The 54,579-nt window shown below is 69.4% G+C and carries 59 protein-coding genes and 1 tRNA gene; 19 read left to right on the top strand and 41 right to left on the bottom strand.

All coding sequences use genetic code 11. The annotated features are described in order from the left end of the window. Positions 1-56: 56 nt before the first annotated feature. The 8 genes from rplL to ACIHAD_RS45470 form a co-directional block, all read right to left on the bottom strand. The gene (rplL, locus tag ACIHAD_RS45505; protein WP_185070580.1) at positions 57-449 is read right to left on the bottom strand and encodes a 50S ribosomal protein L7/L12; all 393 of its coding nucleotides are present in this window, start codon (positions 447-449) and stop codon (positions 57-59) included. Positions 450-518: 69 nt separating this feature from the next. Continuing rightward, on the bottom strand, positions 519-1,046 hold the full coding sequence (rplJ, locus tag ACIHAD_RS45500) for a 50S ribosomal protein L10 (protein ID WP_397361083.1): 528 nt from the start codon (positions 1,044-1,046) through the stop codon (positions 519-521). Positions 1,047-1,285: 239 nt separating this feature from the next. Then, entirely contained in the window at positions 1,286-2,113 is an 828-nt protein-coding gene (locus ACIHAD_RS45495; RefSeq protein WP_397361082.1) for a DUF1396 domain-containing protein, read from the bottom strand. A gap of 354 nt (positions 2,114-2,467) precedes the next feature. Next, positions 2,468-3,187, bottom strand: coding sequence for a 50S ribosomal protein L1 (rplA, locus tag ACIHAD_RS45490; RefSeq protein WP_397361081.1), 720 nt, complete (start codon positions 3,185-3,187; stop codon positions 2,468-2,470). Between the two features lie 60 nt (positions 3,188-3,247). Continuing rightward, on the bottom strand, positions 3,248-3,679 hold the full coding sequence (gene rplK / locus ACIHAD_RS45485; RefSeq protein ID WP_357708255.1) for a 50S ribosomal protein L11: 432 nt from the start codon (positions 3,677-3,679) through the stop codon (positions 3,248-3,250). A 117-nt stretch (positions 3,680-3,796) separates the two neighbouring features. Further along, complete coding sequence (gene nusG, locus ACIHAD_RS45480) at positions 3,797-4,594, bottom strand: transcription termination/antitermination protein NusG (protein WP_397361080.1); 798 nt, start codon at positions 4,592-4,594, stop codon at positions 3,797-3,799. Positions 4,595-4,669: 75 nt separating this feature from the next. Beyond that, complete coding sequence (secE, locus tag ACIHAD_RS45475; RefSeq protein WP_125642950.1) at positions 4,670-4,915, bottom strand: preprotein translocase subunit SecE; 246 nt, start codon at positions 4,913-4,915, stop codon at positions 4,670-4,672. A gap of 77 nt (positions 4,916-4,992) precedes the next feature. Beyond that, positions 4,993-5,065 (bottom strand) — tRNA-Trp (locus ACIHAD_RS45470). Positions 5,066-5,223: 158 nt separating this feature from the next. Here ACIHAD_RS45470 and ACIHAD_RS45465 point away from each other — a divergent pair. Then, positions 5,224-6,432, top strand: a complete 1,209-nt coding sequence (locus ACIHAD_RS45465) for a pyridoxal phosphate-dependent aminotransferase (RefSeq protein ID WP_397361079.1) — start codon at positions 5,224-5,226, stop codon at positions 6,430-6,432. A gap of 78 nt (positions 6,433-6,510) precedes the next feature. On the opposite strand, the gene ACIHAD_RS45460 is transcribed toward ACIHAD_RS45465, so the two are convergent. Together ACIHAD_RS45460 and ACIHAD_RS45455 are read right to left on the bottom strand one after the other, a co-directional pair. Further along, positions 6,511-7,035 carry a hypothetical protein gene (locus tag ACIHAD_RS45460; RefSeq protein ID WP_397361078.1) on the bottom strand — a complete coding sequence of 175 codons (525 nt, stop codon included), beginning with the start codon at positions 7,033-7,035 and terminating at the stop codon, positions 6,511-6,513. 41 nt (positions 7,036-7,076) lie between these two features. Continuing rightward, the gene (locus ACIHAD_RS45455) at positions 7,077-7,673 is read right to left on the bottom strand and encodes a hypothetical protein (RefSeq protein ID WP_397361077.1); all 597 of its coding nucleotides are present in this window, start codon (positions 7,671-7,673) and stop codon (positions 7,077-7,079) included. Between the two features lie 106 nt (positions 7,674-7,779). Here ACIHAD_RS45455 and ACIHAD_RS45450 point away from each other — a divergent pair, with 106 nt between their 5' ends. After that, positions 7,780-8,802, top strand: a complete 1,023-nt coding sequence (locus ACIHAD_RS45450) for an adenosine deaminase (protein ID WP_397361076.1) — start codon at positions 7,780-7,782, stop codon at positions 8,800-8,802. Here ACIHAD_RS45450 and ACIHAD_RS45445 read toward each other — a convergent pair. Together ACIHAD_RS45445 and ACIHAD_RS45440 are read right to left on the bottom strand one after the other, a co-directional pair. Further along, on the bottom strand, positions 8,791-9,603 hold the full coding sequence (locus tag ACIHAD_RS45445; RefSeq protein ID WP_397361075.1) for a hypothetical protein: 813 nt from the start codon (positions 9,601-9,603) through the stop codon (positions 8,791-8,793). The two genes, ACIHAD_RS45450 and ACIHAD_RS45445, sit on opposite strands and share 12 nt — an antisense overlap. Beyond that, positions 9,590-10,129 (bottom strand): RNA polymerase sigma factor, encoded by a 540-nt coding sequence (locus ACIHAD_RS45440; RefSeq protein WP_397361074.1) that lies wholly within the window; start codon positions 10,127-10,129, stop codon positions 9,590-9,592. The genes ACIHAD_RS45445 and ACIHAD_RS45440 overlap by 14 nt, the downstream gene beginning before the upstream one ends. 116 nt (positions 10,130-10,245) lie before the next feature. Here ACIHAD_RS45440 and ACIHAD_RS45435 point away from each other — a divergent pair, with 116 nt between their 5' ends. Continuing rightward, a complete protein-coding gene (locus ACIHAD_RS45435) occupies positions 10,246-10,983 on the top strand; it encodes a class I SAM-dependent methyltransferase (RefSeq protein WP_397361073.1) in 738 nt (245 codons plus the stop codon). A gap of 57 nt (positions 10,984-11,040) precedes the next feature. Here the strand turns inward: ACIHAD_RS45435 and ACIHAD_RS45430 are convergent, their stop codons facing one another. The 4 genes from ACIHAD_RS45430 to ACIHAD_RS45415 form a co-directional block, all read right to left on the bottom strand. Beyond that, a complete protein-coding gene (locus ACIHAD_RS45430; protein ID WP_397361096.1) occupies positions 11,041-11,925 on the bottom strand; it encodes a carbohydrate ABC transporter permease in 885 nt (294 codons plus the stop codon). Beyond that, the gene (locus tag ACIHAD_RS45425; RefSeq protein ID WP_397361072.1) at positions 11,925-12,809 is read right to left on the bottom strand and encodes a carbohydrate ABC transporter permease; all 885 of its coding nucleotides are present in this window, start codon (positions 12,807-12,809) and stop codon (positions 11,925-11,927) included. The genes ACIHAD_RS45430 and ACIHAD_RS45425 overlap by 1 nt, the downstream gene beginning before the upstream one ends. A 73-nt stretch (positions 12,810-12,882) precedes the next feature. Beyond that, the gene (locus ACIHAD_RS45420) at positions 12,883-14,151 is read right to left on the bottom strand and encodes an extracellular solute-binding protein (protein WP_397361071.1); all 1,269 of its coding nucleotides are present in this window, start codon (positions 14,149-14,151) and stop codon (positions 12,883-12,885) included. A 208-nt stretch (positions 14,152-14,359) separates the two neighbouring features. After that, positions 14,360-16,231 (bottom strand): acyl-CoA dehydrogenase family protein, encoded by a 1,872-nt coding sequence (locus tag ACIHAD_RS45415; RefSeq protein ID WP_397361070.1) that lies wholly within the window; start codon positions 16,229-16,231, stop codon positions 14,360-14,362. 105 nt (positions 16,232-16,336) lie between these two features. Here ACIHAD_RS45415 and ACIHAD_RS45410 point away from each other — a divergent pair, with 105 nt between their 5' ends. Continuing rightward, entirely contained in the window at positions 16,337-16,471 is a 135-nt protein-coding gene (locus ACIHAD_RS45410) for a hypothetical protein (protein ID WP_397361069.1), read from the top strand. A gap of 70 nt (positions 16,472-16,541) precedes the next feature. Next, positions 16,542-17,957 (top strand): serine hydrolase domain-containing protein, encoded by a 1,416-nt coding sequence (locus tag ACIHAD_RS45405; protein WP_397361068.1) that lies wholly within the window; start codon positions 16,542-16,544, stop codon positions 17,955-17,957. A 509-nt stretch (positions 17,958-18,466) separates the two neighbouring features. Here ACIHAD_RS45405 and ACIHAD_RS45400 read toward each other — a convergent pair. The 6 genes from ACIHAD_RS45400 to ACIHAD_RS45375 form a co-directional block, all read right to left on the bottom strand. After that, positions 18,467-19,612, bottom strand: a complete 1,146-nt coding sequence (locus tag ACIHAD_RS45400) for an acetyl-CoA C-acetyltransferase (RefSeq protein ID WP_397361067.1) — start codon at positions 19,610-19,612, stop codon at positions 18,467-18,469. Between the two features lie 72 nt (positions 19,613-19,684). Next, positions 19,685-20,335 carry a hypothetical protein gene (locus ACIHAD_RS45395; RefSeq protein ID WP_397361066.1) on the bottom strand — a complete coding sequence of 217 codons (651 nt, stop codon included), beginning with the start codon at positions 20,333-20,335 and terminating at the stop codon, positions 19,685-19,687. A 24-nt stretch (positions 20,336-20,359) separates the two neighbouring features. Then, positions 20,360-21,100, bottom strand: coding sequence for a class F sortase (locus tag ACIHAD_RS45390; RefSeq protein ID WP_397361065.1), 741 nt, complete (start codon positions 21,098-21,100; stop codon positions 20,360-20,362). Between the two features lie 5 nt (positions 21,101-21,105). Then, positions 21,106-21,813, bottom strand: coding sequence for a hypothetical protein (locus ACIHAD_RS45385; RefSeq protein ID WP_397361064.1), 708 nt, complete (start codon positions 21,811-21,813; stop codon positions 21,106-21,108). Positions 21,814-22,546: 733 nt separating this feature from the next. Beyond that, positions 22,547-23,326, bottom strand: coding sequence for a class F sortase (locus tag ACIHAD_RS45380; RefSeq protein WP_397361063.1), 780 nt, complete (start codon positions 23,324-23,326; stop codon positions 22,547-22,549). Further along, positions 23,326-24,663, bottom strand: coding sequence for a hypothetical protein (locus tag ACIHAD_RS45375; protein ID WP_397361062.1), 1,338 nt, complete (start codon positions 24,661-24,663; stop codon positions 23,326-23,328). Before ACIHAD_RS45375 ends, ACIHAD_RS45380 begins: the two co-directional genes overlap by 1 nt. Positions 24,664-24,907: 244 nt before the next feature. On the opposite strand from ACIHAD_RS45375, the gene ACIHAD_RS45370 reads away from it, so the two are divergent. Next, positions 24,908-26,053: an acyl-CoA dehydrogenase family protein gene (locus ACIHAD_RS45370; RefSeq protein WP_397361061.1), complete on the top strand. Its 1,146-nt coding sequence runs from the start codon at positions 24,908-24,910 to the stop codon at positions 26,051-26,053. 43 nt (positions 26,054-26,096) lie between these two features. Further along, positions 26,097-26,258, top strand: coding sequence for a hypothetical protein (locus ACIHAD_RS45365; protein ID WP_357708225.1), 162 nt, complete (start codon positions 26,097-26,099; stop codon positions 26,256-26,258). A 13-nt stretch (positions 26,259-26,271) separates the two neighbouring features. On the opposite strand, the gene ACIHAD_RS45360 is transcribed toward ACIHAD_RS45365, so the two are convergent. Beyond that, positions 26,272-26,700, bottom strand: a complete 429-nt coding sequence (locus ACIHAD_RS45360; protein ID WP_397361060.1) for a MarR family winged helix-turn-helix transcriptional regulator — start codon at positions 26,698-26,700, stop codon at positions 26,272-26,274. 20 nt (positions 26,701-26,720) lie between these two features. Here ACIHAD_RS45360 and ACIHAD_RS45355 point away from each other — a divergent pair, with 20 nt between their 5' ends. Continuing rightward, complete coding sequence (locus tag ACIHAD_RS45355; RefSeq protein ID WP_397361059.1) at positions 26,721-27,083, top strand: MarR family transcriptional regulator; 363 nt, start codon at positions 26,721-26,723, stop codon at positions 27,081-27,083. Here ACIHAD_RS45355 and ACIHAD_RS45350 read toward each other — a convergent pair. The 3 genes from ACIHAD_RS45350 to ACIHAD_RS45340 form a co-directional block, all read right to left on the bottom strand. Next, a complete protein-coding gene (locus ACIHAD_RS45350) occupies positions 27,080-27,883 on the bottom strand; it encodes an alpha/beta fold hydrolase (protein WP_397361058.1) in 804 nt (267 codons plus the stop codon). The genes ACIHAD_RS45355 and ACIHAD_RS45350 overlap by 4 nt on opposite strands. After that, entirely contained in the window at positions 27,880-30,102 is a 2,223-nt protein-coding gene (locus tag ACIHAD_RS45345; protein ID WP_397361057.1) for a SpoIIE family protein phosphatase, read from the bottom strand. Before ACIHAD_RS45345 ends, ACIHAD_RS45350 begins: the two co-directional genes overlap by 4 nt. 123 nt (positions 30,103-30,225) lie before the next feature. Further along, a complete protein-coding gene (locus ACIHAD_RS45340) occupies positions 30,226-30,930 on the bottom strand; it encodes a metal-dependent transcriptional regulator (protein WP_397361056.1) in 705 nt (234 codons plus the stop codon). A 102-nt stretch (positions 30,931-31,032) separates the two neighbouring features. On the opposite strand from ACIHAD_RS45340, the gene ACIHAD_RS45335 reads away from it, so the two are divergent. After that, on the top strand, positions 31,033-31,656 hold the full coding sequence (locus ACIHAD_RS45335; protein ID WP_397361055.1) for a UdgX family uracil-DNA binding protein: 624 nt from the start codon (positions 31,033-31,035) through the stop codon (positions 31,654-31,656). On the opposite strand, the gene ACIHAD_RS45330 is transcribed toward ACIHAD_RS45335, so the two are convergent. Next, positions 31,602-32,888, bottom strand: a complete 1,287-nt coding sequence (locus ACIHAD_RS45330; protein WP_397361054.1) for an MFS transporter — start codon at positions 32,886-32,888, stop codon at positions 31,602-31,604. The two genes, ACIHAD_RS45335 and ACIHAD_RS45330, sit on opposite strands and share 55 nt — an antisense overlap. 10 nt (positions 32,889-32,898) lie before the next feature. After that, positions 32,899-33,576 carry a pyridoxamine 5'-phosphate oxidase gene (gene pdxH, locus ACIHAD_RS45325; RefSeq protein WP_397361053.1) on the bottom strand — a complete coding sequence of 226 codons (678 nt, stop codon included), beginning with the start codon at positions 33,574-33,576 and terminating at the stop codon, positions 32,899-32,901. Positions 33,577-33,729: 153 nt separating this feature from the next. Here pdxH and ACIHAD_RS45320 point away from each other — a divergent pair, with 153 nt between their 5' ends. After that, entirely contained in the window at positions 33,730-34,836 is a 1,107-nt protein-coding gene (locus ACIHAD_RS45320; protein ID WP_397361052.1) for a citrate synthase 2, read from the top strand. A gap of 111 nt (positions 34,837-34,947) precedes the next feature. After that, positions 34,948-36,057 (top strand): phosphoserine transaminase, encoded by a 1,110-nt coding sequence (gene serC / locus ACIHAD_RS45315; RefSeq protein WP_397361051.1) that lies wholly within the window; start codon positions 34,948-34,950, stop codon positions 36,055-36,057. Here serC and ACIHAD_RS45310 read toward each other — a convergent pair. Beyond that, positions 36,054-36,425 (bottom strand): BlaI/MecI/CopY family transcriptional regulator, encoded by a 372-nt coding sequence (locus tag ACIHAD_RS45310; protein WP_397361050.1) that lies wholly within the window; start codon positions 36,423-36,425, stop codon positions 36,054-36,056. The two genes, serC and ACIHAD_RS45310, sit on opposite strands and share 4 nt — an antisense overlap. Before the next feature lie 37 nt (positions 36,426-36,462). Between ACIHAD_RS45310 and ACIHAD_RS45305 the strand changes: the two genes are divergently transcribed. Then, the gene (locus ACIHAD_RS45305; protein ID WP_397361049.1) at positions 36,463-37,041 is read left to right on the top strand and encodes a TIGR00645 family protein; all 579 of its coding nucleotides are present in this window, start codon (positions 36,463-36,465) and stop codon (positions 37,039-37,041) included. Positions 37,042-37,044: 3 nt separating this feature from the next. On the opposite strand, the gene ACIHAD_RS45300 is transcribed toward ACIHAD_RS45305, so the two are convergent. The 8 genes from ACIHAD_RS45300 to ACIHAD_RS45265 all read right to left on the bottom strand — a co-directional run bounded on the left by ACIHAD_RS45300 (position 37,045) and on the right by ACIHAD_RS45265 (position 44,329). Further along, the gene (locus ACIHAD_RS45300; protein WP_397361048.1) at positions 37,045-37,665 is read right to left on the bottom strand and encodes a rhomboid family intramembrane serine protease; all 621 of its coding nucleotides are present in this window, start codon (positions 37,663-37,665) and stop codon (positions 37,045-37,047) included. A 112-nt stretch (positions 37,666-37,777) separates the two neighbouring features. Next, complete coding sequence (locus tag ACIHAD_RS45295) at positions 37,778-38,542, bottom strand: crotonase/enoyl-CoA hydratase family protein (RefSeq protein WP_397361047.1); 765 nt, start codon at positions 38,540-38,542, stop codon at positions 37,778-37,780. 6 nt (positions 38,543-38,548) lie between these two features. Continuing rightward, positions 38,549-39,322 (bottom strand): SDR family NAD(P)-dependent oxidoreductase, encoded by a 774-nt coding sequence (locus tag ACIHAD_RS45290; RefSeq protein ID WP_397361046.1) that lies wholly within the window; start codon positions 39,320-39,322, stop codon positions 38,549-38,551. A 48-nt stretch (positions 39,323-39,370) separates the two neighbouring features. Continuing rightward, positions 39,371-39,709, bottom strand: coding sequence for an STAS domain-containing protein (locus ACIHAD_RS45285; protein ID WP_138689510.1), 339 nt, complete (start codon positions 39,707-39,709; stop codon positions 39,371-39,373). A gap of 171 nt (positions 39,710-39,880) precedes the next feature. After that, on the bottom strand, positions 39,881-40,618 hold the full coding sequence (locus ACIHAD_RS45280) for an energy-coupling factor ABC transporter ATP-binding protein (RefSeq protein WP_397361045.1): 738 nt from the start codon (positions 40,616-40,618) through the stop codon (positions 39,881-39,883). Further along, on the bottom strand, positions 40,612-41,367 hold the full coding sequence (cbiQ, locus tag ACIHAD_RS45275; protein WP_397361044.1) for a cobalt ECF transporter T component CbiQ: 756 nt from the start codon (positions 41,365-41,367) through the stop codon (positions 40,612-40,614). The genes ACIHAD_RS45280 and cbiQ overlap by 7 nt, the downstream gene beginning before the upstream one ends. A gap of 23 nt (positions 41,368-41,390) precedes the next feature. Then, on the bottom strand, positions 41,391-42,398 hold the full coding sequence (locus ACIHAD_RS45270) for an energy-coupling factor ABC transporter permease (RefSeq protein WP_397361043.1): 1,008 nt from the start codon (positions 42,396-42,398) through the stop codon (positions 41,391-41,393). A 74-nt stretch (positions 42,399-42,472) separates the two neighbouring features. Next, positions 42,473-44,329: a glycosyltransferase family 2 protein gene (locus ACIHAD_RS45265; RefSeq protein WP_397361042.1), complete on the bottom strand. Its 1,857-nt coding sequence runs from the start codon at positions 44,327-44,329 to the stop codon at positions 42,473-42,475. Between the two features lie 294 nt (positions 44,330-44,623). On the opposite strand from ACIHAD_RS45265, the gene ACIHAD_RS45260 reads away from it, so the two are divergent. Both ACIHAD_RS45260 and ACIHAD_RS45255 read left to right on the top strand, forming a co-directional pair. After that, positions 44,624-44,995 (top strand): hypothetical protein, encoded by a 372-nt coding sequence (locus ACIHAD_RS45260; RefSeq protein WP_397361041.1) that lies wholly within the window; start codon positions 44,624-44,626, stop codon positions 44,993-44,995. A 311-nt stretch (positions 44,996-45,306) separates the two neighbouring features. Beyond that, positions 45,307-46,248 (top strand): D-2-hydroxyacid dehydrogenase family protein, encoded by a 942-nt coding sequence (locus tag ACIHAD_RS45255; protein WP_397361040.1) that lies wholly within the window; start codon positions 45,307-45,309, stop codon positions 46,246-46,248. A 98-nt stretch (positions 46,249-46,346) separates the two neighbouring features. Here ACIHAD_RS45255 and ACIHAD_RS45250 read toward each other — a convergent pair whose 3' ends face one another. Beyond that, entirely contained in the window at positions 46,347-46,916 is a 570-nt protein-coding gene (locus ACIHAD_RS45250) for a CGNR zinc finger domain-containing protein (RefSeq protein ID WP_397361039.1), read from the bottom strand. 73 nt (positions 46,917-46,989) lie between these two features. Here ACIHAD_RS45250 and ACIHAD_RS45245 point away from each other — a divergent pair, with 73 nt between their 5' ends. Together ACIHAD_RS45245 and ACIHAD_RS45240 are read left to right on the top strand one after the other, a co-directional pair. Then, positions 46,990-47,739 carry a class I SAM-dependent methyltransferase gene (locus ACIHAD_RS45245; protein WP_397361038.1) on the top strand — a complete coding sequence of 250 codons (750 nt, stop codon included), beginning with the start codon at positions 46,990-46,992 and terminating at the stop codon, positions 47,737-47,739. Positions 47,740-47,793: 54 nt separating this feature from the next. Then, on the top strand, positions 47,794-48,564 hold the full coding sequence (locus ACIHAD_RS45240; protein ID WP_397361037.1) for an arylamine N-acetyltransferase: 771 nt from the start codon (positions 47,794-47,796) through the stop codon (positions 48,562-48,564). A 161-nt stretch (positions 48,565-48,725) separates the two neighbouring features. Here the strand turns inward: ACIHAD_RS45240 and ACIHAD_RS45235 are convergent, their stop codons facing one another. Beyond that, positions 48,726-49,604, bottom strand: coding sequence for a hypothetical protein (locus ACIHAD_RS45235; protein WP_397361036.1), 879 nt, complete (start codon positions 49,602-49,604; stop codon positions 48,726-48,728). Between the two features lie 19 nt (positions 49,605-49,623). On the opposite strand from ACIHAD_RS45235, the gene ACIHAD_RS45230 reads away from it, so the two are divergent. Next, positions 49,624-50,340, top strand: coding sequence for a methyltransferase domain-containing protein (locus ACIHAD_RS45230; protein ID WP_397361035.1), 717 nt, complete (start codon positions 49,624-49,626; stop codon positions 50,338-50,340). A gap of 2 nt (positions 50,341-50,342) precedes the next feature. On the opposite strand, the gene ACIHAD_RS45225 is transcribed toward ACIHAD_RS45230, so the two are convergent. After that, positions 50,343-50,609, bottom strand: a complete 267-nt coding sequence (locus tag ACIHAD_RS45225; protein ID WP_397361034.1) for a hypothetical protein — start codon at positions 50,607-50,609, stop codon at positions 50,343-50,345. 102 nt (positions 50,610-50,711) lie between these two features. Between ACIHAD_RS45225 and ACIHAD_RS45220 the strand changes: the two genes are divergently transcribed. Then, the gene (locus tag ACIHAD_RS45220) at positions 50,712-51,527 is read left to right on the top strand and encodes a hypothetical protein (protein WP_397361033.1); all 816 of its coding nucleotides are present in this window, start codon (positions 50,712-50,714) and stop codon (positions 51,525-51,527) included. A 357-nt stretch (positions 51,528-51,884) separates the two neighbouring features. Continuing rightward, positions 51,885-52,514 (top strand): GAP family protein, encoded by a 630-nt coding sequence (locus ACIHAD_RS45215; protein ID WP_397361032.1) that lies wholly within the window; start codon positions 51,885-51,887, stop codon positions 52,512-52,514. 80 nt (positions 52,515-52,594) lie between these two features. On the opposite strand, the gene ACIHAD_RS45210 is transcribed toward ACIHAD_RS45215, so the two are convergent. Then, the gene (locus ACIHAD_RS45210; protein WP_397361031.1) at positions 52,595-53,758 is read right to left on the bottom strand and encodes an AI-2E family transporter; all 1,164 of its coding nucleotides are present in this window, start codon (positions 53,756-53,758) and stop codon (positions 52,595-52,597) included. Positions 53,759-54,579 lie beyond the last annotated feature (821 nt).

The raw sequence follows: 54,579 nt of genomic DNA, 5'->3' as shown, positions 1-54,579 counted from the left end.
CACACCCGGCACCAGGGTGTGTCCGCCTCTTCCGAAGAGCTGTGTGAAGTGGGAAGTTACTTCACGGTCACGGTGGCGCCGGCGCCCTCGAGGGCAGCCTTGGCCTTCTCCGCCTGCTCCTTGTTGACCTTGCCGTCGAAGACCGGCTTGGGAGCGCCGTCCACCAGGTCCTTGGCCTCCTTGAGGCCCAGGGACGTGAGGGCGCGGATCTCCTTGATGACCTGGATCTTCTTGTCGCCGGCGGCCTCGAGGATGACGTCGAACTCGTCCTGCTCCTCAACGGCGGCGGCCTCGCCACCACCAGCGGCGGCGGGGGCGGCGGCGACCGCGACGGGGGCGGCGGCCTTGACGTCGAAGACCTCTTCGAACTGCTTCACGAACTCAGAGAGCTCGAGGAGGGTCATCTCCTTGAACGCGTCGAGCAGCTCGTCGGTGCTGAGCTTCGCCATGATGCTTTTCCTTACGTTTAGGACTTGCAGAAAACTAGGAACGGGACCGCGGAAGCGGCAACCCCCGTGTTACTCGCCCGCTTCTTCGTTGCGCTTGACACGAAGGGCGTCGGCCAGCTGAGCCATCTGCGTGGGCAGCGCGGCGAAAACCGCGGCGGCAGCGCTCTGCTTCGCCTTGAGAGCACCGGCGAGCTTAGCGAGGAGGACCTCGCGGGACTCGAGGTCGGCGAGCTTGGTGATCTCGGTGGCGTCGAGCGTCTTACCGTCGAGCACACCACCCTTGATCACCAGAAGGGGATTGGCCTTGGCGAAGTCACGCAGACCCTTGGCCGCCTCGACAACGTCGCCGTTGACGAAGGCGATCGCGGTCGGGCCCGTGAGCAGGTCGTCGGGGAACGACAGACCGGCTTCGTTGGCCGCGATCTTGGTCAGGGTGTTCTTCGCCACGGCGAACTTCGCATTCTCACCAAGAGCAACGCGCAGCTGCTTGAGCTGGGCGACGGTGAGACCGCGGTACTCGGTCAGAACGGCGGCGCTGCTGCCTTCGAACTCGCTCTTGAGCTCGGCAACGGCTGTCGCCTTATCCGCCCTCGCCATGGGCCTCCTTCCAGGTGTGCCGCCGGCGAAGGCCCCTGGAAATGAGAACAGCCCCGGGCGCAGGGGCGCACGGGGCTCACATATGGAATGACACCATATGGGAAACTCGCATCACACCTGCGCGGGCCGTCCACAGAACGTGGATCCTTCGGTCGCCAGGACTGATGCACCTGACGACGACCGGCGGTCTTCGGCAACGACCAGAGTACGTGCTGGTCGCCGAGTTTCCAAATCGGTCCTCAGTTGACGGTCGTCTTCGGCAGCTCCCCGATCTGGTCGGCGGGCGGGGCCTCGACCTTCACCGGCTCGTTGAAGCCCTTGAAGAGCAGCGTGGCGTCCAGCGTCGTGCCCTCCTTGGAGCCGTTCAGGGCGAGCTTGCGGGGCAGGCCGTCGCCGGCCACCCAGATGTCGAACTTGACGTCCTTGAGCTCGGCGAGGTTCGTACGGGCCTGCTGCTGCTTGTCGGCGGGCAGCTGGCCGACGGCCGCGTCCACGGGGAACGTGCCGCTGTAGTGGGTGGCGTCCTGGCCGTTGACGCTCTCGGTGCCGACCTGCTTCACGTCCTTGGACGCGGTGACCAGCTTGGTCACGTTGGCCAGGTCGAACTGCTGGATCTGACTGAGGTACTGGTTGACCTGGTTCTGGTTGCCCACTTCGGTGAGCGGGACCTTGATCCACGGCTTGGTCGCGCCGACGAGTTCCTTGAGCGCCTCGACCTTCACGTAGACGGTGTCGCCCTGGAGGACTGCGCGTACGCCGCCCGGCAGGTTCCGGCCGCCCATGTCGACGGTGTCGAGGGTCAGGTCCACGGCGAGCTGGGGCTTGCTCTGGTAGAGCATGCGTCCCTGCACCTTGCCGTTGCCTTCTTGGGGGTGCGTCACGTTCGCGACTGCGTCCACCGTGTAGCTGGTGACCTCTGTGGTCTTCTGCGCGGCCTGCGCGAGCACCTCTGAGGCGGCCAGGTTCACCTGGATGGGCTGCGTGTTCGTACCACACCCGGCGACCGTGGCCGCGACGAGAGCAGCTCCGGCCGCGGCGGTGGCGAGACTTATCCTGCGCTTCAGCATGTTTTGACCCTACGGTTGGCTTGTCCCATCGTGGCGACTTCCCCGCATAATTCGGGGAAAACCCAGGGTTCTCCCCCACAGCCTGTGCACGATTCCTGCACAACCCCGCTCACCTGAGAGATCATCCGGGACGAAAAGGCCGGCGCCTCGCCCCCGCGGAGACACCGCGCACGGCGGGAAGCGGTCCGGCGGGCCCGGCTCACGAAGGCGGGCCCCCGGCTCATGAAGCTGCGCCCCCGGCTCATGAAGCTGCGCCCCCGGCCATGAGAGCCGGGTAGGGCGTCGGCTCCCGCCGTCGAAAACCAGAAGGTCCCCGCCTGAAACAGGCGGGGACCTTCGGAAAGAACGAAGCCGTTACGCGTCGAGCTCGGCGGTCAGGCCACGGGTGAGGTTGGGGTCGACGGGGACGCCGGGGCCCATGGTCGTGGAGAAGGTGACCTTCTTCACGTAACGCCCCTTGGCCGCCGATGGCTTGAGACGCAGCACCTCGTCGAGGGCAGCGGCGTAGTTCTCGATGAGCTGACGCTCGGGGAACGACGTCTTGCCGATGATGAAGTGCAGGTTCGCCTGCCGGTCGGTGCGGAACTCGATCTTGCCGCCCTTGATCTCCGTCACGGCCTTGGCGACGTCGGGCGTCACGGTGCCGGTCTTGGGGTTGGGCATGAGACCGCGCGGGCCGAGCACGCGGCCCAGACGGCCGACCTTGCCCATGAGGTCAGGGGTGGCCACCACGGCGTCGAACTCGTTGAGCCGGTTGCCCTTGGCGATCTCGTCGATCAGCTCGTCGGCGCCGACGATGTCGGCGCCCGCCTCGCGGGCTGCCTCGGCACGGTCACCGGTCGCGAAGACCAGGACCCGGGCGGTCTTACCGGTGCCGTGCGGGAGGTTGACCGTGCCGCGCACGATCTGGTCGGCCTTGCGAGGGTCGACACCCAGCCGCAGCGCCACTTCCACGGTGGCGTCGAACTTGGTGGTCGACGTCTCCTTGGCCAGCTTGGCGGCGTCGGCGGGCGTGTAGAGCTTGTCGCGGTCGACCTTGGCGGCCGCGTCCTTGTGCGCCTTGCTGCGCTTCATGTCTGTCTCCTTGTGGTTCGCGGGCCGGGACCCGGCCCTCCCACGGATCTGGGAAAAGTCTTAGTCGGCGATCGTGATGCCCATCGACCGGGCGGTGCCGGCGATGATCTTCTCTGCGGCCTCGACGTCGTTGGCGTTGAGGTCGGGCATCTTGGTCTCGGCGATGCTGCGCAGCTGCTCGCGCGTCAGCCTGCCGACCTTGTCCTTGTGGGGGACGGCGCTGCCCTTGTCGAGACCCAGGGCCTTCTTGATCAGCTCGGGCGCCGGGGGCGTCTTCGTGATGAAGGTGAAGCTGCGGTCTTCGAAAATGGTGATCTCAACGGGGATGATGTTGCCCCGCTGGGCCTCCGTCGCAGCGTTGTACTGCTTGACGAAGTCCATGATGTTGACGCCGTGGGGACCGAGGGCGGTACCGACCGGCGGAGCGGGCGTGGCCTGGCCAGCGGGGAGCTGGACCTTGACGAGCGCCGCGATCTTCTTCTTCGGAGGCATGAGTCCTTCTCCGGGTCCTGATCGTGATGCCGTCCGGACGCGGATGCGCCCGGACATGTCGGAAGGCCACCTTTCGCGAAAGGCGGCCGACCGAACGTCTAAGTGTAGGTGATCGTCCTAGATCTTCGAGACCTGGTTGAACGAAAGCTCGACCGGGGTCTCACGACCGAAGATCGAGACGAGCACCTTGAGCTTCTGCGACTCGGGGCTGATCTCACTGACCGAGGCGGGAAGGGTGGCGAACGGGCCGTCCATGACCGTGACGGACTCGCCGATCTCGAACTCGACCGTGGGGCCGCTGGCCGCCTTGGCGGTGGCCTTCTTGCTCTCCTCGGTCGGCTCGGGCGCCAGCAGCTTGGCGACCTCGTCGAGGCTGAGCGGGCTCGGCTTGTTGGACAGGCCGACGAAACCGGTCACGCCGGGCGTGTTGCGCACGGCGGCCCAGGACTCGTCGGTCAGCTCCATGCGCACCAGGACGTAGCCGGGCAGCACGCGCTCCTTGACCGGGACCTTCTTGCCGCTCTTGAACTCCTGGACGGTGTGCGTGGGCACCTCGACCTGGTAGATGTAGTCCTCCATGTTGAGCGACACGTTGCGGCTCTCGATGTTGGACTTCACGCGGTTCTCGTAGCCGGCGTAGGAGTGGATCACATACCACTCGCCGGGGAGCCCGCGCAGGGAGCTCTTGAACTCCTCGACCGGGTCGACGTCGGGCAGGGGCTCGGCCTCCGCGTCGGCAGAGGCCTCCTCCGACTCTTCGACCTCGTCGGTCTCGTCGGCCTCCTGGAGAGCCGCCTCGACGCCTTCGTCGCGAGCCTCACCCAGCTCGTCGCCCCATTCGTCGGTGGCCTCTCCCAGCTCGTCGTCGCCCCGCTCGTCGCGGGGTTCCTCGGCCGGAACAGAAGACTCGGACACGTGACCTTTCCTCATTTCCTCGAATCGAATGGTGTCGCCATCAGCCGACACCACACGGCGTCGAGCTAGGCGGGCTCACTCCCCGCCGAAGACGCGGAGGACGGCCCAGCCGAGAGCGGCGTCAAGCCCATAGACGATCGCCACCATGATCAGAACGAATACCAGAACGACCGTGGTGTAGGTGATGAGATCCTTGCGTGTCGGCCAGATGACCTTGCGAAGCTCGTTGACGACCTGCCGGTAGAAAAGGGCAGGTGAAGTGCGCGTCTTCTTCTCGCCACTGGGCTTGCCTGCGGTCTCGCCGCGCGTGTCGATCGCCACAGTCCTCACCTGAATCTGTCGTATCCAACGCAGTTTTGCGGCGCGCTTACACGCCATTATTGCGCGGACCGCACTCGCAGGGCACGAGGGACTCGAACCCCCAACCGCCGGTTTTGGAGACCGGTGCGCTACCAATTGCGCCAGTGCCCTATGTCGTCAACCACACTACCCTGATTGACTCACTGCCTGGACCGAACCGCTCGCCGACATGCGGCGGAAGGACCAGGCGAAAGCATACGGGTGATTGCCCGGTACGTCGAACCCAAAGCTGATCGCCCAGGTCACGCCCGCGTGGGAGCATGGTGAGCATGTCCACGCGACCCCGTATCTCCGCAAGAATCTCCGCGATTTCCGAGTCCGCCACGCTCGCGGTGGACGCCAAGGCGAAGGCGATGAAGGCGGCCGGCCGCCCCATCATCGGCTTCGGCGCGGGCGAGCCCGACTTCCCGACGCCCGGCTACATCGTCGAGGCGGCGGTCGAGGCGGCCCGCGACCCGCGCAACCACAAGTACACGCCGGCGGGGGGCCTTCCCGAGCTGAAGCAGGCCATCGCCGACAAGACGCGGCGCGACTCCGGCTACTCCGTCGAGCCGTCCCGGGTGCTCGTCACCAACGGCGGCAAGCAGGCCGTCTACCAGGCGTTCGCCACGCTGCTCGACCCGGGTGACGAGGTCATCGTCGTCGCCCCCTACTGGACGACCTACCCCGAGGCGATCAAGCTGGCCGGGGGCGTCCAGGTCGACGTGGTGACCGACGAGTCCACGGGTTACCTGGCGAGCGTCGAGCAGCTTGAGGCGGCCCGCACCGAGCGCACGAAGGTCCTGCTGTTCGTCTCGCCGTCCAACCCGACGGGCGCGGTCTACTCGCGCGAGGACACCGTGGCGATCGGCCGGTGGGCCGCCGAGCACGGGCTGTGGGTGGTCACCGACGAGATCTACGAGCACCTGGTCTACGGCGGCACCGAGTTCACCAGCATCGCCACGGCGGTGCCCGAGCTGGGCGACCGGGTCGTGATCCTCAACGGCGTGGCCAAGACGTACGCGATGACCGGCTGGCGGGTGGGCTGGCTGATCGGGCCGTCCGACGTGGTCAAGGCCGCGACCAACCTGCAGTCGCACGCCACCTCCAACGTGGCCAACGTGTCCCAGATCGCCGCGCTCGCCGCGGTCTCCGGCGACCTGTCGGCCGTGGCCGAGATGCGTACGGCCTTCGACCGGCGGCGCCAGACCATGGTCCGGATGCTCAACGAGATCCCGGGCGTGTTCTGCCCGGAACCGAAGGGGGCGTTCTACGCGTACCCGTCGGTCAAGGAGCTGGTGGGCAAGGAACTGCGCGGGCGGCGGCCCGGGTCGTCGGCGGAGCTGGCCGAGCTGATCCTGGAGGAGGCCGAGGTGGCGGTCGTGCCGGGCGAGGCGTTCGGCACGCCGGGCTACTTCCGGCTCTCCTACGCCCTCGGGGACGACGATCTGGTCGAGGGCGTCAGCCGCATGGCCAAGCTGCTGTCCGAGGCTCACTGAGCGGCCTACAGGGCGCCCTGTCCGGCCTTCCGGGGTCGGCGGGGCGCCTTCGCGGTTTCCGGTGACACCCTCGGGGGCTCAGGAGGCGCCCTGTCTGATGGCGGCGGCGGTCTGGCGGAGCTGGGCGGTCATGCCGGGCGTGGCGGCGAGGTAGACGGCCGTGCCCGGGCTCTCCAGCCACATGAAGTTGCGCAGGCCGCCGCGGGTCGTCCAGCGCAGCGCGGGCTTGCCTCGGTAGGCGGTCAGGGTCGAGCGGGCCACCAGCGTGGCGAACTGCTCGGCCGTCCGCACGCCGCACACCACGCCCACCCGCAGTTGCTCGCCCTCGTCGTCGCGCCAGGTCACGCCCCTGACCTTGAGCCGCCTGGTGAGCGAGCCCAGGCGGCCGAAGCTGCCGGAGCGGGCCAGGGGCGGCGGCGCCCCGGGGATCTTCAGCCTGGTCGGTCCGCAGGTCAGGGTGACGGGTTTCCCGGTCGCCGGTTCGCTCGCCGGCTCGGTCGCCGGAGGCGGGGTGGCGCTGGGTGGCCGCGGCGTGTCGCCGCCGCACCCGCCCGTGCCTGCGGCCAGCGCGAACGTGATGAACACCGCTGCCGGGCGCCGCATCGTCCCCCCATGACTCGTGGGATCAACCAGGGAAAAGGCTCCTAGTCTCCTACAGGACCGCGGGCCGAGGCGGCAATAGGCAGCAGTTCGCTCGCCAGAGAGTCGCTCACCCGGATCGAGGCGCCCGTACCGGGGCGCTCCAGCCAGGCGATCATCCTGCCGCCGCGCGGGTGCGCGCCGACGATCGCGGGCCGGCCGCGGACCGTGGTCTCCCGGGCGTCCGGCAGGCCGGCGTGCGCGCGGTAGGTGTCCCAGTCCGCGGCCACCGTACCGTGCTCGACCTGGACCTCGACGTAGCGGTCGGCGGTGCCGTACCTGGCCCGGGCGCCGTCGGGGGCGAGCGCTCCCCCACCGCTGCGGCGCAGGCCGCGCGGCAGGTAGGTGAGCCAGAGGTCGTCGGAGACGACCGCGAGCTGGGGCTCGGGCGGCGCCGCCGCCGCGGCGCCGGGGCGGCCGGTCCCGGGTGTCACCTTCAGGGGCGGCGCCGGCACGTACGACGAACCCGCCGAAGGCGGATGCGGACGGCCGAAACCCGAGTGGAACAGGGCGTAGATGACGAGAGCGGTCGCCGCGAACGCCAGTCCGGCGACCAGCGCGCGCCGCCCCTGCCCGGCGACGCCTCCTCCCTCATGGATCACGGACGGTTGATCCCCCGATCCGGGCGATCTCTACCGTGCCGATGCCGGTCGCGTCGCCTTCCGCGACACGCGGATCCGCACCTGGGGCCAGTGGCAAAATATGGAAATGCACCGGCCCCTGCACACGCTGCCCAAAGCACATCTCCACCTGCACTTCACCGGCTCCATGCGGCACTCGACACTGATCGAGCTGGCCAGGGAGCAGGGGCTGCACCTGCCCGACGCGCTGGAGCAGGACTGGCCGCCGCGGCTGCGGGCCACCGACGAGCGCGGCTGGTTCAGGTTCCAGCGGCTGTACGACATCGCCAGGTCCGTGCTCAGCCGTCCCGAGCACGTCTACCGGCTGCTGCGCGAGACCGCTGAAGACGAGGCGGCGGCCGGTTCCCGGTGGCTGGAGATCCAGGTGGACCCGTCCGGGTTCGCGGCGCGGTTCGGGGGGCTCACGGCCACGCTGGAGCTGATGCTCGACGCGGCGCGGCAGGCCGCCGAGCACGCCGGGGTGTACATGCCGGTGGTCGTGGCGGCCAACAGGACGAGGCATCCGCTCGACGCGAACACCCTGGCCAGGCTCGCCACCCAGTACGCCGACAAGGGCGTGGTGGGTTTCGGCCTGTCCAACGACGAGCGGCGCGGCGAGGCGCGCGAGTTCGAGCGGGCCTTCCGCATCGCCAAGCGCGGCGGGCTGCTGGCCGTCCCGCACGGCGGCGAGCTGCTCGGGCCGCGCAGCGTGGCCCAGTGCATCGACGACCTGGGCGCCGACCGGGTCGGGCACGGCGTCCGGGCGGCCGAGGACCCGTGGCTGATGCAGCGGCTGGCCGACCGGCAGATCTGCTGCGAGGTGTGCCCGACGTCCAACGTGGGGCTGGGCGTGGCCGAGCGGGCGGCGGACGTGCCGCTGCGGCGGCTGTTCGACGCGGGGGTGCCGATCGCGCTGGGCGCCGACGACCCGCTGCTGTTCGGCACGCGGCTGCTGCGCCAGTACGAGCTGGCCAGGGAGGTCTACGAGTTCTCCGACGCCGAGATCGCCGAGCTGGCGCGGCAGTCGATCCGGTCCTCGACCGCGCCGGAGCCGGTGCGCAAGGAGCTGCTCAAGGGCGTGGACGACTGGCTGACCGGCTCACCGGAGTGACTCGGCGATCTCGACCGCCCGCTCCTTGGTCTTGACGCCTTCCAGGCGGTAGGTGAGCGTGTCGCGCCGCCAGACGAGGGTGGGGGCGGCCTGGCGCAGGGGGATCTCGGTGCCGTCCTGGCGGCGGATGTAGCCGAGCGGGTGCTCGCCGGGGATCCACCAGGCCGGGGTGCCGGCCACCTGGAGGTAGTCGGGCCAGGGCGGGCCGAGCTTCTTGAAGAAGAACGGGTCCACGCCGCCCTGGAACTGGTCGAGCCGGACGCCGTCCGGCCAGAACATCGACACGACGCGGCCCCGGTCGGCGATGGTGGCGTGGTCGGGGGCGGCCAGCTCTGACGGGGTCCTGATCGGGAATGTCACCAGGGCGGGCAGGTCGTCGGGGGCGACCGGGCGCTCGCCGGGGAGGTTCGCGGTGGTCCGTACCGGGGTGGGAGGTGTGTCGCCCAACCGCAGTTCGACGCCGGCGAGGCGGAGGACGCGGGCCACGGCGGCGCGCCCCTGGGGGGTGGCGGCCGTGACGGCGACGACGGCCAGCACGACGGCGGCCACGACCTTCCACCTGGCCCGCCGTACCCGCCGCGCCGCGGGCCGCCGGCCGGTGTCCTCGGCCGGGGTCTCCAGGCGGGCGCGGACGGCGGCGGGGACGTCGGCGGGGACGTCGGCGGGGACGTCGGCCGGCGTCTCCAGGCGGGCGCGGACGGCGGCGGCGACGTCGGGCGGCGGCGGTGACGGGGTGTCGAGGAGGGCGCCGAGCGCGGTCAGTTCGGCTTCCAGGTCGTCGAAGGGGTCATGCGAGCTCACCGCCCACCTCCTCCCTCAGCCGGGCCAGCCCCCGATGGGTGCTGGACTTGACGGTACCGACCGGCCAGCCGAGCACCTGCGCGGTCTCCGCCTCCGACAGTTGCAGGAAGTACCGGCACACGACCGCCTGGCGTTCCCGCTCGGGCAGGCCGCGTACGGCCTCCAGCAGCCGGGTCCGCCGGTCGGTGGCGACGGCCGCGCCCGCCGGGTCGTCGGGGGCCGCGGGGTCGGCGGTGGCGGTGAGCCGTACGGCCAGGTCGGAGCGGCGCCCGCGGGCCCGGGTCAGGTTGTGCGTCTCGTTGGCCACGATCCGCAACAGCCAGGGACGGAAAGGCGCGCCCCTCCGGAACCCGGACAGATGGCGGAAAGCCTTGACGAACGCCTCCTGCACGACGTCCTCGGCCTCGTCGCCGGCGCCGAGCATGGCGGCGGTGCGGTGGGCGAGCGCGCTGTACCTGGCGACCAGGGCCTCGTAGGCCCCCAGGTCACCGTCCAGCGAGCGGGCGATCGCCTCGTCGTCGTCCATGGCGTGTCAGATTCCATCGCATCCGCCCGGGAGCGGGGAAGGGCGTTTCACGCATCAGGTCATCCTCAGGGGCATTAGACTCGTGCAATCCGTCTGCCCCTCAAAGGAACGGGACTATGTCTTCTGGGTATGACCGTGTAGTGCAGCCGGCGGCCGGTGACGAGGCCCTGGAGAACCACCTGGGTGGGGACGAGGCCAAGAACTATCGGCAGTACGAGTTCGACATGGTCGCCCCGCACGTCGGCCGTTCGATGCTGGAGATCGGTTCCGGGCTGGGCCACTTCGCCGAGCAGTTCCTGCCGCGGCTCGACCGCCTGGTCGTCAGCGACTTCGACCCCTACTGCGTCGAGCAGTTGAGCAAGCGCTTCGAAGGCCGCGACGACATCGACGTCCTGCAGTTCGGCCTGCCGACCGAGATCCCGCTGAAGGACAAGGTCGACACCGTCGTCATGATGAACGTGTTGGAGCACATCGAGGACGACGCCGAGGCGCTGCGCTCGCTGGCCCGCGTCACGCTGCCCGGCGGCCGGATCATCATCTGGGTGCCCGGCTACATGCAGCTTTATGGCGACTTCGACCGCAAGGTCGGCCACGTCCAGCGCTACACGCCCAAGACCCTGCGCGCCACGGTGGCCAAGGCCGGGCTCGACGTCGACGTGCTCAAGCCGATCAACTTCCTGGGCGGCATCGCCTGGTGGGCGGCGGTCCGGCGGGGTGGCGTGGGCTATCCCGACCCGCGCCTGGTCAAGATCTACGACCGCACGGTGGTCCCGGCCACGCGGCTGATCGAGCGGTTCATCCGTCCGCCGTTCGGCCAGACGGTGTTCTGCGTCGCCCGCGTCCCGCAGAAGTGAGTTTCACAGAGATGAGCCCGGCCGCCACCCGGTGGGTTGGTGGCGGCCGGACGTTTTCTACTTGATCGAGCCGGCGGTCAGTCCGCCGACGACCTTCCGCTCGATCAGCGCGAACAGGATGATCACCGGGATGGTGGCGATCACCGAGCCCGCGAAGAGGTTCTGCCAGTCCACCTGGTACTGGCCGATGAACGAGTTCAGCGCGACCGTGAGCGGCTGGTTGGCCGGGGTCGTGGTGAGGGTCAGGGCGACCACGAACTCGTTCCACGCCGCGATGAACGTGAAGATCAGTGCCGTGATCACGCCCGGCATGGCCAGCGGCAGCGTGATCCGGAACAGCGCGCCGAAGCGGCCGTTGCCGTCGATGAAGGCGGCCTCCTCCAGCTCACGCGGGATCGAGGCGAAGTAGGCGTTCAGGATCCACACCGCGAACGCCAGGTTGAAGCCGCCGTTGACCAGGATCAGCGACCAGATCGAGTCCACCAGGCCGAACTGGTAGAACTCGCGGTAGATGCCGACGAGCATGGCCGTGGGCTGGAACATCTGGGTGATCAGCACCAGGATCAGGAACGCCGTGCGCCCCCGGAAGTTGTGCCGGGCCGAGTAGTACGCGGCCGGCAGCGCCACGAGCAGCACCAGGATCGTCGAGCCGCCGGCGACCTTGAGCGTCACCCACAGGTTCCCGGCCAGGCCGCTGGTCCAGAAGTTGGCGAGGTTCGACCACACCCACTCCTTGGGCCAGAACGTCACCTCGCGCAGCGAGTCCTGCGACCGCAGCGAGGTCAGCAGCATGACGAGGTACGGGAACAGGAAGACCAACGCGACGATGTAGGCCGCGGCCGCCACGATCACGGTCTTGAGCCTGGGCATGCGGCGCTGCGCCCGCCCGCGGTGACCGGGCTGGTGGCGCGTACCGGCCTTGGGCATGGTCTGCACGGCCATCACGCCACCTCCTTGTTCCAGCGCGACACCTTCAGGAAGAGCGCGGTCAGCACGATGACCATGCCGAAGTTCACGACGGACATCGCGGCCGACTCACCGATGTTCGAGCCCTTGAGGATGAACATGAGGATGGTCGAGGTGGCCGTCGAGTAGCCCGGCTGGCCGTGGGTCATCGCCCAGATGATCGGGAAGCTGTTGAAGACGTTCATCACGTTGATCAGCGCGGCGACGGTGAGCGCGGGGCGCAGCAGCGGCAGCGTGATCGACCAGTACGTCCGCAGCTTGGTGGCGCCGTCCATCTTGGCCGCCTCGTAGACGTCGGCGGGGATGGTCGCGAGCCCGGCCAGCAGCGCGTACGTCGTGAACGGCACCGAGACGAAGACCGCGACGAACACCAGCCACGGCATCGCGCTGGAGGCGTCACCGAGCTGGTCGGCGGAGGCGCCGCCCATCGCGTCGATGAACCCCAGCTTCATCCTGATCTGGTTGATCACGCCGACCTCGGGGTCGAGCATCCACTTGAAGATGATCGCCGTCATCAGCACCGAGGCCGCCCAGGGCGCGATGAGCGCCCAGCGGGCGATCTTGCGGCCGGGGAAGCGCTGGTTGAACAGCTGGGCGAGGGCGAGCGAGATCAGCACGGTGAGCGCGACGACCGCGACCACCCAGACCACGCTGCGGATCATGATGTCGGCGAAGTCCTTCTCGCCGAACAGCTTCGTGTAGTTGTCCGGGAAGTTGTTTCCCTGGACCACTCCGAACCGGCTGATCTTGAGGAACGACGACCGGATCATCTCGATCACGGGCCAGAGCACGACCAGCGCGATCAGCACCACGGCCGGCCCGATCCAGGCCAGGGGTTCGAGGGCGCGCAACCTTCTCATGAGGAACCTTCCATGACGGTGGAGCCGGCACGGGGACGCGACCCGCGCGCCGGCTCCACAGACCCCCGCTGGATCAGCTGGCTTCGGCGGTCTTCTGCAGCTCGCCGAGGACCTTGGCCGGGTCGTCCTTGACGGCGCCGCCGATGGTCTGCTTGATCGCCGGGTTCACCTCGGCCCACTTCGGGTCCTGGAACGGGTAGAAGCTGGCGTTGGGCAGCGCGTCGAGGAACGGCTTGAGCTTCTCGTCACCGGACAGCTTCTGGATGCCGCCGTTGGTGACGGGCAGCAGCTTGTAGGTGTCGGAGATCTTCTGCGCGGCGTTGCCGGTGTAGAAGAAGTCGAAGAACTTCTTGATCTCGGCGGCGTGGCCGTTCTTGTTGAACGCCATGATCCAGTCCATGACGCCGAGGGTGGTGTCGAGCGGGGCGGACTTGCCGGGGATCGCCGCGACGCCGTAGTTCTTCAGGCCGGCCGCGTCGAAGATCGGGATGGACATGGGTCCGCCGTTGACCATGCCGACCTTGCCCGCGCCGAAGTCCTCCCAGACCGTCTTGCGGTCCTTGGTGCCCGGGTTCGGGGTGGTGAGGCCGGCGTCGACCAGGCCCTTCATGTAGGTGAAGGTCTCGACGTTCTGCGGGGAGTTGATGGCCCACTTGCCGGAGGCGTCCTTGTAGCCGCCGCCGTTGCCCAGCATCCACAGGAACGACTCGCCCTGGGCCTCTTCCTGGCCCAGCGGAAGGCCGAACGGCTGGCTCACGCCGGCCTTCTTCAGCTTCTCGGCGTCGGCCTTGAGCTCGTCCCAGGTCTTGGGCGGCTCGGCGATGCCGGCCTTGGTGAACAGGTCCTTGTTGTAGAACAGCGCGCGGGCGGAGGAGACGAACGGGATGCCGTACGCGGCGCCGTCCACCTTGCCGAAGTCGGCGAACTTCTGCAGCATGTCGCCGGAGACGTTCGGGGACAGGACCTCGTCGACCTTGTAGAGCAGGCCGTCCTTGACGAAGCCGGAGTAGTCGCCGGTCTGCAGGATGTCGGGCACCTGGCCGTTCTGGACCATGGTGGCGACCTGCTTGTCGATGTCGTTCCAGTTGATGACCTGGACGTCGACCTTGATGTTCGGGTTGGCGGCCTGGAACTCGTCCACGACCCCCTTCCAGAACGTCTCGCCCGAGTTCGGCTTGCCGGGGCCGTCGCCGTAGTCGGCGGCGACCATCTTGAGGGTGACCTGGCCGCCGCCCGAGGCCTGGGTGTTGTTCCCGCCGCCACCCGAACCGCCGTCGGAGCCGCAGCTGGACAGGACCAGCATCGTGGCAAGGCCGAGAGCGGCGCCGCCCACAAGCTTCATGTTCACTGGTGATACCGCCTTCTCGTCGGACGGGCCGCTGGTCCGTACCAGCTACCTGGCCCCGTCCAAAGGGATGAGGGGCGCGAGAGCCACAGCTCAACGCGTTTGCGCCAGAGTAAGCCTGTGTTCAGCAGCCGGTCTATACCGGCTGGTATCGGTTTGAAAACACTCAGGGCAGAAGAAGCTCACAACCGGTCTAGACCGGGCGTCACAGGATCTTTCTCCGCACGTTCTCCCCGCCGTCCGGCGTGCCGATCCACGGCCCTTCGATGGACGGGTCGAGGATGCCCTCCTCCAGGAACTCGTAGCGGCCTTCGAGCACGTAACGGGCCAGGCGGACGTCCTGGTCGTCGCTGTTGTCCCACAGCTCGTCGAACAGCGTGCGGACGCGGCGGCGGGCCTGCCGGCAGAAGGTGTCGGCCAGCTCGTACGGCCTGCGCCCGAGGTCGTCGGCGTCCTCCTCGGCCTTCAGGCAGACCGCCGTCATGGCGAACAGCTCGGCCCCGATGTCGACGATCCGGCCGAGGAAGGACTGCTTGTGCTCCAGCCTCCCCTGCCAGCGCGACATGCCGTAGAAGGTGGACCGGGCCAGTTTCCTGCTGGTCCGCTCCACGAAACGCAGGTGCTGGGCCAGCGGTCCGAAGGCGGTGTAGGCCGTGGGCAGGTTGCCCGAGCCGGCCACCAGGGTCGGCAGCCATCCGGCGTAGAAGCGGCTCGCCCGGCCGAGCGCCTGGGCGCGTTCCTGGCGGGACGCCTCGGGGTTGATCAGCTCACCCGCCGCGGTCAGGTGCGCGTCCACGGCCTCGCGGGTGATCATCAGATGCATGATCTCGGAGGAGCCCTCGAAGATGCGGTTGATGCGGGAGTCGCGCAGCATCTGCTCGGCGGGCACGCCGCGCTCGCCGCGGGCGGCCAGCGACTCGGCGGTCTCGTAGCCGCGTCCGCCCCTGATCTGGACCAGTTCGTCCAGCGCGCGGTAGGACATCTCGGTGGCGTACAGCTTGGCGAGGGCGGCCTCGATCCTGATGTCGTTGCGCCGGTCGTCGGCCAGGCGGGCGGTGAGCTCGCTGACGGCGTCCAGCGCGTACGCGGTGGCCGCGATGAAGGCGATCCTGGTCGCCACGGCCTCGTGCCGGCCCACCTTGCGGCCCCACTGCTCGCGGGCGTTGCCCCACTCGCGGGCGATCTTCACGGCCCACTTGGCGCTGCCCGCGCAGGTCGCCGGAAGGGACAGGCGGCCGGTGTTGAGCGTGGTGAGCGCGATCCGCAGCCCTTGGCCCTCCTGCCCGATCAGGTTCTTGGCGGGGACCCTGACCTGGGAGAACTCGGTGACGCCGTTCTCGATGCCGCGCAGGCCCATGAAGCTGTTGCGCCGCCTGACCGTGATGCCCGGGCTGTCCCCCTCGACCACGAACGCGCTGATCTTCTTGCCGGTCCTGGCCATGACCACGAGCAGGTCGGCGACGACGCCGTTCGTCGTCCAGAGCTTGACGCCGTCCAGCACGTAGTCGTCGCCGTCGCGCACGGCGGTCGTGGACAGCCGCGCGGGGTCCGAACCCACGTCGGGCTCGGTGAGCAGGAAGGCCGAGATCTCGCCGGCCGCGCACCGGGGCAGGAACTCCCGCTTCTGCTCCTCGGTGCCGAACAGCTTGAGCGGCTGCGGCACGCCGATCGACTGGTGCGCCGACAGCAGCGTGGCCAGCGCCGGGCAGTAGGAGCCGACCAGCGTGAGTGCACGGCAGTAGTACAGGTAGGGCAGGCCGAGGCCGCCGTACTCCTGGTCGATCGTGATGCCGAACGCCCCGAGGCCGGCCAGTCCCTTGATCACCTCGTCGGGCACCTGCGCGGTGCGCTCGATCTGGGCGGGATCGACGTGGTCCTCCAGATAACGCCGGACCGCCCGGACGAACTCCTCGCCCCGCTTGGCGGCCTCGTACGGCAGCCCGGGCGCCGGATGCACCAGGTCCAGCCTGAGATCGCCGAGGAACAGCTGCTTGGCGAAGCTGGGCCGCGTCCATTCGCGCTCCCTGGCCTGCTCCCCGACCTGCCTGCTCTCGGCGTACTTGACTTGCTCACTCATGGCACCCTCCCGACGGTGCGCCGTCATGTGCTGGGAGTACTGCCCGCCTGAGGGCTTTAAGCACGCCCAGCGCGACGGCGGCCAGGCACGCCGAGGTGGGCCGAGGTGGGCCGCATCAGCAGGTCCGGGTCCCCCGCCGTCACCACGACCGGCACGGTCCACGGAGGCAGCCCGTGCCTCCCGGCTGCGATGATCTTCCAGCGGGTGCCGGAGCGCCTGCCGTCCCCCACGGAGACCTGACTTTCGTCAGGGGTGCTTCTGGACGGTCGGCAGATCCGGCGGTGGGGTCGGTCTCCGTACGTTTGCCCGCATGAGCTTGAAGATCGCCCTCGCCGGGCTGGCCGCGGCCCTGACCCTCACCCCCGCTTCTGCCCCGGCCTCCGCCACCGTTGAGCCGACCCCGGCCGCCGTGGACGCCTATCTGCGGCAGGCGCTGGAGGCCACCGGGGTGCCCGGCCTGGCCGTCGTGGTGACCCGTGGCGACAAGGTCGTGCACGCCGCCGGGTACGGCCACGACTCCGAAGGGCGTCCGCTCACCGCGACCACGCCGATGCGGGTCGCCTCGGTGAGCAAGTCGTTCACCGCGATGGCCGTGATGACCCTGGTGGAGCAGGGGAAGATCGCGCTGGACGAGCCGGTGGCCGGGCAGCTTCCCGGCTTCAGGATGGCCGACCCGCGCCACACCAGGATCACCGTCCGCCAGTTGCTGAACCAGACCTCGGGCCTGGCCGACAGCTCGCTGGACGTCGGCGACCTGGAGTCGGCCGGCTCACTGGCCGACTCCGCCGCCCGCCTGGCCAAGGGCCGCCTGGCCGCCGACCCGGGCAGCCGGTACGCGTACTGCAACGTCAACTACGACTTGGCCGCCCGGCTGGTCGAGACCGCGAGCGGCCGGCCCTTCGACGCCTTCATGAAGGACCGCGTCTTCGGCCCGCTCGGCATGACCGGCAGCGCCGTGAGCGCCCAGGCCGTCCGGCCGGCGGACGGTTACGTCTCGGCCTACGGCATGTGGCTGCCCCGGCCGGAGGCGTCCGGGTTCCTCGACGGCAGCGGCTCGGGCGCGGTCATCACCTCGGCCGCCGACATGGGCAAGTGGCTGATCGCCCAGAACGGCGACGGCCGCCCGCTGGTCAAGAAGCAGAGCCTGGAGACCATGCACAAGCCCGGCATCCACGGCTACGGCATGGGCTGGAGCCTGGAGGAGGAGTCCGGCCTGCTCGTGCACTCCGGCAACCTGTTCACCTACAACGCCGTCGAGGCCGTCTCTCCGAAGACCGGCTACGGCTTCGCCGTCATGACGAACGGCGCCTCGCTCTACGACCCCACCTACGACGTCATGCTGGGCCTGGCCGCGATGAGCGAGGGGCGCACGCCGCAGGTCCCGGGCGGCGACCGGCAGACCTACGAGCGGGTGCTGGGCCTGATCGCCCTCGCCGCGGCGGGCCTGGGGGTCATGGGCGTGCTGCGGGCGCGGCGGTGGGCGGCCCGGCGGTCGGGGCGTCCGTGGTGGCGGATCGCCCTGCGGCTGGTGCCGGCGCTGCTGCCCGTCCTGGTGTTCGCGTTCTACCCGGATTGGGTCTCCGTGCTGGTCAACGGCCGGTACGTGACGTGGGAGCAGCTCACCTACTTCCCGGCGTCCTTGTCGATCACCCTGCTGGTCGCCGCCCTGGCCGCGCTCTTGACCGTTGTCGCCCGCATTCGTGTACTGCGCAAGCTTACGAGGTAAGCGAATCCGAGGAGATCTCGATGACCACGACCGTCGTTACGCGGACGCCCTGCGCTTCTACGACCAGTGGTTCGACGCGGGCCTGCGGGCCATGGTGTCCGGCTTCGAGCTCCAGCTCACGGGGACGGATTAATTCGGTTGCCCGGCTTTCCGGACAGGCCGTAGCTTGTTGGACATGCGCCTTTACCTGTGACAGCAGCCACCTCAGTCCACCGTCCGACAGACGCGGCCACGCTGTGCTCGTCGACGCCCGGCCCTTTCCTGAGCCGCGTCCTGAGTCCGCGTAAAGGAGCTTCACATGCGAGTTCGCTCAGCCAAGAAGAAGACCGCCACGCCCGTGCCGCCCCGGCAACTGCCCAAGATGCCGCAGCGACCGGTCATGCCGCCCCGGCGGATCATCCCGCCCAAGGGCCGCTAGACAACTACCGGGATGGTAGTTAGCGAGCGCCGCCTCCCCCCTTACGCCCGGGAGGCGGCGCTCACCCTTTCCACGACCGGTTCTGCGGCTCCTAGAGCCGCTCGATGATGGTGACGTTGGCCTGGCCGCCGCCCTCGCACATCGTCTGCAGGCCGTAGCGGCCGCCCGTGCGCTCCAGTTCGTGCAGGAGCTTGGTCATCAGGATCGCTCCCGTGCCGCCCAGCGGGTGGCCCAGCGCGATGGCGCCGCCGTTGGGGTTGACCTTGGCCGGGTCGGCGTCCAGCTCCTTGATCCAGGCCAGCGGCACCGGGGCGAACGCCTCGTTGATCTCCACGACGTCGATCTCGTCGATCGACATGCCCGCCTTGCGCAGCGCCCGCTGCGTGGCCGGGATCGGCGCGGTCAGCATGTACACCGGGTCGTCGCCCATGAGCGCGAGCTGGTGGATGCGGGCGCGCGGGGTCAGGTTGTGCTCGCGCACGGCCTGCTCGGAGGCGATCAGCACGGCTCCGGAGCCGTCGGAGATCTGCGAGGAGGTGGCCGCGGTGATCCGGCCGCCCTCCTTCAGGGTCTTGAGCCCGGCCATCTTCTCCAGGGTGGTGTCGGGGCGCGGGCCCTCGTCGTCCTCGACGCCGTTGATCGGGGCGATCTGGTCCTTGAAGTGGCCGTTCGCGACGGCCTTGGCGGCACGCTGGTGGGACTCGTAGGCGAACTGCTCCAGCAGGTCACGCTGGAGGCCCCACTTCTCGCACATCAGCTCGGCGCCGCGGAACTGCGAGATCTCCTGCTTGCCGTAGCGCTCGACCCACTTGTCGCCGAACGGGAACGGCATGCCCTTCTCCAGCGCGGCGGTGATCGACGCGCCCATCGGGACGATGCTCATCGACTCCACGCCCGCGGCCACCACCAGGTCCTGGGTGCCCGACAGAACGCCCTGGGCGGCGAAGTGGATGGACTGCTGGGACGAGCCGCACTGCCGGTCGATCGTGACACCGGCCGTCGTCTCGGGCAGCCCCGCCGACAACCAGGCATTTCGCGCGATGTCCATGCTCTGGGGGCCGAACTGCATGACGCACCCCATGATGACGTCCTCGACCGCCGCCGGATCGACGCCGGTGCGGTCGATGAGCGCCTTCAGCGTGTGGGCGGCCAGGTCGGTGGGATGGACGGTGGAAAGCCCGCCCTTCTTCTTGCCGACCGGGGTACGGACCGCTCCGACGATGTACGCCTCTGCCACAGTGCCTCCTGGAAACCGAGCATTATTCGGTTATTAGGGAGAGACTACAACAGAACGACGTTCTGTGGCTCGTCACTCCGGGGGCAGAAGGTCCTCCGCGGCGTCGACCCTGAACCGCCATTGGTCCACGACCAGGCCGTTCAGCGATTCTGCCAGCTCCAGGGCCAGAGTTCCGAGCTTGACGGGCTCGTCCCCGCGCAGCTCGATCGCGGTCAGCTCGGTGGCGAACGGCAGCAGCTCCCCCACCGCCGGCGGCTGCCCCTTCTGCGGGACCAGCGCGGCCCGGATGCCACCCGACGTGTACGTGAACTCGTCCTCCCCCGGCTCCAGCAGGGACGCCAGGTCGTCGGCGGACGGGCGTACCGGCAGGATGACGGCGGGACCGCCCTCGTCGCCGTCAGCCGGATCGCTCACCTCGCCCCGGCACACCGCGAGCCCCTTGAGCCGGAAGGCCAGCCCCTCGGCCAGGTAGCGGTCGAAGAAGTCGAACGGCAGCGGCCCCTCGGCGGTGACCCGGCAGGCCCACGCCTTCTCCAGCTCCCCGCCGGTCAGCTCGCCGTCGGCCTCGACCGGCGCGCACACCCGCACGTCGGCCGCCACGATGTCGTCGCCGTCGCGGCGGGCCTCCGGATCGGCCAGCCGGACGATCCGCAACAGCTCGGCGGCGTCCGGTTTGGCGGGCAGTGCCGCCGTCGGGCCAGTACGCAGTCTCCGCTTCGCCATCCAGCCCATGCCCGCCTCCGCGAATCAGCTTCGATAGGAGCTCGTCATCGTCGCGTAGACGATGACGTTGTCGTTGTAGTGCCCGATGGTGCGATCGTAGGCCCCACCGCAGGTGATGAGGTGGAGCTGGGCGTTCTCCCTGCTCCCGTAGACGCGCTCGGTCGGGAACGTCTTCTTGCTCGCCTGCTCCACGCCGCCGACCGTGAACACGGCGGTCGTCTTGTCCTGGCGCCTGACCTCGATCGTATCGCCGTTCTTGAGCTCGCCGAGGCGGCTGAACACAGCGCTGCGCGTGCGGGTGTCCTTGTGCCCGAGCAGCACCGCCGGGCCCTCCTCGCCGGGCGTGGACATGTTCCGGTACCACCCGACCAGGTTGGGATTGTCGGACGGCGGCACCTCGATCGCCCCGTCCTTGGCCAGCCCCACGGACTTGATCGGCGCGTTGATCCCGAGCCGCTTGACCACGATCCGGATCGGCGTCGAGGGCAACATCGGCGGCGCCGGCGTGATCTGCGGCAACGGCGGCGGCTGGTCCGGCGGCGCCTGGAACAACGCCTGCTGCGGCTGCCCCGACGCCTGGGTCTGCACCGCCACGGGCAGGGCGTCCCTGTCCATGCCGTACTCCTCGGGCGACTGCAGCACGATCAGCATGCCCGCCACGACCGTGACCACCCCGGCGATGGCCGCGCCGATCAGCACGGTCCTGAGCGCGGTGCTCCCCCTGTCCCGCGGAGGCGGGCCGCCGTAGGGATAGTGCCCGGCCACGCCGCTCAGCCCCTGCCGGCGGTACGCCGACGCAGCACCAGCCCACCGGCCGCCGCGGCCGCGATCAGAACGGTGCCCGTGAGGACGAACAGCCGCCCGTCAGGCCCCGCCATCCCCCCGGCCCCGGTGTCGGCCCCCGCCTTGGGGGTCTTCGACTTGTTCGGCGGGGTGACGGTCACGGTCGCGGTGCTGGTCTTGGTCGGCTTGGGGGTGGGCGTCGGCGTGGGCGTGGGGGTCGGCGTGGGCGTCGGGGTCGTACCCGTGCCCGCGACCACCTGGAAGGTGGAGTTCTTGAGACCGGTCGTGGGAGCCGTGCACTTGATCGCGCTGCCGGTGGTCGCCGTGGCCGAGGTGCCCAGGATCAGGTCGCCGGGGGTGAGCGTCACCGTGCCGGTCGTGGTGGGCTTGACCTTGAGGGTGACGCTGGGCAGCGCGGTGATGTCCTGGCCGACGACGATGCCGGTCAGCGTGTTCTCAGCCGCCGCGGGCTGGGTGACCCCCGCGCCGGTCGCCTTCACGTTGAGGAAGTACTTGCCGCCGGTCGTGGGGAAGCCGGTGGGGGCCTTCAGCGTGTCGGGACTGGTGCTCTCGATGGTGCTGGTCCACGAGATGCTGACTTCCTCGTTCGCCTTGGCGTTGGTGGGCAGGGTGCCGGGGGTGAGCTTGATGTCCACCTCGGCCGGATAGGCCGGATCGTTGATCGTCTTGTCCACCAGATCACACCTGTACTGCACCACATCTGTCCCGGTGCCCCCACCACCGGTCCCGATGGGTATGTCGAGGACCTCGGTGGTAGACGCTGGAGTACAAGTCGCCACGCTGCTCGGGTTGGCGAGGAGCCCAAGCTTGATTTCTCCGGGCTTGATGCTCACCTTGCCGGTCGTGGTGGCGCCGACCGACACCTTGTACTTCACTTCGCCTGTAGGAACGGCAGGGATGTTCGCCGTGACAGATGCTCCCTGCTTTGCTCCAGGGTCAGTGACTGTTCCCCCTGTCGGGGTCAACATGACCGTGGCCTGTACATACGTCGCCTGTGTGGCGGGAGTCGTCTGCGTCAGCCCCGGAATGCCGACCGACAGGTCGAAGCTACCGCCTGCTGCGACCGAATCAGGACCAGTGAGCGTCACACTGAGAGGAGTGGCGCCAAAGGTGAAGGGCCCTCCCTGACAGGTGTAGCTGAACGTCTTCGGGGCCGCCGCTTCGGCGGGTGAGGACAGACCGACCACCGAGCCGGCGAAGACGGCGAGCGTGCCCATCAATCCCAAGGCGGAGGTCTTATGGGCGAGGCGGCGCCACCCCTGGGACGTAAGCACGGGTCCATCTCCGTTTCAGCGCAGTGTCAACAGTCGTGCCAGAATTCCAGCCGATGGTCACGGTTCGGTTGAGATCCTACGAACTGTCTCTGTCAACTTCCCGTAAAACGCAAAATTCGCCCCAAAAACCCCATCAGCCCTTCGTCTTCGACAACGTCGCGTACACCACGATGTTGTCGGTGTAGCTGTGCGCCTCCTTGTTGAAGACGCCACCGCACGTGATGAGCCGGAGCTGCGAGTCCTTGGTGTTCCCGTACACCCGGGACGTCGGGAACGACGACTTGCTGACCTGCTCGATCCCGCTCACCGTGAACCGGGTGACCTTCCCGTCCGACCGGTACACGTAGATCTGGTCGCCCTTGGCCAGCTCGCGGAGGCGGTCGAAGACGGCGGGGCCCTTGCGGGTGCTCACGTGGCCGTTGATGATCGCGGGCCCGACCTCGCCCGGCACCGGCGAGAAGCGGTACCAGCCGGTCTGGTTCGGCCTGGTCAGCGGCGGGGTGCCCAGGTTGCCCTTGATGTCCACGGTGACGCCGCCGATGGGCGCGTTCACCTTGATCTTGGGGATCTTGATCCGGCTGGGCCGGGCCTTCGCCTTCGCGGCCTTGGTCTTGGCCTTGGGGATCGCCGGGACGGTCGGGGCGGCGGCCAGCGGCGGCGGCGCCTCCGGCCGGGCCGGGGTCAGCGTCGCACCCTTGCCGCCCGGCCCCACGGTCGCGGGCAGCACGAACGCGCCGGCGTTCTCGATCTGCACGGCGGTCGGCCGGTCGGCGGCGGCCAGCGTGCCGGAGCCGTCGTCCACCTTGGGCGCCACGGAGAGCAGGCCCACCATGATCGCACCGACGCCGGCCAGCGAACCGGCGATCAGCAGTCCGGGCATCGCCCGCTGCATCGGAGTCTTCTGCTCGGCCATCACTTCGTTCCTCCCGCGTGCGCGGCCCTGCGCCGGCGCAGAGCGAGCCCGCCGCCCGCGCTGCCCATGAGCAACATCGCCCCACTGGCCATCAGCCCGTACGGCCGGTCCGGCTCGTCGGGCGCCTCACCGGTATCCACCCCGCCCTTGGGGATCTTGGCGACCTGCGCCCTGACGTACGTGGTCGCCGTCGGGCCGGTCCCGGTGGGCGTGCTCGTGCTGGTACTCGTCCCGGTCGCCGCCGGCACCACGATCACGTGCCCGAGCCCGCTGCTCGGGGTGGGCCGGGAGTGGTTCCGCGTGGGGGTGCTGGTCGCGGTGGACGTGCCGGTGTTGGTGGGGGTGGTCGTCGGAGTCGTCGTCGGCGTCGTGGTGGGCGTGGTCGTCGGGGTCGAGCTCGGGGACGGCGACGTGGAGGGGCCCTGCACGATGATCTCGACGGTGTCCGGCCTACTGGTGACGGTGCAGGTGGCTCTGTGGAGCGTGGGGGGACTGATCATTTCGCGGTTCAGGAGCTTGAAGGCGTCCAGGTTGATGGGCGCGTCGTCGAGGCTCCTGATCGTGACGGTGTGCTTGCCGTAGTCGAGGTCGTGACGCTTCCAGAGGCTGACGTTGCCTTCGATCGCGTTCGTGTCCTGGCCGTTGGGCAGCTTCTTGGGGTCGACGCGCCCTGTGTCGTCGTCGTCCACGGTCACGTTGACGGTGCTGACGTCCGGCATGCGGCGGCCGATGTACTCGAACCCCGTCCCGGTGAAGGTGATGCTGGCGCTGTCTCCCTTGACGTCGCTGGTGTGGACGTCACGCAGCCAGTCCTTGTACTCGGGCCGGGTCGGGCCCACATGCTGCCAGTTCCCGGTGTAGGTCACCCGGTCGGTTCTGTCGTCGTTCACGAGGATCTCTTGCTTCGGAGGGACGAAGTCCACCGTCATGCCCTGGACGGTCAGCTTCAGCACACCCTCTTCGGTCAGCGCGGCCTCCGACGCGAGCCCCTCCGGGGGCTCCAGCCGGACGTTCGGTTCGAGTGCCGCCTGGTCCTTCGAGCCCTTCGGCTGGAGCACGCCGGTCCACGCGCCTTCCGCCTGGACGTTCCCGAGAACCGAGACCCTCGCCCCGGCCTCGAAGTAGTCCGGGGACATGAACCTGCGAGCGCCGGTGTATTCGAGCGACCAGGTGAGCGCCAGGTTGCCGCCCTTCTGCGCCACCGTAGGAATGCCCACTCGCGCCCTGAGGGTCACCGGCCCGTCCCCTGCGACCCCGCCCTTGCAGCTGTAGTCGACCACCAGGTTGAACGTGCCCGCATTCGCGGGTGGTACGGCCAGGAGACCAGCCGTCGCCACGGAACCGATCGATGCGGCGAGCAACGCCCTGCGCCACCGACTCACGGGACACTCCGATCATCACAAATAGACCGAGGGTAGATCTTAGAGTCGAAAACACCCGCAACGCAGGCGGATTCCCCCAAGTTCCAGCACTTGTGATGAAGCCGTGTCCCCCGCCGCCCTCCTCGTACGAAAAGCGGGTATACCTCCGGGTAACAGAATCGTATTCTGTCGTGCACGACACCTGCTTGGAGGCGAACCGATGCAGCGAGACCTCTTCGACGAGGAGCACCTGCTCTTCCGGGAAACCGTGCGCGAGTTCATGGCCCGCGAGGTCGTGCCGCACCACGGCCAGTGGGAGAAGGACGGCATCGTGCCCCGCGAGGTCTGGAAGAAGGCCGGCGAGATCGGCATGTTCGGCTTCGGCGTCCCCGAGGAGTACGGCGGATCCGGCATCACCGACTTCCGCTACAACGCGGTGATCGTCGAGGAGATCATCCGGAACGGCGCCTCCGGTCTGGGATTCTCCCTGCACAACGACGTCATGGCCCCGTACGTCGTCGAGCTCACCGACGACGGGCAGAAACAGCGCTGGCTGCCCGGCTTCGCCTCCGGCGAGCTCATCACCGCCATCGCGATGACCGAGCCGGGCGCCGGCAGCGACCTCCAGGGCATCAGGACCACCGCCGTCCGCGAGGGCGACCACTACGTGGTCAACGGCCAGAAGACGTTCATCACGAACGGCGTCAACGCCGACCTCGTGGTCGTGGTCGCCAAGACCGACCCGGACGCGGGCGCCAGAGGCACGACGCTGATCGTGGTCGAACGCGGCATGGACGGCTTCAACCGCGGTCGGAACCTGGACAAGGTCGGCATGAAGGCCCAGGACACCGCCGAGCTGTTCTTCGAGAACGTCCGGGTGCCGGTGGCCAACCGCCTCGGCCCGAACGAGGGCGAAGGCTTCTTCCACCTGATGAACAACCTGCCCCAGGAACGCCTGTCGATCGCCGTGGCGGCCGTGGCCGCGGCGGAGGCGGTGCTGGAGCAGACGATCGAGTACTGCAAGACCCGCCAGGCGTTCGGCCGCAACATCGGTTCGTTCCAGAACACCCGCTTCGTCCTGGCCGAGCTGGCCACCGAGACGGAGATCGCCCGCCACTACGTGGACAAGTGCATCCTGGCGCTCAACGCCAAGCAACTCACCGTCGTGGACGCGGCCAAGGCCAAATGGTGGACCACCGAGCTGCAGAACAAGGTCATCGACCGCTGCCTCCAGCTCCACGGCGGCTACGGCTACATGATGGAGTACCCGGTCGCCAAGGCGTGGCTGGACAGCCGCGTCCAGACGATCTACGGCGGCACCACCGAGATCATGAAGGAGATCATCGGCCGGTCTTTCGGATTCTGACGGCAGCCGCGCGCCGGGCCGGGCCGCGCCACATACTGTCAGCATGGACGGCGGCCTGATCCTCCTCGTTTTCCTGGCGTTACTGTTCGCCTGGGGGCTCAACCGCGTGCGCAGGGCGTTCCGGTTCGGCCCCGTCGGCTACGTGGGTGTGATGATCGTGTTCATCATCGCCATGCTGCTCGTCTGGGGCCAGACGATGCGCTGACGCCGGGAGCGGCTCAGCCCGGCATCCCCTCCACGAACCGGGTCAGCAGCCGGGCGAACTCGGCCCGCTCGGCCACCGACCAGTCGGCCGTGGCCGAGGCGAAGGCCGCCTGCCGGGCCTGCCGGGCCTGCCCGAGCGCCGCGACGCCCGCCTCGGTCAGCACCAGCCACGCCCGCCGCCCGTCGGCCTGATCGGCCTCCCGTCGCACCAGCCCCGCCGTCACGGCCGCCGTCACGAGCCGGCTCGCCCGCGGCTGGTCGACGTTCAGCGCCTCGGCCACCATCGACACGGTGACCTGCCCGCCGGCGCCCTCGACCACGTCGAGCACCTCGTACTCGTGCCCCGTCGCGCCCTGTCGCCGGGCCAGCGCCCGCCTGCTCTGCCTGCGCCTGATCGCGACCATCGCGCGATCAATCGCGGCAATCTCCTTGTCTTCATACATATAGTTGTTATTGTACATGCATGGATAAACCTATCGGATACTGGGTGAAGCACCTCGACAACCTGCTGGAGGACGCGATGGGCCAGACCCTGTCCGCGTACGGCGCCTCGCGCAGGGAGTGGCAGCTTCTCCACGCCACCGCCCGCGATCAGAACGCCACCGCGCTGGCGCCGTTCGAGGGCGTGGAGGAGGCCGTACAGAGTCTGACGTCGAGGGGATGGCTCGCGGACGGACAGCTGACCGCCGAGGGAAGGGCCACGCACGCCGCGGTCTCCGAGCACGTCACCCGCTTCAGGCGGCGCATCACCGAGGGCGTGAGCCCCCAGGAGTACCTGACCGCCGTCGACGTGCTGCGCCGCATGGCGGCCAACGCCGAACGTTAGACGGCCACCCGGTCGGCCTCCAGCACGACCCGGGCGACCAGCCGGGGATCGTCGCTCATCGGCACGTGCCCGCAGCCCTTGAGCAGCCTGACCCGCTGCCCCGACCACCGCGCCGCGCGCACGGCCTGGCGGCGCGGCAGCAGCCGGTCACGCTCGCCCCACGCGATCGTGACCGGGCACTTGGGCGGAGCCGGCGGCATCAGCCCGCCGAACGACTCCAGCGTCTCGTCGAACCCGGCCGCTCCGGCCAGCGCCTGCGTGGCCGCGACGAGCCCGGCGGGGTCGAGCCGGCCCGGCCGGGCGACCAGGATGCCGCTGGACAGGGCGCGCGTGAACGGGCTGCCGGCCGCCATGGCCGCCTGCTCCGGCGACATCGCGCGGGCCGAACCCCGCAGGGCCTTCAGCGTCGACTGACAGTAGAGCAGCTCGGACCGCGACCAGAACCCGGCCGGCGACAACGCGGTCGCCGCGCGCACGACGCCGCGCGAGGCGAGTTCGAGCGCGATGTAACCGCCGAGCGAGTTGCCCACCACGTGCGGCTCCCGGATGCCGAGCAGCGCGCAGAACGACTCGACCGCGTCCGCCAGCGACTCCGCGGTGTACGGGATGCCCGCCGGCAGCCGCGGCGACACCCCGAAACCGGGCAGGTCGATCGCGATCACCGTGTGGTCGGCGGCCAGCCGGTCCATCACGGGCAACCACGCCTGCCAGTGGTGTCCGATGCCGTGGACGAGGATCAGCGGCTCGCCGGTGCCCCGGCGTTCGAAGGCCAGCTCCATGCGGCCCAGTGAACCACTCACCTGCTCCGGGTGGGAATCTCGAACCAGACCGCTTTGCCTTCCCTGGTGGGACGGGACCCCCAGCGCTTGGCGAGCTGGTCGACCAGGTAGAGGCCGCGGCCGCCCTCGTCGTTCTCACCGGCGCTGCGGATGCGCGGCAGGCGCAGGTCCTGGTCGAACACCTCGACCCAGACCGACTCCTCGCCCCTGCGCAGCCTCAGCGTGAACTCCTTGTCGCCGACCGGCTCCTCCTCGAAGCCCGGCACGTCCCAGGAGTCCTCGAACGGCAGCGGCGGCCCCTCGACGACCAGCTCCCGGCGCGGGGAGTTGGCGGTGGAGGCGTGGAGCACCACGTTGGTGACGACCTCGGAGACGAGCAGGCAGGCCAGCTCGGCGCGTTCCTCGGGCACGTTCCAGCCGGAGAAGGCCTCGGAGGCCATGCGGCGCGCCTCGCCGACCATGATCGGCTGGGCCGGGAAGGTGCGCTCCTCGACGTCGAGGTCGACGTCGCTGGAGCGGACGACCAGGATCGCCATGTCGTCGTCGATCTCGCCGGGCACCGCGATCGTGGCGGCGTCGGCGATGCGCTCGACGTCGGCGTCGGCCATCTTGGCGAGCTTCTCGCACAGCACGCCGAGCGTCTCCTCCTCGCTCGGCATCCGCCCGTCGCGGCCCGGACGCCGGTCGACCAGGCCGTCGGTGTAGAGCAGCAGCGCCGCGCCCGGCGGCAGGGTGCGGGTCTCCTCCTTGTAGACCAGGTCGGCGTGCAGGCCCTTGGCCCGGACGCCGAGCGGCTGGCCGACCTCCTCGATGTCCATCTCCAGGCACCGGCCGTCGACCACCAGCAGCGGCGGCGCGTGCCCGGCGTTGGCGAAGGAGAGCTGGCGGGACCAGGCGTCGTAGACCAGGTACTGGCAGGTGACGATGGGCGGGATGCTGACGTCGGCGCCGTTGTCGTCCTGCTCGGGGGTGGCGATGATGCGGGTCCACTCGTCGAGCCTGGCCAGGATGTCGGCGGGTGACTTGTCGTCCTGCGCGAAGGCCCGCAGCGCCGCCCTGAGCTGGCCCATGATGGCCGCGGCCTTGGCGCCCCTGCCCTCGACGTCGCCGATCACGATGCCGACCCGGCCGGCCGAGAGCGGGATCACGTCGTACCAGTCGCCGCCGACCTGGGTCTGGATGCCCTGGCCGTGGGAGGCGAGCGGGGCGGCCGGGTAGTAGCGCACCGCGATGTCGAGGCCGTCGAGCTGGGGCAGCGCCCTCGGCAGCAGGTGCTTCTGGAACGACTCGGCCGTGTGGCGCTCCTCCTCGAACAGCAGCGCGTTGTCGATCGCGAGGGCCACGCGGGTGGCGATGGCGCCCACGAAGTCGCGGTCGAAGGCGTCGTAGTGGGGGCTGCGCCGGTCGGTCAGGTCGGACAGGCCGAGGTACATCAGGCCCAGCGTCTCGCCGCGCACCAGCAGGGGGGCGACGATGGCCGAGGTCATGCCGATCTCGCTGGCCAGGCGCGCGCTGCCCTCGTGGGGCATCGGGTAGCTGGTGGTGGAGAAGTCCTCGACGAGGATGGTCTCCTGGCGGCGCAGCGCGGTGTCGGCGTAGTGGCCGGAGGGGTAGCGGATCTCCGCGCCCACCGGCTTCCACGTACCCGCGGGCGGGGTCCACCCCTGTACGTGCTCCGAGACCCGGCGGACCAGCCGGTCGCCCTCCATGAGCTCGATGAAGCAGTGGTCGGCGAACTGCGGCACGAGCATCTCGGCGACGCGCTTGAGCGTCTCCTCGACGTAGAGGGAGCCCGCCAGGCGTTCGCCGATGCGTTCGAGGAGCCCGAAACGGTCTTTCTCGCGTTCGTTGCTGCGCAGGGCCTCGCGGGCCAGGATGACGATGCCGGTGACCGAGCCGGACGGGTGACGCAGCGGCACGGCCTGGGCGCGGACGTAGACGATCGTGCCGTCGCCGCGCCTGACGTCGAACGTGCCCTCCCACACGCCGCCCTTGAGCACGTGCTTGGCCAGCTCGATCGCCAGCGGGTGGTCCTTCTCCATGATCCCGAGGGACAGCACGGACGCCTCACGCGCCGACGCCTTGCCGGGACCGCCGAACAGCTGCTCGGCGAACGGATTCCAGTAGAGGAGATTGCTGAAGCGGTCTGTCACGACCACTGCCATTTCGGCATGGTCCAGAACGGACCCGGCACCAAGGTGATCAGCCGTTTCTTGTGACAGATCCCCCCATCGCTTCATCCGGAGACCACTCCTTGGGGTGGCTTGTGCGCACAGCGGACCACGGGCGCTCCTGCAACTGTCTTGGCCAGGGGGAAGTGGAGGGCCTCCCGAGAGGGATTCAACCAAGTGGCTGCGCGCGCGTCAGCGCTTGGAGACAAAAACGTGCGCGGCAACGTCACGCGGAAGCTCCGCGGGAGTGTCGTTCGCGTCACCGTCACCTGTCACCCGCACACCGTCGTCGCTCGCCGCGAGCGTCACCTCGCGTCCGGGTTGTATCCCAACTTGCTTGAGTTTAAGCATCACAGCAGGATCGCTTTGCACTTGTTCGCTGATCCGGCGCACCACGACCGGTATGTCTCTCGGCCCGGCGGCCTCGGACATCGAGGTCAGGACGTTGGCCGCGCCCTCGGCCGCCTCCTGCGCCCCCAGCTCGGCCAGCCCCGGGATGGGGTTGCCGTGCGGGCAGACCGTGGGGTTGTCGAGCAGCGTCACCAGCCGCGCCTCGACCGACTCGGACATGACGTGCTCCCACCGGCACGCCTCGATGTGCACCTCTTCCCAGGGAAGGCCGATGACCTGGGTGAGCAGGCATTCGGCCAGGCGGTGCTTGCGCATCACGCGCGTGGCGAGCGTGCGGCCCAGGTCGGTCATCGACAGGTGCCGGTCGCCCTCGACGCGGACGAGGCCGTCGCGCTCCATGCGGGCGACGGTCTGGCTCACGGTGGGGCCGCTCTGCTGGAGGCGCTCCGCGATGCGGGCGCGAAGGGGGACGATGCCCTCCTCCTCGAGCTCGTAAATCGTGCGGAGATACATCTCCGTCGTGTCGATCAGGCCGTGTGCGGTCAAGGCTCCTCCCAACTGAAATGCTACGCCGGTCGTGGCGGGGACTGAGCCCGTCCGCTACGGGCACAGAAGTCTTCAGGAACCCTATTGGGAGAACGACCGACGATGGTTAAGGACGGCAACAACGGGGCGGCCGAGTTCCTTCCCGACCGGCGTGATCTCGGCTCCCTGCGAACCGCGGCGGCCCGTTGCGAGGGCTGCGACCTGTACGCCGCAGCGACCCGGACGGTGTTCGGAGAGGGCCCCGAGCAGGCCCGTTTCATGCTGGTCGGCGAGCAGCCCGGGGATCGCGAGGACCGCGAGGGGCATCCGTTCGTGGGGCCTTCCGGACGCGTACTGGACCGGGGGCTGGAGGAGGCGGGAATCGACCGGGACGCGGTCTATTTGACAAACGCTGTCAAACATTTCTCCTTCACTCCCAGAGGAAAGAGAAGGATTCACCAGAAGCCGACCGTGGCCGAGATCGAGGCGTGCCGGCCGTGGCTCGGCGCGGAGCTGGCCCTCGTGCGACCCGAGGTCGTCGTGGTGCTCGGCGCGACGGCGGCCAGGTCGCTGCTGGGCAGGACGTTCCGGCTGACCGGGCACAGGGGCGAGCCGGTGCCGCTCGGCGACGCGCTCGCGGTGGCCACGATCCACCCCTCGGCGGTGCTGCGCGCACCCGACAGGGACGCGGCCTACGCGGGCTTCGTCTCCGACCTCAAGGCGGCGGCGCGGGTGTCGGAGCGGTAGTTGCGGAACCCGGCCACCGACAGGCCGACGACGAGCACGGTGACCGCGCACGCCAGTCCCCCGCCCACCCAGGCGCCGGTGAGCCCGAACGCGGTCGCGGTCGCCCCGGCGCGCAGGTCGCCGAGGCGCGGGCCACCCGCCACGACCACCATGAACACGCCCTGCATCCGCCCGCGCATCTCGTCGGGGGCGTAGAGCTGCAGGATCGACTGCCGCCACACCGACGAGATCACGTCGGCCACGCCGCCGACCGCCATGAACGCCACGACCAGCCACAGCTCGCGCACCAGCCCCGCGGCCGCCACGGCGAGCCCCCACATGGCGATGGCCAGCACCAGCGCGACGCCCTGCCGGGAGATCCGGCCCACCCAGCCGGAGAACAGCGCGCCGGCGACCGCGCCGATGGCCATGGCGGAGGTCGCCCAGCCGAGCGCGGTCATCGAGCCGCCGAAACGTTCGGCGGCCAGTTCGGGGTAGAGGGCGCGCGGCATGGCGAAGACCATCGCGATGATGTCCACGACGAACGACATCAGCAGCACCGGGCTCCTGGCGATGAAGCTGAGGCCCTCCCAGACCGCCCGGGCTCCCGGACGTCCCACCTCGGTCAGCGGGGGCAGGGCGGGCAGCCTGAGGGCCGCGTAGAGGCCGCCGCCGAACAGCAGGGCGTCCACCGCGTAGGCGGCGGCGTAGTTGGGGTCGTCCCCGCCGGTGGCCAGCAGGACGCCGCCGACCATCGGGCCGACGACCGCGCCGAGGCTGTAGACCAGCGAGTTGAGCGCGTTGGCGGCGGGCACCAGCTCGGGGTCGAGGATGCGGGGGATCACCGCGCCCCTGGTCGGCCCGGTGATCGCGAACCCGGTGGCGTTGACCGCGGTCGCCGCGAAGATCAGATAGACGTTGCCCAGCCCGAGCAGGGCCTGCCCGAGGATGAACAGCGTGGCCGCCCAGGAGATGAGCGAGCCGACGACGAGGAGCCTGCGCCGGTCCACGGCGTCGGCGACGGCCCCGCCCCACAGCCCGAAGACCAGCAGCGGGACCAGGTTGGCCATGCCCAGCAGGCCCACCCAGAGCGAGGAGTGGGTCAGGTCGTAGACCTGCTGGCCGACCGCCACGACGGTGACGGTGACGCCCACGTTCGAGACGGCCTGACCGGACCAGATCCGCCGGTACGCGGGCACGGCCAGCGGCCTGGTGTCCACAAAATGACGTTTGACCAGCTCCCCGAATGCCACCTAAGGCAATTTAAGGGGCAAGTCTTTCCAAGGCCCAACCGGGTCGGGTACGCCGGTACCGCAGCCTGTCGTGCATCCGGTCGAGCTGTCCCTGCCAGAACTCCACCTCGGTCGGCGTGACCCGGAAGCCACCCCAGAAGTCGGGCACCGGCGGATCCTCCGGCCAGCGGGCGGCCAGCTCCTCGTAGCGGTCGTCCAGCTCCTCGCGCGAGCGGACGACCGCCGACTGGCGCGAGGCCCAGGCCCCGATGCGCGAGCCGTACGGGCGGGAGTTGTAGTAGTCGGCCGACTCCTGGTGGGAGATGCGGGCGACCGTGCCCTCGATGCGGATCTGGCGGCGGATGGCGTGCCAGGGGAACAGCAGCGAGGCTCGTCCGTTCTCGGCCAGGTCGCGGCCTTTGCGGGACTCGTAGTTGGTGTAGAAGATGAAGCCCTGTTCGTCGTAGCCCTTGAGCAGGACGGTCCTGGCGCTCGGCCGGCCGCCCGCGGAGGCGGTGGCGAGGACCATGGCGTTGGGTTCGGGCAGGCCGGATTCGAGCGCCTCCTGGAACCAGACGGCGAACTGGGCGATGGGGTCGGACGCGAGGTCGGTTTCGAGCAACGGCTCGCCCTCGTACGTTCGGCGTAGCCCAGCCAGCAGGGGCGGGCGCGGGGTGGCATCCACGAGACGGTATTCTTGCGCGCTCATGTGGCAGATCCCATAGAAGGCTCCCTACCAGCGGGTTTGGCGTTTCGGCGGGTCCCGAGACCGACCATGAGCTGGGAGGGGGTTAAATTGACCCGCCGGTATCTCGACATCAAGGCATTGCCGTTACATGGCAAGAAAGGGAGGCGGCCGAGCATGTCCGACTTCAAACCCGGCCTCGAAGGCGTCGTGGCTTTCGAGACCGAGATCGCGGAACCGGACAAAGAAGGGGGCGCCCTTCGATACCGGGGTGTCGACATCGAAGAGCTGGTCGGCCGTGTCCCGTTCGGGCACGTTTGGGGCCTGCTGGTCGACAACAAGTTCCAGCCGGGCCTGCCCCCGGCGGAGCCGTACCCCATCCCTGTCCACTCCGGTGACATCCGTGTAGACGTGCAGAGCGCGCTGGCCATGCTGGCTCCGGCCTATGGCTTCAAGCCCCTGCTCGACATCAGTGACGAGGAGGCCCGCGACCAGCTCGCGCGTGCCTCCGTGATGGCGCTCTCCTTCGTCGCGCAGTCCGCGCGCGGCCTCGGCCTGCCGATGGTTCCGGAGAGCCGGGTCGACGAGGCGAAGACCATCGTCGAGCGTTTCATGATCCGCTGGCGCGGTGAGCCTGATCCCAAGCATGTCAAGGCCATCGACGCTTACTGGACCTCGGCCGCCGAGCACGGCATGAACGCGTCCACGTTCACCGCCCGCGTCATCGCCTCCACCGGCGCGGACGTGGCCGCGGCGCTGTCCGGCGCCGTCGGCGCGATGTCGGGTCCGCTGCACGGCGGCGCCCCCGCCCGCGTGCTCCACATGATCGAAGGCGTGGAGCAGCTCGGCGACGCCAAGAAGTACGTGCAGGGCGAGCTCGACAAGGGCAACAGGCTCATGGGCTTCGGCCACCGCGTCTACCGCGCGGAGGACCCGCGCGCCCGCGTGCTGCGCCGCACCGCCAAGGAGCTCGACGCGCCCCGCTACGAGGTCGCGGCGGCGCTGGAGCAGGCCGCCCTGGAGGAGCTGCACGCCCGCAAGCCCGACCGGGTGCTCGCCACGAACGTCGAGTACTGGGCGGCCGTGGTGCTGGACTTCGCCGAGGTGCCCTCGCACATGTTCACCTCGATGTTCACCTGCGCCCGCACGGCCGGCTGGGCCGCGCACATCCTGGAGCAGAAGCTCACGGGCCGGCTGGTGCGTCCGAGCGCCAACTACATCGGCCCGGCCTCGCGTCCGCTCAGCGACGTCCCCGGCGCCTCCGAGGTTGCCGGCACGATCTGACACGATTTCGCCTGTGTCATGAACGGCCCGCCCGGTCAAGGGCGGGCCGTTCCGCGTCTCATTCGGCGGACCCGTGCGACGTCACCCGGACGGCCTCAGTACGCTGGGCGCGTGGCTGACATCGTGATTCCCGCTGACATCAAGCCCGCCGACGGCCGCTTCGGCTGCGGGCCCTCGAAGGTTCGCACCGAGCAACTGGCCGCGCTCGCCGCCTCCGGCGCGAGCCTCATGGGCACCTCCCACCGCCAGAAGCCGGTCAAGAACCTGGTCGGCCGCGTGCGCTCCGGCCTCGCCGACCTGTTCTCGCTGCCCGAGGGCTACCAGGTCGTGCTGGGCAACGGCGGCACCACCGCGTTCTGGGACATCGCGGCCTTCGGGCTGATCAGGGAGAAGTCCCAGCACCTGGCGTTCGGCGAGTTCTCCTCGAAGTTCGCCGCGGTCGCCAAGAAGGCGCCCTGGCTGGCCGACCCGAGCGTGATCAAGTCCGACGTCGGCACCTACCCCACCGCGGTCGCCGAGGACGGCGTCGACGTCTACGCGCTCACCCACAACGAGACCTCGACCGGCGTCGCCATGCCGATCTCCCGCATGGGCGGCGACGACTCGCTGGTGCTGGTCGACGCCACCTCCGGCGCGGGCGGCCTGCCGGTCGACATCGCCGAGACCGACGTCTACTACTTCGCCCCGCAGAAGAGCTTCGCCTCCGACGGCGGCCTGTGGATCGCGATCATGTCGCCGCGCGCCCTGGCCAGGGTCGAGGAGATCGCCGCCTCCGGCCGGTACGTCCCCGAGTTCTTCAGCCTGCCGATCGCGATCGACAACTCCGGCAAGGACCAGACCTACAACACGCCCGCCGTGGCCACGCTGTTCCTGCTGGCCGACCAGCTCGACTGGATGAACGGCAACGGCGGCCTGGCCTGGACCACCACCCGCACGGCCGACTCCAGCCAGCGCCTGTACACCTGGGCCGAGAAGTCGTCCTACGCCACGCCGTTCGCCGCTCCGCAGTTCCGCTCGCAGGTGGTCGGCACGATCGACTTCACCGACGACGTCGACGCCGCCGAGGTGGCCAAGGTGCTGCGCGCCAACGGCATCGTCGACACCGAGCCCTACCGCAAGCTGGGCCGCAACCAGCTCCGCATCGCGATGTTCCCGGCCATCGAGCCGTCCGACGTCGAGGCGCTGACGGTCTGCGTCGATCACGTGGTCGAGCGGCTCTAGCCCGGTCCGCGCCGGCCGGTCCGGCGGGCCAGCTCGTCCAGGAGCGCCAGCGCGTCGTCCTCCTCGACGCTCTGCGCGAACCTCGTCAGCACCGGCAGCTTGTCGGTGCTGACGTCAAGGGCCTCCAGCATCAGACGGCTGACGTGCTCTGCCCTTGAGCAGGCGGCCGCGTAGCGGAAGGCGTTGCGCGCGGGCGTGCGCACGAGCAGGCCCTTGCGCACCAGCCGCTCGGCGACGGTCTGCACGGTCGTGTACGCGAGGTCGCGTTCCTCGTTGAGCCTGTCCAGAAGCTCCCTGACGCGCATGGCCCGGCCGGTATCCCACAGCACGTTCATGATCGCGCGTTCCAGGGATCCCAGGTTCGCCAACTCACCAGTCCTCCGGCTCGATCAGTAGGAAACATTCTTGCCCGAACAGCCCCCGATCGGCCAGGGGCGAGCGCTGCCCCGGAGCCTCGGCCACCTCATGTTCGCCAGCCGCTGGCTGCAGGTCCCGCTCTACCTGGGCCTCATCGTGGCGCAGGCGGTGTACGTCTGGCAGTTCATGACCGAGCTGTGGCACCTGATCAGCAGCGTCTTCCTGCACCCGGCGACCGGCGACGGCACGTCGGCCGAGGTCGTCGTCATGCTCACGGTCCTGGCGCTGATCGACGTCGTGATGATCTCCAACCTGCTGATCATGGTGATCATCGGCGGCTACGAGACGTTCGTCTCGCGCATCAACCTCAACGACCACCCCGACGAGCCCGAATGGCTCTCCCACGTCAACGCCAACGTGCTGAAGGTCAAGCTGGCCACGGCCATCGTGGGCATCTCGTCGGTGCACCTGCTGCAGACGTTCATCCGGGCACGCGACGTGCCCAACGACAAGATCATGTGGCAGACGATCATCCACCTGGCGTTCGTGGCCTCGGCGATCGGCCTGGCGCTCATCGACCGCATGCTCTCCAGCTCGCCGGCCGAGCACACCAAACCGCACCTGTAGGGCTCACAGCGGCGCGGGCAGCTCTTTCCTGCGCCGCAGCACCCAGGCGGCCACCACGCCGCCCAGGAGCCCGAACAGGTGGCCCTGCCAGGAGATGCCCTGCTGGTTGGGGAGCAGGCCCCACAGGATCGAGTAGTAGGCCACGCCCACGCCGATGCCGATCAGGATGTCCACCAGGCGACGGTCGAACAGGCCCCTGGCCAGCACGAAGCCGAAGTAGCCGAAGACCAGGCCGCTGGCGCCGATCGTGATCACGCCGGGGCTGGACACCCACGTGCCGACGCCGCCGATCAGTACGATCAGCAACGTGGCCCAGAGGAACCTGCGGATGTCGCGCACCGCCGCCAGGAAGCCCAGCACCAGCAGCGGCAGCGAGTTGGCCATGAGATGGCCGAAGCCGCCGTGCAGGAAGGGCGCGAAGAAGATGCCCACCAGGCCGTCGGGGTCCCAGCCCGCGATGCCGTACGAGTCGAGCGCGCCGCCCATCACGTAGTCGACGCCTTCCAGCACCCACATCACGGCGAGCATGGATCCGAGGATGACGATCGCCTTGATCGCACTCGACAGGAAGGTGCCGGCGCCGTGCTTGGCCGACTCGAACCTGGAACCGGAATGGTCGCTCATGCGCTCTCCTGGTGGTCGTCTCCTCTTTTTTACCGTACGCAGGAAAGCTCACGCGCGCGCGTTGACGCGGCCCCTCCCGGACGTCCGGGAGGGGCCGGCGTGCCGGCGGGGGCTACTCGCCCTTCCACTGGGGGGCGCGCTTCTCGGCGAAGGCCGCCGCGCCCTCCATCGCGTCCTTGGAGCCGAACACCGGGTTGATGATCGCGCCCTGCTTCTTGAACATCTCCTCCAGCGACCAGTCCTGGGACTCGATGATCACCTTCTTGGTCGCCGCGAGCGCCAGGGGTGCGTTGGCGGCGATCTTGCGGGCCAGCTCCAGCGCGCCCTCCAGGGCGGCCCCGGGCTCGGTGATCCGGTTGACCAGGCCCAGCTCGTACAGGCGGGAGGCCGGGTAGTGGTCGCCGGTCAGCGCGATCTCCATGGCCACGTGGTACGGGATCCGCCGCGGCAGCCGCATGATCCCGCCCGCGCCGGCCACCAGCCCGCGCTTGGGCTCGGGCAGCCCGAACGTGGACTCCGACGAGGCCACGATGACGTCGCAGGACAGGGCCAGCTCGAACCCGCCGGCCAGCGCGTACCCCTCGACCGCGGCCACCAGCGGCTTCTTGGGCGGCGCCTCGGCGATGCCGCCGAAGCCGCGTCCCTCGACCACCGGGAAGTCGCCGGACAGGAACCCCTTGAGGTCCATGCCCGCGCAGAACGTGCCGCCGGCGCCGGTCAGCACGTACGCCGAGATCTCGGCGCGGGCGTCGAAGGTGTCCAGCGCCTCGGCGATCCCCCGGGCCACCGCGCCGTTGATCGCGTTACGCGCCTTCGGCCGGTTGATGGTGATGATCGCGACGTTCCCGGACTCCTCGACGAGCACTTCGTCAGACACGAAACCTCACTTGGGCTGGAAGCGGATGCCGCCGTCGAAGCGCACGACCTCGGCGTTCATGTAGTCGTTCTGGATGAGCGAGTGGACGAGGTGGGCGAACTCGTCGGCCCGGCCCATGCGCTTGGGGAAGACCACCGGGGCCACGAGCTTGGCCTTGAACTCGTCGGCGTTGCCCGAGAAGCCGTAGATGGGGGTGTCGATGATGCCGGGGCAGATCGTGTTCACGCGTACGCCGATGGCCGCCAGGTCGCGCGCGGCGGGGACCGTCATGCCCACGATGCCGCCCTTGGAGGCGGAGTAGGCGAGCTGGCCGGTCTGGCCCTCCAGGGCGGCGACGGAGGCCGTGTTGATGACCACTCCGCGCTGGCCGTCGGCGTCGGCCGGCTCGGTGGCGGCGATGGCGGCCGCGGCGACGCGCATGAGGTTGAAGGTGCCGATCAGGTTGACCTCGATCACCTTGCGGTACGTGGCCGGGTTGTGCGGCTTGCCCTCGCGGTTGACCGTGCGCTCGGCCCAGCCGATGCCCGCGCTGTTGACCACGACGCGCAGCGGCTTGCCCGTGGCCACGGCCGCGTCGACGGCCGCCTGCACCTGATCGTCGTCCGACACGTCCGTCCTGACGAAGACGCCGCCGAGCTCGTCGGCGACGGCCTTGCCGCGCTCCTCGTTGAGGTCGGCGATGACCACGGTGGCGCCCGCTCGGGCCAGCTCACGGGCCGTGGCCTCACCGAGGCCGCTGGCACCGCCGGAGATGATTGCTGCAGATCCGTTGACGTCCATATCCCGGACCTTAACGCGCCAACCGAATGAAGTTCTACTCGGGGCGGGTTAAATTCCCCCCACGGCGCTGTCGACGTCGGAGTACACCTTGATCCGCCGGTCGAGCCCCGTGGTCCGCAGGATGCGCGCCACGGGCGCCTGCGGCGCGGCCAGGGACACCCCGCCGCCCTCTCCGGTGGCCAGCCGCCAGGCCTCGATCAGCACCGAAAGACCGCTGGAGTCCATGAACGACAGCTGCTGCAGGTCGAGCACGAGCCTGGCGCTGTCCTGCTTGATGGCGTCGCGTACCTCGTCGCGGAGGAACGGTGCGGTGAACAGATCGAGCTCTCCCTCAACCGCCACCACCACGGCGTCACCCAGGGCGTGTCGCGCAAGCCGCAGCTTCATTTGGCCCCTCCTCGATGAGCCACTGTACTTCGACATCCCCGGATAGCGGGCATGCACAAACGACGAAGAGCCGGATGCATAGGACTGACCGGACCAATCAGGCGCCAGACGTCGTGCTGAGGGTTCTTACCCAGAAGCCCGTCCGGCCCGCGACCTGGGCGCCAGGTTGCCTCACCCGGCGGGGACGGCGAAGCCGTACGGGAGTTCCAGGCGGTGGGCGGCCAGCAGCTCGGTGTCGGCCAGCAGCTCGCGTGTCGGGCCGTCGGCGGCGATCACGCCCCCCGACAGGATCAGCGAGCGCTCGCACAGCTCCAGCGCGTACGGCAGGTCATGGGTGACCATGAGCACCGTCACGTCCAGCGACCGCAGGATCTCGGCCAGCTCCCTGCGCGCGGCCGGGTCGAGGTTGGAGGAGGGCTCGTCGAGCACCAGGATCTCCGGCCGCATCGCCAGCACCGTGGCCACCGCCACCCTGCGCCGCTGCCCGAACGACAGGTGGTGCGGCGGCCGGTCGGCGGCCTCCAGCATGCCGACCCGGTCGAGCGCGTCGTGGACCACCCGGTCGAGCTCCGCGCCCTGGAGGCCGGCGTTGGCCGGGCCGAAGGCGACATCGTCCTTGACCGTGGGCATGAAGAGCTGGTCGTCGGGGTCCTGGAAGACCAGGCCGACGCGCTGCCTGATCTGCTTGAGCGTGTCCCCGCGCACCGGGACGCCGCCCACGGCCACGCTGCCGTGCCCGGCGGCGAGGATGCCGTTGAGGTGCATGACGAGGGTCGTCTTGCCGGCGCCGTTGGGGCCGAGCAGCGCCACCCGCTCGCCGCGGCCGATCGCCAGGTTCACGCCGAACAGCGCCTGGGTGCCGTCGGGGTAGGCGTAGGCCAGGTCGCTGACCTCCAGAGAGTTCACCATGAGAGCCCCAGAACCGCGAGTGCCATGACGGGCAGGGCGAGCGCGGCCCCCCACTGCCCGACGGATGCTGAAATATCTTGAATTATCGGCATCCGTCCGGAGTAGCCGCGGCTCAGCATCGCCAGATGCACCCGCTCACCCCGCTCGTACGAACGGATGAACAGCGCCCCGGCCGAGCGCGCGATCACCGGGATCTGCCGGAAGTTGCGCGCCTCGAACCCGCGCGACTCGCGCGCCACCCGCATGCGCCGCATCTCCTCAAGGATCACGTCCATGTACCTGAGCATGAACATGGCGATCTGCACCAGCAGGCTCGGCAGCCGCAGCCGCTGGGCACCGACGAGGATGACCCGCGGCTCGGTGGTGGCCGCGAGCAGGATCGAGGCGATCACGCCGAGCGTGGCCTTGACCAGGATGTTCCAGGCCGCCCACAACCCCTGCACGCTCAGCGAGACCCCCAGCACCGTCGTACGCTCGCCCATCCCGATCACCGGGATCAGGAACGCGAACAGCACGAACGGCAGCTCGATCACCATCCGCCGCAGCACGTGCCCGAACGGCACCCGCGCGGCCAGCGCGACGCCCCCGAGCAGCGCCGCGTAGACCGCGAAGGCCCAGAAGCGCTCCCGCGGCGTGGCCACCACGACCACGGCGAACGCGAAGACGGCGAGCAGCTTGCACTGCGGCGGCAGCCGGTGGACGGGGGAGTCACCCGGCAGGTAGAGATCGTGCCGATGCCCCGCGCCCACCGTCACTCACCGTCTCTCACAGATCAGACCCCCACGTTCGTACGGCTCCGCGCGGCGAACGCCACGCCACCGGCGATGAGCAGCACGAGCCCGACGCCGACGATCCCGGCCACGCCGACCGGGATGCCGCCCACCTCACCGTAGTCGGCCAGGGCCCACGACCCGAACGCGTGGTCGGCCGCCTGGCCGCTGAAGCCCTTGTTCTCGGCCACGGCCTCCAGCCCGTCGGGGGCGGAGGCGGCGAAGAAGGAGACCACGCCGGCCAGCACCAGGGTCAGCCCGATCCCGCCCAGCAGGAACGGCTTGAGCGCGCCCGGCCTGGCCTCCGGGGCCTGCTCGCCCACGGTCGTGGTCGTGCCCTCGGCGCCCTTGAGCACCAGCGGCTTGGCCAGCCCGCGGGCGCCGTACACCAGGTCGGGCCGTACGGCCAGCACGGCGGCGACGGTGGTGGCGGTGATCAGGGCCTCGCCGATGCCGATCAGCACGTGCACGCCGCCCATGGCCGCGGCCACGGCCGACACCTCGATGGGCGCGGTCCCGCCGATCCAGAACAGCGCCGAGAACACCAGCGCCGAGGCCGGCACCGAGATCAGCGCCCCCAGGAACGCCCCGAGCGGCACCCCGCCCCTGCCCCTGACCAGCCCGGTGACCAGCCGGAAGACGCCCCAGCCGACCAGCACGGTGACGATGCCCATGATCGTGATGTTGACGCCCAGCGCGGTCAGTCCGCCGTCGGCGAAGAACACGGCCTGCACCAGGAGCACCACGGCCATGCAGAGCACCCCTGTATAGGGCCCCACGAGTATCGCCGCCAGCGCGCCGCCCAGCAGGTGGCCGCTGGTGCCCGCCGCGACGGGGAAGTTCAGCATCTGGACCGCGAAGATGAAGGCCGCCACGAGCCCCGCCATGGGGGCGGTCCGGTCGTCCAGCTCGCGACGGGCGCCCCGCAGGCAGACCGCTACCCCGGCGGCCGCCACCGCTCCGGCGGAGACGGATGTAGCTGCGTTGAAGAAGCCATCGGGTACGTGCACGGCAACGCCTCCAGAAGGACGAACAAATCCTCCTCACTTTAGAGCATTGCCTTGCACCTGCACATAGGTGGCAATTACTGCAGGATCCTCCTGAGGATCGTTCGCGGCGTCAGCCGGTGCACGACCGTGCTCAGCCGCCCCTTCCCCGAGGTCGCGTACGGCCGCACGCTGCGCAGCAATGCCGCGCCCCACCACCTGCGCGGCCCGGCGACCGTCGCGGCGTCGGTCTCGACCCTGAACAGCGCGGGTGGCCCGCCCAGGTCGAGCTCCAGGTAGGCGTCCCAGGTGCCGGGCGGCAGCCGGCCCACCGCCGGCCTGGCCGCGAACGCGCCCCCGGGCAGCGCCGTCACCCGTTCGGCGCGCTCGCGGCCGGTACGCCGCTCCCGCCAGACGATCTGCCTGATCGCCGAGCACTCGGGGGCCGTCCCGGCCACGCTGACCTCGCCGTGCACGACGAGCCGGTGGCCCAGCCCCCACCTGGTCCTGTGCAGCCGGGCCGTGCCGGGCACGGCGACGACGTGCCCTCCGACGTCGATGCTCAGGTTGCCGTTGTCCCTGGTGAAGTACGGCAGCGTCACCACGCCGTCGATCAGGTGGGGCGGCGGCCGGGTGACGCCGTTGTCGCGGTCGGCGCCCAGCCTGCCGTGGCGCACCACCCCCTCCAGCTCGACCGCCACCCGCAGGTCCCAGACGCCGGAGGCGAGCGCGGCGGCGTCGACCCGGGCGGTGAACTCCGCGCCCTGCCGCTCGGCCGGGACGACCAGCTCGCCGTGCGGGTCGTCGCGGGAACGCAGCACCAGCGCCACGCCGTCGTCCTGGCTGATGCCCTCCAGCCCGGCCGTGCCGGACACCACCAGGTGGTCGCCCTCCCAGCGCAGCCCGGTCAGCCGCCGCCGTACGGTGGCGCTCTCGATCCGGGCCAGCCGCACCAGGCGGTCGACGTCGCCGAGCGCGGCCACCCGCTGCTTGTCGATGGTGTTGAGCCGGGCGTGCACGCCGGGGGTGAACCACTCGTCGCACAGCGCCGCGACCTCCTGCGCGATCTCCTTTCGGCGCACGTCGTCGCTCTCCAGGAACACCGCGCCGAGCTGGGTGAAGGCGTCGAGCCTGAAGTGCCGGCGCAGCAGGTGGTCGCGCAGCGGGCCCGGCTCGACGTGCCGGGCCATGAGCCGGATGGGCCGCCGGATCATGGACAGCCAGGCGATCGGGTCCCTGCTGTCCGGGCGCTGCATGATGCTGCTGCCGTCGGACCTGGAGACCAGGTGGTAGCAGTCGTAGTCGGCGACCACCGAGATCACGCCGGCGTGGCAGTAGGCGTGCACGGTGAACATGATGTCCTCGCCGACCAGCATGTCCTCGGCGAAGCGGATGCCGTGCCGCTCGACCATCTCCCGCCTGAACAGCTTGAAGCAGCTCAGGCTGTTGTAGACGTTGCTGTCGGCGAGGGTCAGGCGCTCGGCGTTCTGCTGGAACATCGAGGCGGGGGCCCGCCTGCCGTGGCCCACGATCTTGCCGAGCACGATGTCGGAGCCGTTCCTGTCGGCCATGGCGACCATGCGTTCCAGCGCCTCGGGGCCGAGGTGGTCGTCGGCGTCGCAGAAGAAGACGTACCGGCCGGTGGCGTGGGCGAGGCCGACGTTGCGCGGCCGGCCCGCGCCGCCCGAGCCCTCGATGTGCACGACCTTGACGCTGGACTGGTGGTAGGTGGCGTAGAGGTCGAGGAGCTCGGCGCCGCCGTCGGTCGAGCCGTCGTCGACGACGATGATCTCCTTCTTCACCCGCTGCACGAGCGCCGAGGTGAGACACCTGTCCAGATAGGGACGACAGTTGTGCACCGGGATGACGACGCTGACGTCGACCGTCTCGTCGTTGTTCCCCGCCGCCGACATCGCCACCACTGCCGTCACCTCAGAGTCACGTTGCGCCGCCATGTCGTTTCAGTATGTGACGAACGCCCGCCGCCGCGGGGGCCGATCGGCCGTCTTCGAGGCACCCATTTGCCGACCCTGGCGATTCGTTGCACTCCCCGGAAAAGGCCCCAGACATAGCTCCAATCAGCACATTCAGCAGGGACCGAATGAGTTTCAGGGGAAAATCCTCGACCTGCCAGAGGAAGAAAACTCTCCGCCGGGAGCGCAGACCTCTACTTCCCGGCCCCGCACGTCATCCTCGTACGGGGTACACACGTCTACAGTTAGGCAACCTTGACCGGGGAGGTGGCGGGAATGGCATCGAATCTTCGCTGGCATCGGGCGGGCGGCACGACCATGAGCAAGTCCGAGTTCGCTCGTTCCTCAGCGCGGCTGACGGAGCTCTTCCAGTGCTCGGCGATGCTGCGACGTACGCGGATGCGGGCCGAGGAGATCGTCGACGAGGCCCGCTCGCTGCTGGCCGAGGCGGAGGCCGAGGAGTCCGCCGACCCCGACCGCATCGAACGGCTGCGCGACCAACTGGAACAGGCGCGGGCTTCCTACTCCAAGGTGCTGACCGCATATGTCACGCTATGCCGCAGGATCAACGAGGAGCGGCAGGAGATTCTGGCGATGCAGATGGACATGGAGTTGAACCGCGATTCCGGCCTGCCTGGAGTGGCCTGATGATTTGTCCGGGACATTTCCCGGAACCCGCGCCGGAATGACTCCACCGCCTCCCCGGTCCGCGCCTCCCCTGAACGTTTCAGATAGATGTGAACCTATGTGACACCTGAGACGTCATTTGTTCAGGGAGGCCCACCATGCGCGTCCTTGACGGTCTGGCGACGCCGGACCTGGAGGAGCTCAACCTGGAGCTGATCCTGGTCGCGGCGCTGCACGAAGAGGCGGAAAGGCTAGCCGCCGAATGAACGGGCTCCAGCTCCCCGGCCCCGCCGGGGAGCTGGAGCAGGGGCCGCCGCGTAGGATCTCTGATCATGCTGCGCTGCGCCATCCTCGACGACTACCAGGGTGTGGCCCTCGGGCTGGCCGACTGGTCGCGCGTCCGGGCCAACAGCTTCCGGGCCCACTTCACCAGCCGGGACGAGCTGGTCGCGGCTCTGGCCGACGTCGAGATCGTGGTCATCATGCGGGAGCGCACGCCGTTCACCGCGGAGGTGTTCGAGCGGCTGCCCCGGCTGCGCCTGCTGATCACCACGGGCATGCGCAACGCCTCCGTCGATCTCGACGCCGCCCGCGCCCGCGGCGTCACGGTGTGCGGCACGGGCAGCGCCTCCACCCCGCCGGCCGAGCTGACCTGGGCGCTCATCCTCGGCCTGGCCCGCCACCTGGTGCCCGAGGCCACGGCGATGCGCTCCGACGGCCCGTGGCAGAACACCGTCGGCATGGATCTGCACGGCAGCACGCTCGGGCTGCTCGGCCTCGGCAAGATCGGGGCGCAGATGGCCCGCATCGGGCAGGCGTTCGGCATGGACGTCATCGCCTGGAGCCAGAACCTGACCGCGGCGCGCGCCGGCGAGCTGGGCGTGCGGGCGGTGGCCAAGCAGGAGCTGTTCGCCGAGTCGGACGTCGTCTCCGTGCATCTGGTGCTGAGCGAGCGCACCCGCGGGCTGGTCGGCGAGCGTGAGCTGTCGTTGATGCGGCCCAGCGCCTACCTGGTCAACACCTCGCGGGCGGCCATCGTCGACCAGGCCGCCCTGGCGTCGGCGCTGCGCGAGGGGCTGATCGCGGGGGCCGGGCTGGACGTGTTCGAGACCGAGCCCCTGCCCGCCGGGCACGAGCTGCGCAAACTGCCCAACGTGCTGGCCACCCCCCATCTGGGGTACGTCACCGGCGGCAACTACGAGACCTACTTCCGCGACGCCGTGCAGGACATCGACGCGTTCCTGGACGGCACGCCGATCCGCGTCCTGGGCTGACCGGCCCGCGTCGGCCCGCTCGGCCCGCGTCCTGGGCTGACCGGCCCGCGTCGTGGGCCGACCCGGTTCACTCCGTCCGCATCGAGCGACGAGCCGGTTCACTCCGTCCGCGTCCTGGCGCGGAAGGCCGCGGTCTTGACGCGGTTCTGGCAGGCCGTGGAGCAGAAGCGGCGGGTGCCGTTGCGGGAGACGTCCACGTAGACGCGGTCGCAGTGGGGGGCGGTGCAGACCCCGAGGCGGTCGCCGAACTCGCTGCCGAGCACGATCGCGAGCCCGGTCGCGCAGCTCGCGGCCCAGTCGCCCGCCGGCGAGCCGCCGGGGCCATGGAAGTGCAGGTGCCACGGCTCGCCGTCGTGGCGTTCGAGCATCGGCCTGGCCCTGCTCTCCTCCAGCAGCGCGTTGGTGGCCAGGGCGGCGGTGTCGACGTCGCCGGCCGCCACCGCGCGGAACACCTCACGCAGCCGGGCCGCGACCTCGGCCAGCTCGGCGGCGTCGGCCGCGCCGACCTCGCGTTGGCCTGGATAGACGCTGTCCAGCGCTCCTGAGGCCGCCGCGACGAGGTCGCCGGGGAGGGGGAACTCACGTCCCCGCTGCTCGCCCGGGGTCAGCCCGTTGACCAGCGCCACCGCGACCCGGACGATCGCATCCGTGTGACTGTTGTAATCCACTTGACCGGTTACACCTTCGCGTTCTAAGTTGTGACTGCTCAAATCTTAGACGACGGTCACATGGGAGATGGTTGTGCTCACTCACGAAGTCGCGCTGGAATGGATCGAGCGTTGGGACCGCCAGCAGGAGGGCTACCTGCCCGACCGGGAGGCGCGCTTCACCGCGCTGATCGACGCGGTCGAGGCGCTGGGACGTCCCGATCCTCTCGTCATCGACCTGGGGTGCGGGCCGGGCTCGCTGTCCGCCCGGCTGCTCGAACGCCTTCCCGGGGCCACCGTGATCGCCGTCGACGCCGACCCGCTGCTGCTGGGGCTCGGCCGCGCCGCCTACCCGGGGCTGCGGTTCGTCTCGGCCGACCTGCGCACCGGTGGGTGGAGCGACGCGCTCGGCCTCGACCGTCCCGCCGACGCCGCCGTCAGCACCACCGCGCTCCACTGGATCTCGCCGGAGGAGCTCCAGGAGACGTACGCCGAGCTGGCCGGCGTCCTGCGCCCCGGCGGGGTCCTGCTCAACGGCGACCACATGGACTCGTCCTCCCCCACCCTGGCCCGGCTGGAGCACGCGGTGCACCAGCGCGAGACCGACCGGGTCTTCGGCGACCGCCTCCCCGAGGACTGGCGCTCCTGGTGGGACGCCGTCGCCGCCGACCCCGCCTTCGCCGGCCTCAACGAGGAGCGCACCACGGCCGGCGCCTCCCATCACGGCTCCGAGTCCCACCTGGTCGAGCACCACGTCAGCGCGCTGACCAAGGCCGGGTTCGGCGAGATCGGCACGTTGTGGCAGCGGGGTGACAACCGCCTGCTGTGCGCCGTGCGGAGCTGAGCACCGACGCCATCCGGCGGGCACGGGCAGGCGGGACGTGGTTTCCTGTACGTCATGGACGAGTCGCAAGTCACCCGCTACTTGGACAGATTCGGAGCGTCCCGGCCGGTGCCACCGGACGTCCACGGCCTGCGAGCCCTCCAGTTCGCGCATCTGAGGGCGGTGCCGTTCGAGAACCTGAGCATCCACCTCGGCGAGCCCGTCTCCCTCGCCCCGGACGCCCTGTTCGACAAGCTGGTCACCCGCCGCCGCGGCGGTTTCTGTTACGAGCAGAACGGCCTGTTCGCCGCGCTGCTCACGGCGCTCGGCTACCGGGTGACCCTGCTCGCGGCGCGGGTGTTCGGGGGCGGCCGGCCGGGGCCGCTGTTCGACCACCTCGCGCTCCGCGTCGACCTCGACGAGCCGTGGCTGGTGGACGTCGGCTTCGGCGACTTCGCCGACGAGCCGCTGCGGTTGGACGAGCGTGGCGAGCAGAAGGATTCGGCCGGGGTGTTCCGGATCGTCCCCGCTCCCGGGGAGCACGGCGATCTCGACGTGTCGCACAACGGTGAGCCCGCCTACCGGCTCACCGCGCGGCCGTACGAGCTGGCCGACTTCGTACCGACCTGCTGGTGGCAGGCGACCTCGCCGGACTCGCACTTCACCAGGTCGCCGGTCTGCTCCATCCGCACGGCGGAGGGGCGTACCACGATCAGCGGGCGCAAGCTGATCGTCACCCGGCAGGGCGAACGCGCCGAACGCATCCTGAACGAGAACGAACTGCTTCCGGCGTACGGCGAGCACTTCGGCGTGACGCTGAACCGGGCGCCGGCGGCGGGCGCCTGACCTTTTCCCGGACTTACGCCGACCCTTCCGGATTTGCATGGGCCCTTCCGGATTTGCGCCGGCCCTTCCGGACTCACGCGGGCCCTCCGGACCCTTCGGGCCCCCTCCGTACTCTTTCGGGCTCTTTTGGGCGCTTCCTTCAGGGTGTCACCGCTGTGCCGTCAGTGCCGGTTCAACCCGCGCAACACCGGCAACCCGGCCTCGGAGTCGAGCACGAGCCGGTCCCCGAGCGGCCGGGCGAGCGTGACGGTGGTCGTGGCCATCTTGAGAATGTCCAGACATACCTGGGCAGTCCTGGCATTTCTCTTGTCCACGTCGACCACCACCACCTGGTCCGTCTCGTAGACCCGTGCCCCGTGCACGGTCTCGCAGGCGCCGTACCCGTACCGAAGCAGCAGTTTCTTCGGCTCGCCCGCGACGAGATCGTACGCCGGCACCTCCTCGAACTTCCCCGGCACCCGCTCAGGACGCGCGGTCACAGCCGAGGGGTCGACCGCCACGTGCACCTTCGCCTTCTCGACCCCCGCTACGGTGAACACCCACGCGGGGACCCGGACCGTCCCCCGACTGGTCTCCACCGGCACCCGGCCCAGCCGGGCACCGATCACCCGAAGCGGACGGCAGCCCTTGGCCGGGCACTCGTCCTCGGTGAGAGGCGCCGGCCTGCCGAACTCCGCGTACGCCGTGGCCGCCGACACGAGCGGCACACGCGAGACCTTCCCGTCCGGCCATCGCACGTCCGCGCCGGGCGGGGTGTCCGTGGGCAGCTCGACGTCCAGCTTCCACACGCCGTTGTGCGCGCTCCTGTTCACCCAGGCCGGAACGTCGCCCACCCGCGCCCAGCCCTGCGGATTCAGCACCTCCAACGCCACGAACCCGCCGCGCCAGGCACGATCGTCCGCCGACCCCTGCCACCGCGCAGCCACCTCCCGGGCCCGATCCTCGAACGCCCCCGCATCGCCGCCGCCCGCACCGCAGGAAGCCACCAGCATCCACGCGACGAGCACCGTCAGTACGAACCCTCCCCGCCCCACGCTCACCCCTCTACGGTGATCGACCATGGCCGACTACATCTCCCCCGCCTTCTACGATCTGTTCGCAGTGAACAGCCACATACCGGACGTCCGCAAGAAGCTGCCGCCGCTCCTGACCGGAGTTCGCCGAAGCATCCTGGAAATCGGCGCCGGGACCGGCCTGATCACCACATCCCTGGCCGAATGGACACCGGCCGAGATCTTCGCGCTGGAACCCTCAGCCGCGATGCGCACCGTACTGCTCTCCCGGCTGGCCGAACGACCGGACCTGCTCGAACGGGTCACCGTACTCCCCCACGACGCCCTGAGCCTCGACCTCGCCCTCGACCTCGCCGAACCCGTCGAAGCCATGGTGATGATCAACGTGATGTACGCCCTGGAACCCGGCTACCGCAAGCGCCTGTGGCCCGTCCTGGCCGGCCGGTCGGAGCCCGGCGGTCTCCTGATCCTCACCTGGCGCGACGGCGGCCCGCCGCAGCCCCGCCCCATGCGGCACCTCACCTCCCGCCAGGTGGGCCGCCACACGTACACGGTCTCGTCCGAGATCGCGGACTCGGACGACGAAGGCGCCGAGTGCCGCTACCTCTACCGCATCACCCAGGGCGACAAAGTGCTCAGCGAAGAAGAACTCGTGGGCCGCGCCTACCGGCCCACCCGGGAAACCCTCCGGGAAGAGCTCGTGAGCGCGGGCTACGTCCAGACCGACGCCCCCGACGGCCTCCTGGCCTGGCGACGCTCCTGACATCAGTCGTCGCTCCAGACGTACCACGGTCCGTCGTACCGGCGATAGGAGCCCGGCGCGTCGATATCCGGCACACCATTCGGACTCCACGCAAATCCATAGCTCCCGAAGAATCCCGCGTCCTCGACCATGAACCCGAACCCTTCGCGGGATCCTTCCAGATACTTGACGGGATAAAGCCCGATCCATCCCTGCTTCCCCGGCGACGCCGCCTCTGACACCGTCTGCGCAAAGTGATCGAGACTGCCACGCGACAACTCGAACCGCACCCATTACCAGTCGCCACAGGATCGTTACGGGATATCGCTTATCTCCCCAACACCACCCTCTTACTCTTTCCTCTGCTATATCCTGCCAAATCAAGGACGTTGATGAAGCTCTTCTTCGCGGGCCTCGCGACCACGGCCGCAGTCGTGTGCGCGGCCGCCGTACCCGCTCAGGCCGCATCCCTGGCAACCGCGCAGGCCGCCCCGGCGGACCCGGTGAAAGCCCTGAAAGCCCAACTACTTCCGGGCAAGGGCGTGAAGATCACCGAATTAAGCAGCATCACCCTCGATTTCACCGTCAACGACCAGGCCATGCAGGTGAAGGTGAACACCCGTACCAGCGGCATCCTGGCTTTCGGCAAGGGCGACGTGGCCGCCGCCGACCTCCGCGTCCGCATGACCTCCCGCCCGGAGAACTCACGTCCGCCCTACCGGGTCATCGCCGAAGGCAGAAACGCCTACGTGACCAACCCCGGCATCGCCAAGGCGCTGCCCGCCGGTCGTTCCTGGATCGGCTCGAAGACCGGCGAACGCGAGAACGCCATCCTCGGTACGGGCACCACGCCGGCGGACCTGAAGTTCATGCTGGCCAACTCCTCCGAAGTGGCGCCCGGCGAATACCAGGGCACCTCCACCCTCGCCGCGTACCGGCACAACAAGGCCACCGGCGACGTCGAGTTCCACCTGTACTTCGACAAGAACAACCTGCTCACCCGCACAGTCGTCGACAGCACCTCCACCTCGGACGGCGACTCCTACGACCAGATGGCCTTCCACACCGACACCACGTACTCGGGCTGGGGCATCAAGGCGAAGATCACCGCACCGGCGGCCGCCGAGGTCATCAGCGAGAAGAAGCTGAACGCGAAGACCCGCAAGGCCGTCATCAAGGCCGGCTACCCGGACTCCGGCCCCTTCTGACAAGAGGCCCTCTCCCAGGACGCGAAGCCGCACCAAAGGGACGTCGGCCGACAACACAATGCCCTGGTCACCGCCGTGACGACCAGGGCTCCCGTTGCCCCAGGAAAACCTGGCCCTCCGGCGGCACTTGTGATCGAATCCCCATGCCTCAGTCGGCGCAGTCCCCGAACTCCCACTCACCGATCCGCCCGGGCCGCTCCGCGAGAGCCGACGGCCTAACCGCCCTCCGCCCTGCCGTCACCCCCGAAGCAGGCAGATCGATCTATGACTCACTGACCCTCACATTGGAGGATCCAGAGGGACTTACGGGTAGCCATGCCATACACCGGCGCCACCGTCACGCCGAGGAAGGTGCCAATGGACCTACAGGTGCTGCCGCTAGCCGTCACCATGATGGCGGGCCCCCAGATCATGGCCTCGATCCTCCTCGTCACGCACAGGAACGCGGTACGCGTGTCGCTGGCCTACCTGGCGGGCGTCGTGATCGCCACGATCGTGGGGGTGACACTGGCCCGCCTCCTCGCAGCCCTGGTCGCTGGCAGCATCTCACTGGGCGACCCCACCGACACCGGGTCGGCCGGCGTGATCATTCAGCTCGTCCTCGTCGGCCTGTTGATACTCGTGGCCATCAGGAACTACCTGAAACGCGACACCTCCGAAGCACCCGCCTGGCTCGGCACCCTCCTCGAAGCCGGCCCTGGCCGGGCCTTCGTCACCGGACTGCTCCTCATCCTGCTGATGCCCACCGACCTGATGGCGATGCTCACCGTCGGCGTGAACCTGGATCAGAACAAGTCCCCGCTTGGCGCGGCGATCCCGTTCGTGCTCGCCACGCTGCTGCTGGCCGCGCTGCCGCTGCTGAGCTACCTGCTCTTCCGACGGCGGGCCACGGAGGTCATGCCCCAGATCAGGGACTGGATGAGCTCCCACGGCTGGCTGATCAACATCTTCGTGTGCGTGCTCTTCGTCGTCCTCATCGTGACGTGAGACCGCCGGACGGATCCGCCCTGTTCCACACAGGCAAGAGAGCGACGGCGCGACCAGACCGGCACACGGGCCGGTGAACATCAGCCGCTCTCCTTGCGTGGCCTCCCGTCCTCGTCGTCGCCTCCCCCGCGATCCGCAGCGGTACGAGGTCCCGCCGGGGGCCGCTTGGCGGGCGGCCCGGCGCCACCGAGTTCCCCCACCTGCAGTTCCTGACGGGTGACGAACGTGTCCACCAGCGAGAGCAGCATGGCCACCACCGGAATCGCCAGCAGCGCACCCATCGCGCCGTACAGCGATGCGCCCATTGTCACCGCCACGAAGGAGACCCCGGGATGGATGTCCACCGACCGGGCACTGATTCTCGGCTCCAGCGTCAGGTTCTCCACCTGCTGGTACAGCACCCCCCAGCCGAGCACCGCCAACCCGCGCCAGGGCTGGGACGACGCCAGCCCCACCACCACGGGCAGGGCGATGGAGATGTAGGTGCCGATGGTGGGCACGAACTGGGCGACGACACCGGTCCAGACCGCGAGAGCCAGCCAGGACGGCATGCCGATCGCCAGGAACACCACTGCCGACATGGTGCTGCTGATCGCGGCCAGAGTGAGCCGGGCCGACACGTATCCGCCCGTCTTCACCAGCGACTCGTCCCACACGCTGATGAAGACCTGCCGGATCCGGCCGGGCAGGAGCTGCGCGATCCACAGCCGCAGCCGCGGCCCGTCGGCCGAGATGTAGAAGGTCAACAGCAGCAGGCTGAACGCGCCGAACACCGTCCCCGTCACCGTGCCCAGCAGCCCGAGCACACCGCCGAGCACACCTTGGGCGTACTTGGCCGTTTGTTGCGGGGTCAGATCGATGGAGGCGAGGACATCGCTGGCCTGATAGTTCGTACCGAGCCGAGCGTTGAACCAGTCGACGACGCCGCCGATCACACCGGGCAGCGCACGCAGCAACGCCGCGATCTGCTCCAGGAACAGGTTGCCGAACAGGACAAGGAAGATCACGGCGGCCAGCACGAATGCCGTGATCACCAGAAGCGCCGCCGTGCCCCGCTTCCGACGTCTGGACAGTCGACGTACGGCCGGCTCCATCGCCAGTGAGAGGAACCACGACATCACCAACGTGCCGATCAGGTTGCCCGCATCGGCCAACACGAACCGGATGAAGAGCACCACGGCGACAAGTGCCGCCACCGCGAGCCCCACCCGCCAGACGTTCGCGGGCGAGAGCAGCACCTGCACCGGACGCACCCCATCACGCGGCTCCGTCGGCTTCCCCACAGCCCTCCCCCGGATCACGCCCGCGACGCACGTGCGTACGGCACCAACCCCCCGAACGAAACCGGACGACTACGCGCGTTCACGTCCGTCGGAGCATCAAGCCCAGCACGACGTACCGTGCAGATATCGCTCCCCCAAGAGCCTGACCTGCTGTTATTGGCCACCCCCAGGCCACCTCAAACAGGACCTGCCACCATGACGACCGAGTCATGGTTCAACCCTCAACCCACCGACACCGACACCGACCACTCCACCCCAGCACAATGACGCCATCCCCAGAACCTGCGCACAGCCGTGACACCCCACCCCAGCCCCTCGCTCCGTACGCCACCGCAATCACCCATAGGGCCTTTGCTATCGCGCCCCGAGCTCAGATGACGAGACGAACAAAGACGATCACGCTGCGGCGCTCACCCTGCAGAAGCTCTCACAAAACTGGGTGCCGACAATCCTCACAGACGGGCCGTTTCAGAAATCTCAGAGGACGCACCCCATCTGGCTAGCCTCCTGGCACTACGGGCACACATGCCCCAACCTGCTTACCAACCGGACCGCACCAGGCGCACCGGAACATGTTCCAGCAGCTGCTCGACCACTCGCCCACCGCACAACCCCCACGAACCTCGCCGGGGTCGCCCAGATTGCCGCCTACAAGACGGCCCTCCGGCAAACTCACGGGCCGGGCCGTCCTGTGTTCCGCGTAATTCAGCGTCCTAGAGTCACGAATCTGGGGTCTGACCTGTGCGGACATGGGTGAGGGCGCCTGAGAGGCGTTTCTCTAG

The sequence above is a fragment of the Nonomuraea sp. NPDC052265 genome (genome assembly GCF_044547985.1).
Taxonomy (GTDB): Bacteria; Actinomycetota; Actinomycetes; order Streptosporangiales; family Streptosporangiaceae; genus Nonomuraea.
The sequence above is the reverse complement of the archived record's forward strand: the minus strand, read 5'-3'. Positions and strand labels throughout refer to the sequence as shown.

Coding starts and splice junctions, on each gene's coding strand:
- ACIHAD_RS45380 (WP_397361063.1), bottom strand. CDS start 23,326: ATGGCCGAGCAGAAGACTCCGATGCAGCGGGCGATGCCCGGACTGCTG.
- ACIHAD_RS45360 (WP_397361060.1), bottom strand. CDS start 26,700: ATGTATGAAGACAAGGAGATTGCCGCGATTGATCGCGCGATGGTCGCG.
- rplA (WP_397361081.1), bottom strand. CDS start 3,187: ATGAAGCGCAGCAAGGCGCACAAGGACGCGGCCGCCAAGGTCGACCGC.
- ACIHAD_RS45280 (WP_397361045.1), bottom strand. CDS start 40,618: ATGGTGAACTCTCTGGAGGTCAGCGACCTGGCCTACGCCTACCCCGAC.
- ACIHAD_RS45260 (WP_397361041.1), top strand. CDS start 44,624: ATGGCATCGAATCTTCGCTGGCATCGGGCGGGCGGCACGACCATGAGC.
- ACIHAD_RS45425 (WP_397361072.1), bottom strand. CDS start 12,809: ATGAGAAGGTTGCGCGCCCTCGAACCCCTGGCCTGGATCGGGCCGGCC.
- rplK (WP_357708255.1), bottom strand. CDS start 3,679: ATGCCTCCGAAGAAGAAGATCGCGGCGCTCGTCAAGGTCCAGCTCCCC.
- ACIHAD_RS45220 (WP_397361033.1), top strand. CDS start 50,712: ATGAAGCTCTTCTTCGCGGGCCTCGCGACCACGGCCGCAGTCGTGTGC.
- ACIHAD_RS45230 (WP_397361035.1), top strand. CDS start 49,624: ATGGCCGACTACATCTCCCCCGCCTTCTACGATCTGTTCGCAGTGAAC.
- ACIHAD_RS45370 (WP_397361061.1), top strand. CDS start 24,908: ATGCAGCGAGACCTCTTCGACGAGGAGCACCTGCTCTTCCGGGAAACC.
- pdxH (WP_397361053.1), bottom strand. CDS start 33,576: ATGAGCGCGCAAGAATACCGTCTCGTGGATGCCACCCCGCGCCCGCCC.
- ACIHAD_RS45460 (WP_397361078.1), bottom strand. CDS start 7,035: ATGCGGCGCCCGGCAGCGGTGTTCATCACGTTCGCGCTGGCCGCAGGC.
- ACIHAD_RS45440 (WP_397361074.1), bottom strand. CDS start 10,129: ATGGACGACGACGAGGCGATCGCCCGCTCGCTGGACGGTGACCTGGGG.
- ACIHAD_RS45285 (WP_138689510.1), bottom strand. CDS start 39,709: ATGAAGCTGCGGCTTGCGCGACACGCCCTGGGTGACGCCGTGGTGGTG.
- ACIHAD_RS45265 (WP_397361042.1), bottom strand. CDS start 44,329: ATGGCGGCGCAACGTGACTCTGAGGTGACGGCAGTGGTGGCGATGTCG.
- rplJ (WP_397361083.1), bottom strand. CDS start 1,046: ATGGCGAGGGCGGATAAGGCGACAGCCGTTGCCGAGCTCAAGAGCGAG.
- ACIHAD_RS45335 (WP_397361055.1), top strand. CDS start 31,033: ATGGTTAAGGACGGCAACAACGGGGCGGCCGAGTTCCTTCCCGACCGG.
- rplL (WP_185070580.1), bottom strand. CDS start 449: ATGGCGAAGCTCAGCACCGACGAGCTGCTCGACGCGTTCAAGGAGATG.
- ACIHAD_RS45465 (WP_397361079.1), top strand. CDS start 5,224: ATGTCCACGCGACCCCGTATCTCCGCAAGAATCTCCGCGATTTCCGAG.
- ACIHAD_RS45420 (WP_397361071.1), bottom strand. CDS start 14,151: ATGAAGCTTGTGGGCGGCGCCGCTCTCGGCCTTGCCACGATGCTGGTC.
- ACIHAD_RS45240 (WP_397361037.1), top strand. CDS start 47,794: ATGGACGAGTCGCAAGTCACCCGCTACTTGGACAGATTCGGAGCGTCC.
- ACIHAD_RS45290 (WP_397361046.1), bottom strand. CDS start 39,322: ATGGACGTCAACGGATCTGCAGCAATCATCTCCGGCGGTGCCAGCGGC.
- ACIHAD_RS45365 (WP_357708225.1), top strand. CDS start 26,097: ATGGACGGCGGCCTGATCCTCCTCGTTTTCCTGGCGTTACTGTTCGCC.
- ACIHAD_RS45495 (WP_397361082.1), bottom strand. CDS start 2,113: ATGCTGAAGCGCAGGATAAGTCTCGCCACCGCCGCGGCCGGAGCTGCT.
- ACIHAD_RS45300 (WP_397361048.1), bottom strand. CDS start 37,665: ATGAGCGACCATTCCGGTTCCAGGTTCGAGTCGGCCAAGCACGGCGCC.
- ACIHAD_RS45255 (WP_397361040.1), top strand. CDS start 45,307: ATGCTGCGCTGCGCCATCCTCGACGACTACCAGGGTGTGGCCCTCGGG.
- ACIHAD_RS45345 (WP_397361057.1), bottom strand. CDS start 30,102: ATGAAGCGATGGGGGGATCTGTCACAAGAAACGGCTGATCACCTTGGT.
- ACIHAD_RS45320 (WP_397361052.1), top strand. CDS start 33,730: ATGTCCGACTTCAAACCCGGCCTCGAAGGCGTCGTGGCTTTCGAGACC.
- ACIHAD_RS45415 (WP_397361070.1), bottom strand. CDS start 16,231: ATGAGTGAGCAAGTCAAGTACGCCGAGAGCAGGCAGGTCGGGGAGCAG.
- ACIHAD_RS45215 (WP_397361032.1), top strand. CDS start 51,885: ATGGACCTACAGGTGCTGCCGCTAGCCGTCACCATGATGGCGGGCCCC.
- ACIHAD_RS45405 (WP_397361068.1), top strand. CDS start 16,542: ATGAGCTTGAAGATCGCCCTCGCCGGGCTGGCCGCGGCCCTGACCCTC.
- ACIHAD_RS45450 (WP_397361076.1), top strand. CDS start 7,780: ATGCACCGGCCCCTGCACACGCTGCCCAAAGCACATCTCCACCTGCAC.
- ACIHAD_RS45395 (WP_397361066.1), bottom strand. CDS start 20,335: ATGGCGAAGCGGAGACTGCGTACTGGCCCGACGGCGGCACTGCCCGCC.
- ACIHAD_RS45355 (WP_397361059.1), top strand. CDS start 26,721: ATGGATAAACCTATCGGATACTGGGTGAAGCACCTCGACAACCTGCTG.
- ACIHAD_RS45435 (WP_397361073.1), top strand. CDS start 10,246: ATGTCTTCTGGGTATGACCGTGTAGTGCAGCCGGCGGCCGGTGACGAG.
- ACIHAD_RS45430 (WP_397361096.1), bottom strand. CDS start 11,925: ATGGCCGTGCAGACCATGCCCAAGGCCGGTACGCGCCACCAGCCCGGT.